The 57,671-nt window shown below is 60.5% G+C and carries 47 protein-coding genes, 3 tRNA genes and 2 pseudogenes (1 of these 52 running past the window's edge); 13 read left to right on the forward strand and 39 right to left on the reverse strand.

Translation table 11 applies throughout. The features are described from left to right. Window positions 1-330 precede the first annotated feature (330 nt). Both BLO97_RS16430 and BLO97_RS16435 read left to right on the forward strand, forming a co-directional pair. Window positions 331-1,494 (forward strand): type III PLP-dependent enzyme, encoded by a 1,164-nt coding sequence (locus tag BLO97_RS16430; protein ID WP_072341133.1) that lies wholly within the window; start codon window positions 331-333, stop codon window positions 1,492-1,494. Window positions 1,495-1,736: 242 nt separating this feature from the next. Further along, the gene (locus BLO97_RS16435; protein ID WP_175489851.1) at window positions 1,737-4,262 is read left to right on the forward strand and encodes a PepSY domain-containing protein; all 2,526 of its coding nucleotides are present in this window, start codon (window positions 1,737-1,739) and stop codon (window positions 4,260-4,262) included. Between the two features lie 69 nt (window positions 4,263-4,331). Here BLO97_RS16435 and BLO97_RS16440 read toward each other — a convergent pair whose 3' ends face one another. From BLO97_RS16440 to ptsP, 4 genes are all read right to left on the reverse strand, one after another. Continuing rightward, on the reverse strand, window positions 4,332-5,873 hold the full coding sequence (locus BLO97_RS16440) for an alkaline phosphatase D family protein (RefSeq protein ID WP_092146097.1): 1,542 nt from the start codon (window positions 5,871-5,873) through the stop codon (window positions 4,332-4,334). A 321-nt stretch (window positions 5,874-6,194) separates the two neighbouring features. Next, window positions 6,195-7,937, reverse strand: coding sequence for a PTS fructose-like transporter subunit IIB (locus BLO97_RS16445; protein WP_092224280.1), 1,743 nt, complete (start codon window positions 7,935-7,937; stop codon window positions 6,195-6,197). Window positions 7,938-7,951: 14 nt separating this feature from the next. Next, window positions 7,952-8,893, reverse strand: a complete 942-nt coding sequence (pfkB, locus tag BLO97_RS16450; RefSeq protein ID WP_063322970.1) for a 1-phosphofructokinase — start codon at window positions 8,891-8,893, stop codon at window positions 7,952-7,954. Next, the gene (gene ptsP / locus BLO97_RS16455; protein ID WP_092346793.1) at window positions 8,893-11,757 is read right to left on the reverse strand and encodes a phosphoenolpyruvate--protein phosphotransferase; all 2,865 of its coding nucleotides are present in this window, start codon (window positions 11,755-11,757) and stop codon (window positions 8,893-8,895) included. Before ptsP ends, pfkB begins: the two co-directional genes overlap by 1 nt. A gap of 288 nt (window positions 11,758-12,045) precedes the next feature. On the opposite strand from ptsP, the gene cra reads away from it, so the two are divergent. Beyond that, window positions 12,046-13,041 carry a catabolite repressor/activator gene (gene cra / locus BLO97_RS16460; protein WP_092346796.1) on the forward strand — a complete coding sequence of 332 codons (996 nt, stop codon included), beginning with the start codon at window positions 12,046-12,048 and terminating at the stop codon, window positions 13,039-13,041. A gap of 20 nt (window positions 13,042-13,061) precedes the next feature. After that, a complete protein-coding gene (locus tag BLO97_RS16465; RefSeq protein WP_063322973.1) occupies window positions 13,062-13,838 on the forward strand; it encodes a TatD family hydrolase in 777 nt (258 codons plus the stop codon). Between the two features lie 24 nt (window positions 13,839-13,862). On the opposite strand, the pseudogene BLO97_RS32335 reads toward BLO97_RS16465, so the two are convergent. The 5 genes and pseudogenes from BLO97_RS32335 to BLO97_RS16485 all read right to left on the reverse strand — a co-directional run. Next, window positions 13,863-14,435: pseudogene (locus tag BLO97_RS32335) on the reverse strand (methyl-accepting chemotaxis protein); the annotation flags it as partial. A 333-nt stretch (window positions 14,436-14,768) separates the two neighbouring features. After that, window positions 14,769-15,860, reverse strand: a pseudogene (locus tag BLO97_RS32340) (methyl-accepting chemotaxis protein); the annotation flags it as partial. A 334-nt stretch (window positions 15,861-16,194) separates the two neighbouring features. After that, entirely contained in the window at window positions 16,195-17,031 is an 837-nt protein-coding gene (ampE, locus tag BLO97_RS16475; protein WP_092346802.1) for a regulatory signaling modulator protein AmpE, read from the reverse strand. Continuing rightward, entirely contained in the window at window positions 17,028-17,588 is a 561-nt protein-coding gene (gene ampD / locus BLO97_RS16480; protein WP_063322976.1) for a 1,6-anhydro-N-acetylmuramyl-L-alanine amidase AmpD, read from the reverse strand. Before ampD ends, ampE begins: the two co-directional genes overlap by 4 nt. A gap of 64 nt (window positions 17,589-17,652) precedes the next feature. Next, window positions 17,653-19,854, reverse strand: a complete 2,202-nt coding sequence (locus BLO97_RS16485; RefSeq protein WP_092346805.1) for a DUF1631 domain-containing protein — start codon at window positions 19,852-19,854, stop codon at window positions 17,653-17,655. A gap of 226 nt (window positions 19,855-20,080) precedes the next feature. On the opposite strand from BLO97_RS16485, the gene nadC reads away from it, so the two are divergent. Further along, window positions 20,081-20,929, forward strand: a complete 849-nt coding sequence (nadC, locus tag BLO97_RS16490) for a carboxylating nicotinate-nucleotide diphosphorylase (protein WP_092346808.1) — start codon at window positions 20,081-20,083, stop codon at window positions 20,927-20,929. Window positions 20,930-20,965: 36 nt separating this feature from the next. On the opposite strand, the gene BLO97_RS16495 is transcribed toward nadC, so the two are convergent. Beyond that, window positions 20,966-21,271: a DUF6388 family protein gene (locus BLO97_RS16495; protein ID WP_072341097.1), complete on the reverse strand. Its 306-nt coding sequence runs from the start codon at window positions 21,269-21,271 to the stop codon at window positions 20,966-20,968. A 358-nt stretch (window positions 21,272-21,629) separates the two neighbouring features. Between BLO97_RS16495 and BLO97_RS16500 the strand changes: the two genes are divergently transcribed. Beyond that, window positions 21,630-21,881: a type II toxin-antitoxin system HicA family toxin gene (locus BLO97_RS16500; protein ID WP_092146112.1), complete on the forward strand. Its 252-nt coding sequence runs from the start codon at window positions 21,630-21,632 to the stop codon at window positions 21,879-21,881. Beyond that, on the forward strand, window positions 21,878-22,219 hold the full coding sequence (locus BLO97_RS16505) for a type II toxin-antitoxin system HicB family antitoxin (RefSeq protein ID WP_092346811.1): 342 nt from the start codon (window positions 21,878-21,880) through the stop codon (window positions 22,217-22,219). Before BLO97_RS16500 ends, BLO97_RS16505 begins: the two co-directional genes overlap by 4 nt. Window positions 22,220-22,240: 21 nt before the next feature. On the opposite strand, the gene BLO97_RS16510 is transcribed toward BLO97_RS16505, so the two are convergent. The 16 genes from BLO97_RS16510 to rlmE form a co-directional block, all read right to left on the reverse strand. Next, window positions 22,241-22,313: transfer RNA gene (locus BLO97_RS16510), tRNA-Thr, on the reverse strand. Window positions 22,314-22,438: 125 nt separating this feature from the next. Continuing rightward, window positions 22,439-24,544 carry a polyribonucleotide nucleotidyltransferase gene (gene pnp / locus BLO97_RS16515; RefSeq protein ID WP_003197725.1) on the reverse strand — a complete coding sequence of 702 codons (2,106 nt, stop codon included), beginning with the start codon at window positions 24,542-24,544 and terminating at the stop codon, window positions 22,439-22,441. A 194-nt stretch (window positions 24,545-24,738) separates the two neighbouring features. Then, the gene (rpsO, locus tag BLO97_RS16520) at window positions 24,739-25,008 is read right to left on the reverse strand and encodes a 30S ribosomal protein S15 (protein WP_011332409.1); all 270 of its coding nucleotides are present in this window, start codon (window positions 25,006-25,008) and stop codon (window positions 24,739-24,741) included. A 143-nt stretch (window positions 25,009-25,151) separates the two neighbouring features. Next, window positions 25,152-26,069, reverse strand: coding sequence for a tRNA pseudouridine(55) synthase TruB (truB, locus tag BLO97_RS16525; protein ID WP_063322980.1), 918 nt, complete (start codon window positions 26,067-26,069; stop codon window positions 25,152-25,154). Between the two features lie 4 nt (window positions 26,070-26,073). Further along, complete coding sequence (gene rbfA, locus BLO97_RS16530) at window positions 26,074-26,475, reverse strand: 30S ribosome-binding factor RbfA (protein WP_003177871.1); 402 nt, start codon at window positions 26,473-26,475, stop codon at window positions 26,074-26,076. Window positions 26,476-26,634: 159 nt separating this feature from the next. Continuing rightward, window positions 26,635-29,154 (reverse strand): translation initiation factor IF-2, encoded by a 2,520-nt coding sequence (gene infB / locus BLO97_RS16535; RefSeq protein ID WP_063322981.1) that lies wholly within the window; start codon window positions 29,152-29,154, stop codon window positions 26,635-26,637. 27 nt (window positions 29,155-29,181) lie between these two features. Beyond that, window positions 29,182-30,663: a transcription termination factor NusA gene (gene nusA, locus BLO97_RS16540; protein ID WP_003177868.1), complete on the reverse strand. Its 1,482-nt coding sequence runs from the start codon at window positions 30,661-30,663 to the stop codon at window positions 29,182-29,184. 59 nt (window positions 30,664-30,722) lie between these two features. Beyond that, window positions 30,723-31,181, reverse strand: coding sequence for a ribosome maturation factor RimP (rimP, locus tag BLO97_RS16545; protein WP_013692254.1), 459 nt, complete (start codon window positions 31,179-31,181; stop codon window positions 30,723-30,725). Window positions 31,182-31,321: 140 nt separating this feature from the next. After that, window positions 31,322-31,398: transfer RNA gene (locus tag BLO97_RS16550), tRNA-Met, on the reverse strand. 97 nt (window positions 31,399-31,495) lie between these two features. Continuing rightward, window positions 31,496-31,581, reverse strand: a tRNA-Leu gene (locus BLO97_RS16555). Window positions 31,582-31,602: 21 nt separating this feature from the next. After that, the gene (gene secG / locus BLO97_RS16560) at window positions 31,603-31,986 is read right to left on the reverse strand and encodes a preprotein translocase subunit SecG (RefSeq protein WP_003197714.1); all 384 of its coding nucleotides are present in this window, start codon (window positions 31,984-31,986) and stop codon (window positions 31,603-31,605) included. Between the two features lie 4 nt (window positions 31,987-31,990). Next, the gene (tpiA, locus tag BLO97_RS16565) at window positions 31,991-32,746 is read right to left on the reverse strand and encodes a triose-phosphate isomerase (protein ID WP_063322982.1); all 756 of its coding nucleotides are present in this window, start codon (window positions 32,744-32,746) and stop codon (window positions 31,991-31,993) included. A 66-nt stretch (window positions 32,747-32,812) separates the two neighbouring features. After that, window positions 32,813-34,150 carry a phosphoglucosamine mutase gene (glmM, locus tag BLO97_RS16570; RefSeq protein WP_063322983.1) on the reverse strand — a complete coding sequence of 446 codons (1,338 nt, stop codon included), beginning with the start codon at window positions 34,148-34,150 and terminating at the stop codon, window positions 32,813-32,815. A gap of 16 nt (window positions 34,151-34,166) precedes the next feature. Continuing rightward, entirely contained in the window at window positions 34,167-35,018 is an 852-nt protein-coding gene (gene folP, locus BLO97_RS16575; protein WP_063322984.1) for a dihydropteroate synthase, read from the reverse strand. A gap of 8 nt (window positions 35,019-35,026) precedes the next feature. Beyond that, the gene (ftsH, locus tag BLO97_RS16580) at window positions 35,027-36,937 is read right to left on the reverse strand and encodes an ATP-dependent zinc metalloprotease FtsH (protein WP_072341069.1); all 1,911 of its coding nucleotides are present in this window, start codon (window positions 36,935-36,937) and stop codon (window positions 35,027-35,029) included. Window positions 36,938-37,129: 192 nt separating this feature from the next. After that, window positions 37,130-37,780, reverse strand: coding sequence for a 23S rRNA (uridine(2552)-2'-O)-methyltransferase RlmE (gene rlmE / locus BLO97_RS16585; RefSeq protein WP_060739222.1), 651 nt, complete (start codon window positions 37,778-37,780; stop codon window positions 37,130-37,132). A gap of 106 nt (window positions 37,781-37,886) precedes the next feature. Here rlmE and BLO97_RS16590 point away from each other — a divergent pair, with 106 nt between their 5' ends. Then, on the forward strand, window positions 37,887-38,195 hold the full coding sequence (locus BLO97_RS16590) for a YhbY family RNA-binding protein (RefSeq protein WP_003197704.1): 309 nt from the start codon (window positions 37,887-37,889) through the stop codon (window positions 38,193-38,195). 10 nt (window positions 38,196-38,205) lie between these two features. Here BLO97_RS16590 and BLO97_RS16595 read toward each other — a convergent pair whose 3' ends face one another. The 8 genes from BLO97_RS16595 to grpE all read right to left on the reverse strand — a co-directional run bounded on the left by BLO97_RS16595 (window position 38,206) and on the right by grpE (window position 48,684). Further along, a complete protein-coding gene (locus BLO97_RS16595; protein ID WP_063322987.1) occupies window positions 38,206-38,610 on the reverse strand; it encodes a hypothetical protein in 405 nt (134 codons plus the stop codon). Window positions 38,611-38,638: 28 nt separating this feature from the next. Then, window positions 38,639-39,115 (reverse strand): transcription elongation factor GreA, encoded by a 477-nt coding sequence (gene greA, locus BLO97_RS16600; protein ID WP_027911987.1) that lies wholly within the window; start codon window positions 39,113-39,115, stop codon window positions 38,639-38,641. Window positions 39,116-39,117: 2 nt separating this feature from the next. Continuing rightward, window positions 39,118-42,339, reverse strand: coding sequence for a carbamoyl-phosphate synthase large subunit (carB, locus tag BLO97_RS16605; protein ID WP_063322988.1), 3,222 nt, complete (start codon window positions 42,337-42,339; stop codon window positions 39,118-39,120). A gap of 105 nt (window positions 42,340-42,444) precedes the next feature. Beyond that, window positions 42,445-43,581 carry a glutamine-hydrolyzing carbamoyl-phosphate synthase small subunit gene (gene carA, locus BLO97_RS16610; RefSeq protein ID WP_063322989.1) on the reverse strand — a complete coding sequence of 379 codons (1,137 nt, stop codon included), beginning with the start codon at window positions 43,579-43,581 and terminating at the stop codon, window positions 42,445-42,447. Between the two features lie 255 nt (window positions 43,582-43,836). Continuing rightward, entirely contained in the window at window positions 43,837-44,643 is an 807-nt protein-coding gene (gene dapB, locus BLO97_RS16615; protein ID WP_092146118.1) for a 4-hydroxy-tetrahydrodipicolinate reductase, read from the reverse strand. Between the two features lie 9 nt (window positions 44,644-44,652). Next, complete coding sequence (dnaJ, locus tag BLO97_RS16620) at window positions 44,653-45,777, reverse strand: molecular chaperone DnaJ (RefSeq protein WP_003197693.1); 1,125 nt, start codon at window positions 45,775-45,777, stop codon at window positions 44,653-44,655. 322 nt (window positions 45,778-46,099) lie between these two features. Next, window positions 46,100-48,016: a molecular chaperone DnaK gene (dnaK, locus tag BLO97_RS16625; RefSeq protein WP_014336568.1), complete on the reverse strand. Its 1,917-nt coding sequence runs from the start codon at window positions 48,014-48,016 to the stop codon at window positions 46,100-46,102. A gap of 101 nt (window positions 48,017-48,117) precedes the next feature. Beyond that, on the reverse strand, window positions 48,118-48,684 hold the full coding sequence (grpE, locus tag BLO97_RS16630) for a nucleotide exchange factor GrpE (protein WP_013692249.1): 567 nt from the start codon (window positions 48,682-48,684) through the stop codon (window positions 48,118-48,120). Between the two features lie 241 nt (window positions 48,685-48,925). On the opposite strand from grpE, the gene recN reads away from it, so the two are divergent. Beyond that, window positions 48,926-50,599 carry a DNA repair protein RecN gene (gene recN, locus BLO97_RS16635; protein ID WP_092346814.1) on the forward strand — a complete coding sequence of 558 codons (1,674 nt, stop codon included), beginning with the start codon at window positions 48,926-48,928 and terminating at the stop codon, window positions 50,597-50,599. A gap of 77 nt (window positions 50,600-50,676) precedes the next feature. Here the strand turns inward: recN and fur are convergent, their stop codons facing one another. Further along, the gene (gene fur / locus BLO97_RS16640) at window positions 50,677-51,081 is read right to left on the reverse strand and encodes a ferric iron uptake transcriptional regulator (protein WP_003197684.1); all 405 of its coding nucleotides are present in this window, start codon (window positions 51,079-51,081) and stop codon (window positions 50,677-50,679) included. 97 nt (window positions 51,082-51,178) lie between these two features. On the opposite strand from fur, the gene BLO97_RS16645 reads away from it, so the two are divergent. Continuing rightward, window positions 51,179-51,706, forward strand: coding sequence for an outer membrane protein assembly factor BamE (locus BLO97_RS16645; RefSeq protein WP_063322991.1), 528 nt, complete (start codon window positions 51,179-51,181; stop codon window positions 51,704-51,706). Window positions 51,707-51,765: 59 nt separating this feature from the next. Here BLO97_RS16645 and BLO97_RS16650 read toward each other — a convergent pair whose 3' ends face one another. The 3 genes from BLO97_RS16650 to BLO97_RS16660 are packed head-to-tail and all read right to left on the reverse strand — an operon-like array spanning window position 51,766 to window position 53,919. Further along, window positions 51,766-52,068 carry an RnfH family protein gene (locus BLO97_RS16650; protein WP_092346817.1) on the reverse strand — a complete coding sequence of 101 codons (303 nt, stop codon included), beginning with the start codon at window positions 52,066-52,068 and terminating at the stop codon, window positions 51,766-51,768. Then, entirely contained in the window at window positions 52,065-52,508 is a 444-nt protein-coding gene (locus BLO97_RS16655; protein ID WP_024617726.1) for a type II toxin-antitoxin system RatA family toxin, read from the reverse strand. Before BLO97_RS16655 ends, BLO97_RS16650 begins: the two co-directional genes overlap by 4 nt. A 7-nt stretch (window positions 52,509-52,515) precedes the next feature. Continuing rightward, window positions 52,516-53,919, reverse strand: coding sequence for a sodium-dependent transporter (locus BLO97_RS16660; protein WP_092224445.1), 1,404 nt, complete (start codon window positions 53,917-53,919; stop codon window positions 52,516-52,518). A 118-nt stretch (window positions 53,920-54,037) separates the two neighbouring features. Between BLO97_RS16660 and smpB the strand changes: the two genes are divergently transcribed. Continuing rightward, complete coding sequence (smpB, locus tag BLO97_RS16665) at window positions 54,038-54,520, forward strand: SsrA-binding protein SmpB (protein ID WP_042730880.1); 483 nt, start codon at window positions 54,038-54,040, stop codon at window positions 54,518-54,520. Window positions 54,521-54,667: 147 nt separating this feature from the next. Here smpB and BLO97_RS16670 read toward each other — a convergent pair whose 3' ends face one another. Continuing rightward, window positions 54,668-55,435 (reverse strand): FCD domain-containing protein, encoded by a 768-nt coding sequence (locus BLO97_RS16670; RefSeq protein ID WP_092146124.1) that lies wholly within the window; start codon window positions 55,433-55,435, stop codon window positions 54,668-54,670. 262 nt (window positions 55,436-55,697) lie between these two features. Between BLO97_RS16670 and BLO97_RS16675 the strand changes: the two genes are divergently transcribed. Then, window positions 55,698-57,392 (forward strand): lactate permease LctP family transporter, encoded by a 1,695-nt coding sequence (locus tag BLO97_RS16675; protein WP_092347010.1) that lies wholly within the window; start codon window positions 55,698-55,700, stop codon window positions 57,390-57,392. Between the two features lie 150 nt (window positions 57,393-57,542). Further along, window positions 57,543-57,671: the beginning of a (Fe-S)-binding protein gene (locus BLO97_RS16680; RefSeq protein ID WP_063322994.1), read on the forward strand. Its footprint extends 696 nt past the window's final position; only the first 129 of its 825 coding nucleotides appear in the window; its start codon is at window positions 57,543-57,545; its stop codon lies off the right edge, out of view.

A 57,671-nucleotide genomic window follows, 5' to 3' on the forward strand; every position in this document is an offset into this window, starting at 1 on the left:
GAACATCAATCTGTCACGCCGGTCGGTTACATCATGAGCTGTCGCGGGCCGCACGACGGATGTGTGCAAAAACGCGACATTTTTAGTTGATCTCAGGCCCCTCACGCCCTAAAGTTCGCGCCGAACGTCCATGCTGGAAACGATCCATCCGGCTCAAGTACTGACGACGAGACAGCAAGGCCAAGGGAATCACGCATCCCGTGGCCTTTTTGCTTTCGGCGACATGCCTTGGGAAGTAGGCGAACCAAAGTGGGGATACGGAGGACGTTCACGAGGGCTGCTTGCCCTCACACCCATTGATCCTGATGTTTGCCAGTAGGAGTCCCAAGTATGTCGATCCAGGTCGAAGATTATTTCGCGCGCGAAACTTTCCAGAAAATGAAAGCGTTCGCCGACAAGCAGGAAACCCCGTTCGTGGTGATCGACACCGCGATGATCGCCCAGGCCTATGACGACCTGCGCGCCGGTTTCGAATTCGCCAAGGTGTATTACGCCGTCAAGGCCAACCCGGCGGTGGAAATCATCGACCTGCTCAAGGATAAAGGCTCGAACTTCGACATCGCCTCGATCTACGAGCTGGATAAGGTCATGAGCCGTGGCGTTGGCCCGGACCAGATCAGCTACGGCAACACCATCAAGAAATCCCGCGACATTCGCTACTTCTACGAGAAGGGCGTGCGCCTGTATGCCACCGACTCCGAAGCCGACCTGCGCAACATCGCCAAGGCCGCGCCGGGCTCGAAAGTCTATGTACGGATCCTCACCGAAGGCTCGACCACCGCTGACTGGCCGTTGTCGCGCAAGTTCGGCTGCCAGACCGACATGGCCATGGACCTGCTGATCCTGGCCCGCGACCTGGGCCTGGTGCCGTACGGCATTTCGTTCCACGTCGGCTCGCAACAGCGCGACATCAGCGTTTGGGACGCGGCGATCGCCAAGGTCAAAGTGATCTTCGAGCGCCTGAAAGAAGAAGACGGCATCGTCCTGAAGCTGATCAACATGGGTGGCGGCTTCCCGGCCAACTACATCACCCGCACCAACAGCCTGGAAACCTACGCCGAGGAAATCATCCGTTTCCTCAAGGAAGACTTCGGCGACGACCTGCCGGAAATCATCCTGGAGCCGGGCCGTTCGTTGATCGCCAACGCCGGCATCCTGGTCAGCGAAGTGGTGCTGGTGGCGCGCAAGTCCCGTACCGCCGTCGAGCGTTGGGTGTACACGGATGTGGGCAAGTTCTCCGGCCTGATCGAAACCATGGACGAAGCCATCAAGTTTCCGATCTGGACCGAGAAGAAAGGCGAGATGGAAGAAGTGGTCATCGCCGGCCCTACCTGCGACAGCGCCGACATCATGTATGAAAACTACAAGTATGGTTTGCCGTTGAACCTGGCTATTGGGGATCGCCTGTATTGGCTGTCGACCGGGGCCTATACCACCAGCTACAGCGCGGTGGAATTCAATGGCTTTCCGCCGCTGAAATCGTTCTACGTGTGATGTGTTCGGGCGCTTGAACGTTCATCGTTCCGGCCCTGTCGCGTAATAAAAAACGGCGTTTTCCAGAAATGGAAAGCGCCGTTTTTTTGTTTTTGTTCTTGATAAGACCGAGTTCCCCCTGTGGGACTTTGCCGCTCACCTCATCACTGTTCGGCAACTTTTGGGTGTGTTTATGAATGCTTCTCGATAACACACGGCATAATGCACGCCTTGATGAACAGTAAATGAACAAGGCGAGCGACGTGTTGAAGAAAACCCTGTTCCAGTTGCACTGGTTTTTCGGCATCAGTGCCGGGCTGGTCCTGGCGTTGATGGGCGTTACCGGGGCGGTGGTGTCGTTCCAGGATGAAATCCTGCGGGCCTTGAACCCGCAAGTGCTGATGGTCGAGAAACAACCGGCCGGCGTCCTGCCGCCCGCCGAACTGGTGGAACAGATCGAGGCTGCCTCCGGCAAGACCGTCGCCATGCTCTGGGTCGAGACCGACAGCGGCAACGCCGCGCGGGTGATCTTCGCGGCGCCACCTGGGGAAAAACGTGGCGCCATGCGCTATTTCAACCCTTACAACGGGCAGTTCATGGGCGATGTGACGGGCCAGGACTTCTTCGGCTTGATGCTCAGGTTGCACCGCGTCCTGACCCTGGATGACGTGGGCCGGCAAATCACTGGTGCCTGCACGCTGATCCTGGTGTTTTTCTGCCTGTCCGGGCTGTACCTGCGTTGGCCGCGCCAATGGAAAAGCTGGCGCGCCTGGCTGACCCTCGACTGGGGGAAAAAGGGCCGGAGCTTCAATTGGGACCTGCATTCGGTGGCGGGCACCTGGTGCCTGGCGTTCTATCTACTGGCGGCACTGACCGGGCTGACCTGGTCCTACGACTGGTACAACAAAGGCGTGACCCGCCTGCTTTCCGATTCACCGAAAGAGGAACGGGTGCGCAATCGCGGCCCGGCACCCAGCGGCCCATTGCCCGTGGCCGATTACCGGGCCATGTGGAGCAGCATCTACAGCGCCGCCGGCCCGGGCCTGTCCACCTACAACGTGCGCATGCCGCCCGTGGCCGGGCAGCCGGCGACCGTGTTCTACCTGCTGAAAAACTCACCTCACGACCGGGCGCTGAACCAGCTCATCCTCGACCCGGCCACCGGCGTCATCAGCCGGCATAGCCGCTACAGCGACAAGAGCCTCAAGGCGCAGTTGCTGACCAGTGTCTATGCCCTGCATATCGGCAGCTACTTCGGCCTGGTCGGGCGGATCCTGGTGACCGTCGCCGCGCTGGCCATGCCGCTGTTCTTCATCACCGGCTGGTTGCTGTACCTGGACCGCCGCCGCAAGAAACGCCAGGCCAGAAACGCCCGCCAGGCCCTGAGCGCCAACCCGACCGATGCGCCGGCCTGGCTGATCGGCTTCGCCAGCCAAAGCGGTTTCGCCGAGCGACTGGCCTGGCAGACCGCCGGCCAACTCCAGGCCGCCGGCTTGCCGGTGAAGGTCCAGCCATTGGCCGGTGTGCGTGAGCAGGACCTGAACGACGCCACCCACGCGCTGTTTGTCGTCAGCACCTTTGGCGACGGCGAAGGGCCGGACAGTGCCCGCGGCTTCGAACGCAAGGTGCTGGGCCAGGCCTTGAGCCTGGAGCGCCTGCAGTATTCGGTGCTGGGCCTGGGTGACCGGCAATATGAACACTTCTGCGGTTTCGCCCGGCGCCTGCATGCCTGGCTGGCGGAACACGGCGGCAAGACACTGTTCGCGCCGGTGGAAGTCGACAGCGGCGACCCTTACGCCCTGCGTCACTGGCAACAACAATTGGCGGAGCTGACCGGCCAAGCCCCGTTGGACACTTGGCAGGCGCCAAGCTTCGAAAACTGGACGCTCAGCCAGCGCACCCTGCTCAACCCCGACAGCAGCGGCTCGGGGGTATACCTGCTGGGCTTCACCGCACCCGGCCCAAGCAGTTGGCTGGCCGGTGACCTGGTGGAAATCCTGCCGCGCAATGACCTGTCGGCCATCGAGCACTTCCTCGACGGGCTCGGCCTCTCCGGCCACGCGCGCGTGCAAATCGATGGCCTGTCCCAGAGCCTCGACCAGGCCCTGGCGACCCGCCAACTCCCGGAAAACCGCGCCCACCTGGTCGGCCTGCATGCCCAGGCACTGGTGGATGCCCTGGCACCGCTGGCGATACGCGAGTATTCCATCGCCTCGATACCGGCCGACGGTGTACTGGAACTGATCGTGCGTCAGGAACGTCACGCCGACGGCAACCTGGGCGTCGGTTCCGGCTGGCTGACCGAACACGCACCACTGGGCAGCGCCGTCAGCCTGCGGCTGCGCCGCAACAGCAGCTTCCACCTGCCGGCCCAGGGTGTGCCGCTGATCCTGCTGGGCAACGGCACCGGCCTGGCCGGCCTGCGCAGCCTGCTCAAGGCGCGCGTCACCGAGGGCATGCAGCGCAACTGGCTGCTGTTTGGCGAGCGCAACCGCGAACACGACTTCCACTGCCGCGATGACTTGCAGGAATGGGTGACCTCCGGCGACCTGGAACGCCTGGACCTGGCCTTCTCCCGGGATCAGAAGCAGAAAATCTACGTCCAGGACCGTCTGCTGGAATCGGCCGCGCTGCTCAAGCAATGGGTGGCCGACGGCGCGGCGATCTATGTTTGCGGCAGCTTGCAGGGCATGGCATCCGGGGTGGATCACGTGCTCAACAACGTGCTGGGGCGCGAGGAAGTGGAGCGCCTGATCGAGCAGGGGCGGTATCGGCGGGATGTCTACTGATCCTGACCGCAACATCAACCCTGTGGGAGCAAGCTCGCTCCCACATGGGTTTTGTGGCGGGCTTTAGATTCAAACCGGCTGCAACTTCTTCTCGAACACCGCCACCCCTTCCAGATCCCGCAACACCACACTCATCTCCCCGCTCGGTCCATCGATGTTCACCTCGCCAAAGAATTGATACCCGGCGAACGGCGAGGTGTTCTGGGTCGGGGGCGCTTTCTGGAACACCACCTCAGGACCGAAGGTCTTGTCCAGGGTGTTGGGCCCGAAGCTGCCGGCGTTCAATGGCCCGGCGACGAACTCCCAGAATGGTTCGAAATCCTGGAACGCGGCATGTTCGGGGTGGTAGTGATGAGCGGCGCAATAGTGGACGTCGGCGGTGAGCCAGACATAGTTGCGCACCTGATGCTTGCGCAGATAACCCAGCAATTCGGCGATCTCCACTTCCCGCCCCTGGGCAGCGCCCGGATCACCGTTGGCGACCGCTTCCCAACGCGGCACCCCGGGGCTGACCTCGCCATCCGGCACCCCCAGGCCGATGGGCATGTCGGCGGCGATGACTTTCCACTGGGCACGGGATTGCTTCAATTCGCGCTTGAGCCAATTCAACTGCTCACGCCCCAGGAACGGCTTGGCCGCGCCGAGATTGGCGTCGTTGGCTTCGCGGTAACTGCGCATGTCCAGCACGAACACATCCAGCAGCGGCCCATAACCGAGCTTGCGGTAGATCCGCCCGCCGCCGTCGGCTTTCTGCCGGCGCATCGGTGCGTATTCCAGCCAGGCCTGTCGCGCACGTCCCACGAGGCTGTGGATATCCTTGGTCTGGTAGCGCTCGTCCAGTTGCTTGCCCGGCGACCAGTTGTTGACCACCTCATGGTCGTCCCACTGCCAGATCTGCGGCACTTCGGCGTTGAAGCGGCGAACGTTTTCATCCATCAGGTTGTAGCGATAGTTGCCACGATACTCATCCAGGGTTTCGGCGACCTTGCTCTTGGCGTCTGTGGTGAGGTTGCGCCAGATGCGCCCACCCTCGACGGTGATTTGCGCCGGCACCGGGCCGTCGGCGTAGATGGTGTCGCCACTGTGGATAAAGAAATCCGGCAGGCGCAGGCGCATCGCTTCGTAGATGCGCATGCCGCCGATGTCCGGGTTGATGCCGAAGCCCTGGCCGACGGTGTCGCCGCTCCAGACAAAACGAATGTTGCGCTTGAACTGTGGCACGCTGCGCAGGTGACCCAGCCAAGGTTCGCTGGCAACCCCGCTTTGGGCGTCTTCGAAATGCACCCGGTAGAAAATCGCCTGGTCGCGGGGCAGCCCGGTGAGTTCGACCCGGGCGGTGAAATCGCTGCGAGCGTCGGCCAGGGGCGAGACGAAGCGGCGGGGATTGCTGAACTGGCTGCGAGTGTCCCACTCCACCACCATCCGCGCCGGACGGTCGCTGCGGCTCCAGATCATCGCCCGGTCGCCCTGCAAGTCGCCGGACTGCACACCGTCGGTGAGCACCGGACGATCCTTGACCGAAGCCATCACCGCCGGCGCCAGCCCCGGCAACAACAACCCCGCGCCCACGGCTTGCATCACACGACGACGGCCCAGGTCGAATTCGCTCATGGTGTTCTCCCTTGAAATGGGAAAACTTAAGCATGGCTGTGTGAAGTGGGTGTGACAGGGATCTTGTGCGCCCCCCCGCTCCCACAGGTAATGCTGTTCACTTAAGGCCATCGACAAACCCGTGGCGAGGGAGCTTGCTCCCGCTGGGCTGCGAAGCGGCCCCTAAACCCGCCAAACGCGCAGCATCAGACACACCGCACCCGCCGGTTTACGACTGCTTCGCAGCCGAGCGGTAGCAAGCTCCCTCGCCACAGGTCCACCATTTTCTCAAGTGAACAGCATTAGGCTCCCACTGGGGGATTTCATGGCTTCAAAGGAGTCTCAGGCCTTCGCCGGCTCCAACGCCATCTCCACCACCTCAGGCCGCTTGAGCAGCGCATACGCCACCCCCGTCAGCAGGCTCCCCGCCACGATCGCCAGCAAGTACAACAGCGCATGATTGATGGCATTGGGGATCAGCATCACGAACAGGCCGCCGTGGGGGGCCATGAGCTTGCAGCCGAAGTACATCGACAGCGCACCGGTCAGCGCGCCGCCGGCGATGCTCGCCGGGATCACCCGCAACGGATCCTTGGCCGCGAACGGAATCGCGCCTTCGGAGATGAAGCACAGTCCCAGCACCAGTGCCGCTTTACCGGCCTCGCGCTCGGTCTGGGCGAATTTGCGCCGGGCGATGAAGGTGGCGATGCCCAGGCCAATCGGCGGCACCATGCCGGCGGCCATGGTCGCGGCCATCGGTGCATAACTCTGGGAAGCCAGCAGCCCCACCGAAAACGCGTAGGCGGCCTTGTTGATCGGCCCACCGAGGTCGACGCACATCATCGCTCCCAGCAGCACGCCCAGCAGGATCGCGTTGGTGGTGCCCATGCTGTCGAGGAAGTGGGTCAAGGCTTCGAGCATGCCCGCCACCGGTTTGCCGACGATGTAGATCATTACCAGGCCGGTGAACAGGCTCGCCAGTAGCGGGATGATCAGGATCGGCTTGAGCGCTTCCAGGCTCTGGGGCAGACGCGCGTAGCGGTTGATCGCCTTGGCCGCGTAACCGGCCAGGAAACCGGCGATGATCCCGCCAATGAAGCCGGCGCCCAGGGTGCTCGCCAGCATCCCGCCGATCATGCCTGGCGCCAGGCCCGGACGGTCGGCGATGGAATAGGCGATGTAGCCGGCCAGCAGCGGCACCATCAATTTGAACGCGGTGTCGCCACCGATCTGCATCAGCGCGGCCGCCAGGGTTCCAGGTTCCTTGAAGGCCTCGATGCCGAACACGAACGACAAGGCGATCATCAAACCACCGGCCACCACCATCGGCAGCATGAACGACACGCCCGTCAGCAGGTGCTTGTAGACGCCGGTCTTCTCCGACTTGGCCGGAGCGCTGGCACCGCTCGACGCGCTTTCCTGGCGACCTTCGACCAGTGCTTTGTTCAGTGTCGCTTCGGCCTGTTTCAAGGCGATGCCCGTGCTGCAGCGGTAGATCTTCTTGCCGGCAAAACGCTCGGTGGCGACTTCGATGTCAGTCGCCAGCAACACCACGTCTGCCTCGGCGATGGCCTCGGCGCTCAACGGATTGCGTGCACCGACCGAGCCCTGGGTTTCCACTTGCAGGTCGTAGCCGAGCTTCGTCGCCGCCTGCTGCAAGGCTTCGGCGGCCATGAAGGTGTGGGCAACGCCCGTTGGGCATGCGGTGATGGCAACCAGGCGCGGCGCACGGTCGGTCGACACCGCGGGGGCCTGCTCCACGACATCCGAGGCGAGAAAAACCTCGGCCTCTTCGGCGCCACGCCGCAGCACCGAATCGACGTCTTGCAGGGCCAGGGCCGGGGTGCTGCGGAACAGGCGTTTGCCGACGAACCGCGACATGTCCACCGGGCCGCTGGCAACCAGCAAGACCCACTCGGCTGCTTCGAGGGTCGCCGCCGACAACTGGCGTTCCGGATGGGCCGCGTCATGGACCTCGACGCTGGTGCTCCAACCCTGGCGCTGCGCCGCCGCGTCCAGCAGGCGGGCGCACAACACACTGGTGACCATGCCGTTGGGGCAGGCCGTCACAATGGCTAGTTTCATTCTTGCTAACCCTCTTATTGTTCTGTCAGGGGGCGCACGCGCACGCCCTGTTCAAGCGACGCCAGCAACGCGGTGTCGTGGATGCCAAAACCGATCTGCGTGACCGCCATGGCAGCGATGGCCGTAGCAGTGCGCAGCGTCTGTTCCGGGGTGTCGGCGCTGAGCAGGCCGTGCAGCATGCCCGCCAGCAGCGAATCCCCGGCACCCACGGTGCTGGCGACGCTGACCTTGGGTGGCGAAGCATGCAGCGCCGCACCGACGCTGAACCAATTCACGCCATCGGCGCCGTGGGAAATCACCACATGTTCGACACCCTGGGCATGCAGGTGCTGCGCCGCTTGCGCCTGGGCCGCTTCGCTCACCACCTCGCAACCCAGCGCGTCGGCCAGCTCCTCGGTGTTCGGCTTGATCAGCCACGGCCCCGCCGCCAGGGCGACGCGCAAGGCTTCGCCACTGGTGTCGAGGGCCACGTTCAGACCGAGTGTTTTCAAGCGCGTGATCAAGGCCTGCAACCACTGCGGGCTGACTCCCCGGGGCAAGCTGCCCGCCACCACAACCACGTCGTGACCGGGGGCGATTTGCTCAAGACGCGCCAGCAAAGCCTGCTGTGCGGCTTCATCAACCACCGGGCCCGGGCCGTTGAGGTCAGTGATGCGTCCGTCCTGCTCAGCCAGTTTGATATTGCTGCGAGTTTCGCCGGGAACACGGATAAAAGCATCGACAAATCCACGCTGGGCAAACAGCGTCTCGAACACCTGGGCATTGTCTTCGCCCAGAAAACCACTGACCGTCAGCGTATGGCCGAGATCGGCCAACACCTGAGCCACGTTCACGCCCTTGCCGGCGGCGTGGGCGTGCATGCCGTCGCTGCGGTTGACCTGGCCCGGCTCCAGGCGCGTCAACTCCACCGTGAGGTCGAGCGCCGGGTTGAGGGTCAGGGTAAGAATCTTCGCCATTACAGCGCCTCCACTAATGCGCGCACGTCATCGGCGCTGCCCACGGCCAAGGCCTCTTGGGCCAGGTTTTGTACTTGCGCCAGGCTCAGTTCGCGAACCCGCGCCTTGACCTCGGCGATGCTGCGGGCCGAGACACTCAGTTCGTCCACGCCCAGACCCACCAGCACCGGCACCGCCAGTGGGTCGGCCGCCAATTCACCACACACACCAACCCATTTGCCATGGGCATGGGCAGCGCGCACGGTGATGTCGATCAGTTGCAGCACCGCCGGGTGCAAGCCATCGGCCTGGGCCGAAAGGGTCGGGTGACCACGGTCGATGGCCAGGGTGTATTGCGTCAGGTCGTTGGTGCCGACGCTGAAGAAGTCGACTTCCTTGGCCAGCACGGGCGCGAGCAACGCAGCGGACGGCACTTCGATCATGATCCCCAGTTGCAGGTCCGCCACGGGGATTTCCTGGCGCAGGCGCTCGGTCATGGCCCGGGCCTGGCGCCACTCATCGACACTGCCCACCATCGGGAACATGATCCGCAACGGACGGTTGTCCGCCGAACGCAACAGGGCACGCAGTTGCGCTTCCATGACCTGCGGGCGCTGCAAGGTCAGGCGAATGCCACGCACGCCGAGGAACGGGTTTTCTTCTTTCGCGATCGGCCAGTACGGCAGCGGCTTGTCGCCGCCGACATCGAGGGTGCGCACCACCAGCGGTCGACCGGCCAGGCCGTCGAGCACCTTGCGGTATTCGGCTTCCTGGGTCGCTTCGTCCGGCGCCTGGCTGTGGGCCATGAAAATCAGTTCGGTGCGCAACAGGCCGATGCCTTCGGCACCCTGCTCCACCGCACCGGCGACACCGGCGCTTTCGCCAATGTTGGCAAACACTTCCACGGCATGACCGTCACGGGTCAGCGCCGGTTCGTGACGCTGCTCGGCGGCGACCTTGAGACGCTGTTCGCGGGTATCGCGTTCTTCCTTGGCACGCTGCAACGTGGCGGCGTCAGGGTCCACGTGCAGGCGACCGCGCTGGCCATCCAGCAGCAAGGACGTGCCCGGCGCCAGCAGCAACACCGCCGCACCGGCGCCCACCAGCGCCGGAATGCCCAAGGCCCGGGCGACGATGGCGCTGTGGGCAGTGGCGCCGCCACGGGCGGTGAGAATCCCCGCCACCCGGGTCGGGTCCAGGCGGGCCACGTCGGACGGGCCGACTTCGTCCATCACCAGGATGTAGGGTTGATCGGGTTCGTTCGGGGTTTCGACACCGCACAGTTGCGCCAGCACGCGACGGCCGACGTCTCGCAGATCGGCGGCACGTTCGGCCAGCAGGGCGTCCTGCAAGGCTTCCTGTTCTTTCGCGGCGGCTTCAACCACCCCCATCCAGGCCGCTTGCGCACTCTCGCCCAGCTTCAAGCGAGTGTCGACTTCGTCGCTCAGCTCCGGGTCGTCGAGCATTTCCTGGTGGGTGATGAAGATCTCGCGGATAGCCTTGGCCTTGGCGCGTTCGATCAGGCCTTGGATGTCTTGGCGTACCTGGTTCAAGGCGTTCTGCAGGCGCTCACGCTCGATAGCCGCCGATTCACCGCGCAGCGGATAGTCGATGGCCTGCAATACCTGGATATGGGCCGGGCCGATGGCGATGCCCGGGGCGGCGGCGACAGCCTGGATCAGGCTGCCGGATTCGGGCGCCAACACGACAGTCGCCACTTCGGCCATCACGGTTTCCCGTGGCGCACTCGGTGGCGGTAGCGGTTCGACCTCTTCGCCCAGGCCTTCTTCAATGGCGGCCAGCAGTGCCGGCAACGCATCGGCGGCAATGCTCGGCTCGGCGATGAACTCCAGGACCTGGCCGCGACGGGCACCCAGGCTCAACAGCTTGCTCAGGCTCTTGGCCGACACGGCGCTGTCCTGGCCGTCGACGATGCGCACACGGATTTCGCCTTCGAAGCTTTTCGCCAACTGGGCGAGGATCTTCGCCGGGCGTGCATGCAGGCCATGGGCATTGGCCAGGCCGATGCGCGCGCTGGGCCAGTCGGCGGGCAGTTCACCGCCGAGCACTTCCAGCACCTTGCGGCTGCTGGTGGCGCGACCGAGCTCGTGACCGCGGCCTTCGATCAGCAAGGCGCAGAGCCTTTCCAGCAGAGCCTGGTGAGCTTCGCCGAGGCTGGCGAGGCAGAACAGCCCGCTCAACGGTTGGCCGAGGTAACGGATGGGCTTGTCCGGGGTGACGAAGGCCAGGCCCGGACGCTTGACGGTCTGTTCGCTGTGCAGCCACCACAAGCCATCGCCCAGGGGCAGCGCATCGACTTGCTGCAACACCCCGGCAAAGCCATTGCTCACGCAATCGGCTTGACGCAACAGCCGCGCGCCGCGCCATACCAGTTCTTCAAAATCGTCAGCCGACACACCGAGGCCGATCATCTGGGCATCCAGGGCCAGTTCCTGCGGTGCGCCTTGCAGCAGCTTCAGCAACGCTTCGGCGGAACCGGCCCGGCGCAGAGCCTGGCCCAGGTCAGTCTCGCCGAGGGCGCGGGTCAGCAGTTGCAGCAGGCGCAGGTGTTCGTCGGACTTGGCCGCAATGCCGATCGCCAGGTAGACGATCTGACCATCGCCCCAATCCACGCCCTCAGGGAATTGCAGCAGGCGCACGCCGGTCGAATGCACCAGGTCGCGGGTCTGCGGGGTGCCGTGGGGGATGGCAATACCTTGGCCAAGAAAGGTCGAGCCCTGGGCTTCGCGAGCCTGCAAGCCGGCGAGGTAACCCTCAGCCACCAAGCCATCGGCCACCAGTTTGTCGGCGAGCAGTTGCAGTGCAGCGTCTTTATCCACAGCCGTCTGAGCCATGGATATCTGCTCTAGAGTGAGCTCGAGCATGCTTTCTCCTTTTTGGCGTCCGGTTGGCGCCAGGTATTGTTTTGAATGAATCAGCTTAGCGTTGCAGGATGATTTTTGGCGTGATCGCGGCAGAAGGGCCAAAAATCCTGCTAGCCTTGAAAATACGCTTGCTGAAACGTTTAATCTAGAAAGATTGGCACGTTACTCGATAATCTCTCATCCTTGAAGTGCAACTTGTCGTAAGCGCGTGGACGGTGACCGTCAGCTTGAATCGGGTAGGATGGCCCTTATCGTCGGGGCTAACTCGAAAAAACAAGGAAAACCGGGTTGAAACTCAGTGATATTGCCCAACTGGCCGGTGTGTCCGTGACCACCGCCAGCTATGTCATCAACGGCAAGGCCGAACAGCAACGTATCAGCAGCGCCACCGTCGAACGGGTGCGGGCGGTGGTCCAGGAACACGGCTTCACGCCCAATCCCCAGGCCGCCGGGCTGCGCAGCCGCCACACCCGTACCCTGGGCTTCATCCTGCCTGACCTGGAAAACCCCAGTTACGCACGCATCGCCAAGCTGCTGGAGCAGGGGGCGCGGGCGCGGGGCTATCAGTTGCTGATCGCCAGTTCCGACGACGCACCTGACAGCGAACGGCAACTCCTGCAGTTGTTCCGCGCCCGGCGCTGCGATGCACTGATCGTCGCCAGTTGCCTGCCGGCCGGCGACGACAGCTACCTGCAGTTGCAGGCCAAGGGCATTCCGATCATCGCCATCGACCGGGTCATGGACCCTGCGCGGTTCTGCTCGGTGATCAGCGATGATCGCCAGGCCAGCCTGCAACTGACGCGCAGCCTGCTGGAAACCCATCCGCGACAAATCGCGCTGATCAGTGCCCGTCCCGAGCTGAGCATCAGCCAGGAACGGACCGCTGGTTTCAACGAGGCGTTGGCCGGTTTCGAAGGCCAGGTGCTGATCGAGCACGGCGAATCGTTCAGCCGTGAATGCGGCCGTCAGTTGATGGATGAAATGCTCGCGCGCCTGGGGCACTTGCCCGATGCGTTGATCACTACCTCCTATGTACTGCTGCAAGGGGTGTTCGACGCCCTGCACGATTACCCACTCAAGTCGCGGCCGCTGCGCCTGGGCACGTTCGGTGACACGCAGTTGCTGGACTTCCTGCCGCTGCCGGTCAACGCCATGTCCCAACAACATCAACTGATCGCCGACAAGGCCTTGGAACTGGCGCTGGCAGCCATCGAAAACGATGATTACCAGCCAGGCGTGCAGGCCATCGCGCGGACGTTCAAGCAGCGTATTCACCAGGGCTGAAGCTTCTTCAGGATTGATGCATGGAGTTGATCGATACCCACACCCACCTGGATTTTCCAGATTTTGACGCGGACCGCCCGGCCCTGCTGGCCGAAAGCCGCGCCTTGGGCGTGCGGCAAATGGTGGTACTGGGCGTTTACCGGGACAACTGGCAGCGGGTCTGGGACCTGGTGCAAAGCGACCCGGACCTGCATGCCGCCCTGGGCCTGCACCCGGTGTATCTTGATCAGCACCGCCCCGACGACGTGGCGCTACTGCGCGAGTGGCTGAGCCGCCTGGCCGGGCATCGGCAATTGTGTGCCGTGGGGGAAATCGGCCTCGACTACTACATCGAAACCCTCGACCGTGAGCGCCAACAAACGCTGTTCGAGGCGCAACTACAGCTGGCCGCGGAATTCGAACTGCCGGCACTGATCCACGTGCGCCGCAGCCATGCCGCCGTGATCGCGACCCTCAAGCGCTTCGGCCTGAAACGCACGGGGATCATCCACGCGTTCGCCGGCAGCCTTGAGGAGGCCCGCGAATACATCAAGCTCGGCTTCAAGCTCGGCCTGGGCGGCGCCGCGACCTGGCCCCAGGCCCTGCGCATGCACCGGGTGCTGGCGAAATTGCCGCTGGACGCGGTGGTGCTGGAAACCGATTCCCCGGACATGGCCCCGGCGATGTTCCCGGGCCAGCGCAACAGCCCGGCGCATTTACCGGCCATCTGCGAGGCACTGGCGCAGATCATGACCGTCAGACCAGAACAACTGGCTGAGGCCAGCACCACCAACGCCCGCGATTTGTTTGGTTGGTAGGATCATCTGCGGCGGACTTAGCAATCACACCCGAAACGCATTGATCAACTGCTTGAGCTGCACCACCTGGGCGGACAATTCGCGGCTGGCGTCTTCGGTCTGATGGGCACCTTCGGCGGTGCGTTCGCCGGCGCGGTTGATCTGGACGATGTTCTGGTCGATGTCATGGGCCACCGCCGTCTGCTGCTCTACCGCGGCGGCGATCTGCTGGTTCTGATCGACGATCATGCCGACGGCACCAAGGATATTTTCCAGGGCCTGCTGGACCTTTTCCGATTGGCTGACCGTGCCGTTGGCCATCTCATGGCTGGTGCCCATCGCCTTGACCGCAGCGCCGACACCACTGTGCAGGCGGGTGATCATCGCTTCGATTTCTTCGGTCGATTGCTGGGTTCGCTTGGCCAGGGTCCGCACTTCATCGGCCACCACCGCAAAACCGCGCCCCTGCTCACCGGCCCGGGCTGCTTCAATGGCGGCATTGAGGGCCAGCAGGTTGGTCTGCTCGGCGATGCTCTTGATCACATCCAGCACGCGGCTGATGGCCTGGCTGTCGGTCGCCAATTGGTTGATCACCTGCACCGACTGATCGATCTCACTGGCCAAGCGGACGATGCTACCCTGCTGGGACTCCACCAGCCCACGCCCGCTGAGGGTCTCGTCGTTCACGCTGTGGGCACTGCTCACCGCTGCAGCGGCACTGCGGGCCACTTCCTGGGCCGTGGCCGACATCTGGTTCATCGCCGTCGCCACCAGTTCGATCTGGGTGCGCTGGCCGGCGACGGCCTGGTTGCTCCGGGCCGATACCGTTTCCACCTGCCCGGCCTGGCGTTCGACTTCGGCAACGGTATGGCCGACCTGTTCGATCAGGTCATGGATCTTCGCCACCGTACCGTTGAACACTTCACCCAATTCGCCCAGCTCGTCCTTGCTGCGGGCAACAAAATTGACCGTCATGTCCCCCGCCGCCACCTTGTCCATCATCTGGCCCAGATGCTGGAGCGTGGTACGGGTCGAGGCGTAGAACCCGGCGTACAGGTAAAAAATCAACAGAAACACCAGCACCAGCGCCACGGCTTGCAGCACCATGTGGCTGCGGTTCTGCTCCAGACGCTGCTGCAACTGCACCCCCAGGAAGCCCTGGGTCGCCTCGTTCAGCCGGTAGGTCTGCGCCATCAGGCCACTGACGTGCTCATAAAATGCCGGCCATGGCGCATCGAGAGTGTCAGCCATCACCACCTGCTCTTCAATCAGTTCACTGGCCTTCTTGAGGGTGCTCTTGCTGCCATTGGCCTGATCGGCAAGGGCCTGCCCGGCGGCCTTGCTGGAACCCAAGGCATCCTGCAGTTTCAAGTCATATTCACCCTGGAGCTTTTCGATCTGCGCCAGCAACTCGTCGAAGCGGGTGCTCGACGCTGAATTGAGAAACCCCAGCCCCAACGAGGATGCGCCCAGCGCCCGGCCTTCGCCGAGGATCTGGGTGACCTTGGGGGTCGTGCCGATAATCAACTCGCTGAGCTGGCGGATATCGCTCTGGTTATCGCGACTCAACCCCGCCTGGCTGGCGATGATCTGGCTGAACATCTGGGCGCTGTTGAGCAACTTGCCGATCAGCGCACTTTTGCTCTGCAGGGAGCTTTCAGCCTGCTGGGTCTTGAAAGCACCGATCATTTCGTCGCGCTTGGCCTCGAAGGCACTGATCTGTTCAGGCTCGATGACCACGGGGGTCATGCCTTGCAGCCGCGCGAGGACCTGTTGTTCCAGGCTGCCGATCTTCGCTTCGACATCACCGGCCTTGCCGGACTGGCCCAGGCTGGCGTTGATCTGCACCAGGTTATTGAGGGTTTCCAGGTCCCGCCGCAGGACCAGGCTGCTGCCCAGCAGGTCGAGGCTTTGCAGCTCCACTTGCGTGCCCTGGAATTCCCGATAGGAATCGCGCACCAGAAAGAAGTTGGTCACCAGCATCGGCAGCAGGAACAGCACGCTGATCAGGCTGAACTTCATACCGAAGCTCAGGCGGTTCATCAGCGCGACGGCGGGCCAGAGCAAACTCTTCACAAGGAAGTCTCCCGGTAGGTTTTTATTTTTATAGGCAGGCGCACAGAGACAGCAGAAAGCCACTATTCGGGCGCTGCTCTTGTATAGCCTAAATCGGCGGGGAGATTTGTAACTTAAGGTTAACGAGCCTGGTCGTGACTCAGTCCCTTGTGGCGAGGGAGCTTGCTCCCGCTGGCCTGCGAAGCAGGCCTCCGAGTGCCTTCAGGAAAATCGCTTGCCCAGGTTTTCGGTTGCTGCGCAACCGAGCGGGAGCAAGCTCCCTCGCCACAAAAGCGCCTGGCCACAACCCTGCTTACGTTGATCAGGCCAACACCGTCCACAACGCAAACCCGGCATACCAGAGCACCGCCGCACGCAGCAGCAATTCCCAGAGACGGTCCAGGCTGTTGATGCCGTCCGGTCCGGCGACGGGCCGGGGGATCTCGCCTGCCACCAGGCCGACCTTGTCGATAAGGTCGGCGGCGCTGATGTTCCAGTTCAGCAGTTCATGCAACATGACCCGGCTGACCGCGACGAAATTCCCCACCAGGGCGAAGCTTGCCGCCAGCAACCGCACCGGCACCCAATCGAAGGCATGGCGCATTTGTGCGGCCCGCTCGGCCACACCGGGGTTCTGGCTGTTCTCGGCGGCCAGCGCCAGCAGCCGATAGCTCAAGGCCGCGACCGGGCCCAACACGAAGTACCAGAAAATCACCGCAATGAAGCTCTGGTAGGCCTGCCACAACAAATGCCCCTGGACACGCTCCAGCAACTGCTCACCGTCATTGGCTTCAATGTCCAGGTCGCGCTTGGCGACATGGGCCGCCGCTTGCAGGTCTTCCCTACGCCACGCATCGCGAAACGGCCCGAGGCCGGCCAGCAGATCACCGCGCCCCAGGCTGTAAATCACCACCAGCAAATGCACTGGCAGCGCCAACAGACCGTAGGCCACCGGCTCCAGCACCCAGAGCAGCAACGCCAGCAGCGCCACGGGTAGCAAAACCATCACCGTCAGCACCAGCCAGGGTCGGTTGACCCAACGTGGGCTCGCCTCGAGCTTGTTCAGCTCGTGCAGCCAACCGCCGTCACGCTGGACCCGCTGGCGCAAGGCCGAGAACTTCTCGATCCAGACGGCCAGCAGCAACACCAGAAAACTCATTGTCCTTCCCCTTCTGTCAGGGCCGCGCGATAGCGCACCCAGTCGAATGCCGGTCCCGGATCGGTCTTGCGCCCCGGGGCGATGTCGCTGTGCCCGCAGATACGCTGCACAGTGATCGCCCTGAACGCCGCTTGCAACTGCCGGGTCAGGTCCACCAATGCGACATATTGCGCGTCGGTGAACGGCAGATCATCCGTGCCTTCGAGCTCGATGCCCAGGGAAAAATCATTACAGGCCTCACGCCCCTCGAAGCACGAGACCCCCGCATGCCACGCGCGATCCAGACAAGAGACAAATTGGGTCACGGCGCCGTCACGCTCGATCAGGAAATGCGCAGAAACCCGCAGGTCGGCGATACCGACAAAGTAGGGATGTTCCGTGACATCCAGACGATTCTGGAAGAATTCCTGCACCTTGCCCGTGGCGAATTGTGCCGGTGGCAGGCTGATGTTGTGGATCACCAGCAGGGAGATTTCGCCCTCGGGGCGCGCATTGAAGTTGGGCGATGGGCAATGACGCACCCCCTCGCACCAACCGCTCGCGGAGTCCAACTGCATACAGGTTCCTTCGATGACGACGGTGAATGCCGCCAGTATGCCGTGATCGGACCGGGCCGCGCGATCACTTGCCGCGATTGAGCTGACGCAGATTGCCCAGCACCGACTCCAGCGCGCGGTCGAACAACAGGGTGTCGTCCAGCAGCCGCGCCGCGCCACGGCGAAACTCCAGGGCCAGGCTGGTGCGGCTGTGCTCCAGCACCTTGAGGCCAGTGCGATTGACGAAGACGTATTTGCCGGTGGCCTCGATGATCGCCGCCAGCTTGCAACGCAGGGTGTTGTCATCGTCCTCCTGGAACTCGACCCAGCTTCCCAGGTGCAACTGGTCGACCTGCAGCAGACCCACGTCATCGGCCGGCAAATGCACCGCCACGCTCTCCCCCGCCGACTTTTGAGGGGGCCGCAAGACGATTTTCTCCAGCACCTCGACCATGACCGGTGAAGTGAACGACTCGGCCTGTTCCGTCGCTTGGCCGGTGCGCTCGAGCGCCTGCACATGCAGGGCTTCCAGCTCACTGAAAAATTCGCTGGTGGCGAACGGATCGAACGCCGAGCGACTCAAGCCTTCACGCAGGGCCTTGAGCAGTTCGGGCACTATCGCCAGCAAACGCAGGCCGGCATCGGGTTCATCATGAGGCTGGACGCTCCAGATCAATTGCTCCAGGGTCAAGACGTCGGCCTGCCACTCGGCGGAATACTTGCCATGCTTGAAGCACGTCAGCAGCAACACCTGGCTCCAGGCGTGTTGCACGAACTCCACCACCGCTTGTGGCAGGACTTTGCCCAACATCACCTGGTTCAGCGCCCCTTCGACGCGCTGGCGCGCCAGTTCGGCCTTGGCCCGGCCTTCTTCGGCATCGCGGATGCGCTGTTCGAGCAGCTCACTGCGGCGCCGCTCGTCACTGGTGAAGGCCAGGAAGTCGGCCAGCAACTCGGAGAAAATCGCCGGGTCATCGACAAAATCACTCAATAAGCGCTGCACCACCTGCTCGATGCGCAGGTAGAGGCTGTCGCGCTGATGATCGTCGCAATCACCCCAGCCCATGGCCGCAGCCGCGATTTCGTTAAGCAGTCGCCGGGCCGGATGATTGCCGCGGCTGAAGAAACTCTTGTCCTGCACCGCGACCTTGAGCATCGGGATTTGCAGGCGGCCGATCAGGGCCTTGAAAGAGTCTGGCAGGTTGTGATCGTCGAGGATGAATTCGAACATCATCGAGATCAGGTTGATCACGTCTTCATCGGCGCCTTCGACCACGCGAGACTTGCCACTCCTGACGCTGACCCGGGTCAACAGTTGTTCGAGCTGGCTACGCAAATCGAACTCGTCGTGAACGGCAGGCGCTGGCACGTATTGCTGTAAATGAGAGAGCAGCCGCAGCAGGTCACGGGTAGAAATCGGCTGGGGCGGCGCGCTGAGCTCCAAGGTCGGCGCCACAGTGCCACGCACCTGCATCAACAGTTTCTGCAAGGCGGCAAACACTTCCTGCACGCTGTCATCCACCTCGGCATCGCTGGGCTTGGCAGCTATCTCGGCGTTGGGCCTGGGGTTATCCTCGGTGCGATCCGACGCCCGGCGCGCCAGCGTGACCTTGAGCTCTGGCAGGATGCCAGTGGCGGCCAGCAACTGGTTGGCCTCGGTATAGAGTTGGTCGCAATCGCTGAGCACATAACGCTCGAACAGCTTGAGCAGGATCAGCTTGACCTTGATTCCCACGCCCAGGTTGCGCCCGGCCTGCAGGAACTTCTCGCACAGCAATGCCGGGCTCAGGGGATTGTGCTGATTGGCCAGCGGTCGGGCCAGCAGCACACTGAGCCGGGCCGTCAGTTGTTCCAGCGACACACCATCGCGCCTGAGCACCCGAGTGACCATCGCCTCGACCGCCAGATGCCGCTCCAGGTCGTCCTGGGAGCGCTGGATTTGGCTGTCTGGCGCCAGGCTGGCGTGGGTCAGGTCGTATTGGGCGAGGCTGACGAAGGTCTCGAAAAACTGCTCGATGAATTCACGCTCGATGCTTTTACGCTTCAGGCGCAAGTCCCGCATGGCCTCGAAGTACAGGTTTTGCTCGACGTCGTCGCGCGCCCGGTCGGCCATTTCAAACAAGGTGTCGTCGGCATTATCGAACAACCCCTGCAAGCCCAGGCGCAACTGCTGGGCGGCCTTGTCGCGAACCTGAAGCAGAATCACAGGCAGGCGGGCGAGCGGCGATGGGCTCGCCTGATCGGTAGCGACCTTGTGCAAAGGCACTACATTCCCGTCGTTGTGCATCCTGGCCTCCTGAAACGGCTTTCTGCGGCTCGCAACGTCAAAGCTATGACGTCAATCGAAAGGCGGATTATCGGGTAAAACAGCCCTGTCGTACCAGCACACTCTGTGATCCATCTCGAAATACGGCGCAATAAGTGACCTGGGAAATAAGGAAATGTTGCGAGGACGCGACCAAATGCAGGTTTCGACCCCCTATAATCAGGCCACTTTGTTTGTGGAGCCCGTTATGCCGAATCTACGCCTCGCCGATCTGACCGCCGAAATCGAAGCCAACGTGCGCCGTGCGTTGCTTGAAGACATCGGCAGCGGCGACATCACCGCGCAACTGATCCCCGCCGAACGCCTGGCCAAGGCCACCATCATCACCCGCGACGCGGCAATCATCAGTGGCACGGCCTGGGTCGATGCCGTGTTCCGGCAACTGGACCCGCGTGTCGCGGTACATTGGCAAGTGCACGACGGCGACCGGGTCAACCCCGATCAAGTGCTGTTCCACCTGGAAGGCCCGGCCCGCTCGCTGCTGACCGGCGAACGCAGCGCGCTGAACTTCCTGCAAATGCTCTCGGGCGTCGCCACGCGGGCCCGTTGCCTGGCCGACTTTGTCGCAGGCACGCAGGTCAAGCTGCTGGACACCCGCAAGACCCTGCCCGGCCTGCGCCTGGCCCAGAAGTACGCGGTCACCTGCGGTGGCTGCCATAACCACCGCATCGGCCTGTACGATGCGTTCCTGATCAAGGAAAACCACATCGCTGCCTGCGGCGGGATCGCCCAGGCCATCGCTGCCGCCCACAAGATCGCACCGGGCAAACCGGTGGAAGTCGAAGTGGAAAGCCTGGCGGAATTGAAAGAAGCACTTGCGGCCGACGCCGACATCATAATGCTCGACGAACTGAGCCTGGACGACATGCGTGAAGCCGTACGCCTCAATGGCGGCAAGGCGAAGCTGGAAGCCAGCGGCGGGATCAACGAAAGCACGTTGCGGCCGATTGCCGAGACTGGGGTGGACTACATCTCGATCGGCGCGATGACCAAGGATGTGAAGGCGGTGGACCTGTCGATGCGCTTGAGCCTCTGATAACAAAAACGCCAGCCTTGAAGGCTGGCGTTTTTTTCAGACCACCAGATTGTTCATCTCGCAGTACTCATCCCACTCCACACCCAACACCTCGGCCGCTTCCTTGTGCAACGCAAGGCGCTGCGCCTCGAACTCCTCAGGCGTGCTGGTGTACTTGAGCGTCAACTCCCAAGGCTGCAGCCCCTGGGCTTCGGCCTCGTCCTCGAAAGCCCATTGGATCTGGTCTTTCTGATCATCGGCGGACAGGTCCTTGATCTCTTCCAGCAACTGGGGCGCGTCCAGTACGTATTTTTTCAGCGCTTCTTCGTGCCTGGCTTCTTGGGTCAATGCTTTAACGGTCATGGCGTTCTCGCTGATCTGGGGAATGGAAGATGGATCTGGATCATCAAGGATCTCTCTGACGCAAAAAACCGTGTGAAGCCCGGTTTATCTGGCCTTCAGAACCATTCGGGGATCATCTGAAAACAAAGGTGTTTGACTTTTTGGGACAAGGAATCCTAACAGAGACGCAAGCCAGTGCAACAACCGGAATCGAATGGAGGAACGAGATATGCGTCCGGTTACAGTTTCTCGTTTCCATGGGCGGGGATTCAGCCCTTATAAATATTCCATTACTTCAGCACTGAGGCTCAATGACCAAAGCCTTCTCATTGACCGCCCTGACGCCTGCAACTATATTCAGTCGCAACGAAAAGCGCTTATGTCAAAAAATGAAAAAAACCTCGCAAAGCTGCTCAATGAACAAGGCTCATTTACTTGGCCGCAACTCATCACCCTATTACGTCGCCTGGGTTACTCCCAACTGGAAGGCTCTGGCAGTCGAGTTAAATTCGATAATGGCGACCCAGGTGCAATGATCAGCTTACACAAGCCGCATCCAGGTAATGAGCTCAAAATGTACGTAAGACGCCAGATTATTGAGCAATTGAAAACAGGAGGCCTGATCCCATGAGCGCCCAGCTGCACTACAAGGGCTACGTCGGCTCGATTGAAGCGAGCACCGAAGATAAATGCCTGTTCGGAAAGCTCTTATTCATACGGGCGCTGGTGAGCTATGAGGGACAAACGGTGGCCGAATTGGAAACGGCTTTTCGCGAATCCGTAGATGATTATCTACAGACCTGCCAGCAGCTAGGCCAGAAGCCAGAAATACCCTGCAAAGGATCGTTCAATGTTCGCATCGGTCACGATCTACATTTGGCAGCGGCTTTGGCTGCGACTCGTCAAAATGTATCGCTGAACGACCTGACACGCCAAGCACTGAACGAATATCTACAACATCACGCATAAAAGCGTGAGCGAAAAAATTTTTGCCCGAGACAGGAATCGAACCTGCGACCTTCGCGTTACGAGTGCGCTGCTCTACCGACTGAGCTACACGGGCGGTGGCTAAACCTAGCATCGTCCCCTGCGGCCAGGCAACCCGCGACACAGGGATTTTCGTCACACAGCAAAACGCCCCGAACCAGTCGGGGCGCTTGCTTGTTCAGCGGTTAGGCGATGGGGTGATTAAACGCCCGATGCCTTGGCTGCTGCGACGTCCTTGATGGACAGCTTGATACGGCCGCGGTTGTCCACGTCCAGTACCAGCACTTCCACTTCCTGGCCTTCCTTGAGGATGTCGGTCACCTTCTCGACGCGAGCATCGCTCAGCATGGAGATGTGAACCAGACCGTCCTTGCCCGGCAGGATGTTGACGAACGCGCCGAAGTCGACGATGCGCTCAACCTTGCCGACGTAGATCTTGCCGATCTCGGCTTCGGCAGTGATGCCCAGGACGCGCTGGCGTGCCGCTTCTGCCGCTTCCTTGGTTTCACCGAAGATCTTGATCGAACCGTCGTCTTCGATGTCGATCGAAGCCTTGGTTTCTTCACAGATCGCACGGATAGTCGCGCCGCCTTTACCGATGACATCACGGATTTTGTCGGTGTCGATTTTCATCGCGATCATGGTCGGAGCGTTTTCCGACAGCTCGGTACGGGACTGACCGATGATCTGGTTCATCTGACCGAGGATGTTCAGGCGCGCTTCCAGGGCCTGGCCCAGGGCGATTTCCATGATCTCTTCGGTGATGCCCTTGATCTTGATGTCCATCTGCAGTGCGGTGACGCCCTTGGCGGTACCGGCCACTTTGAAGTCCATGTCGCCCAGGTGGTCTTCGTCACCCAGGATGTCGGTCAGGACGGCGAATTTCTCGCCCTCTTTGACCAGACCCATGGCGATACCGGCAACCGGTGCCTTCATCGGCACACCGGCGTCCATCAGGGCCAGGGAAGCGCCGCAGACCGAAGCCATCGAACTAGAACCGTTGGACTCGGTGATTTCCGATACCACGCGAATGGTGTACGGGAACACGTCAGCGGCAGGCAGCATGGCCTGGACCGAACGACGGGCCAGACGGCCGTGACCGATTTCGCGACGACCGGCGCCACCCATGCGACCACACTCACCCACCGAGAACGGAGGGAAGTTGTAGTGCAGCATGAACGGGTCTTTCTTTTCGCCTTCCAGGGTGTCCAGCAGTTGCGCGTCACGGGCGGTGCCCAGTGTTGCAACGACCAGGGCCTGGGTTTCGCCACGGGTGAACAGTGCCGAACCGTGGGTCTTTGGCAGAACGCCGACTTCGATGTTCAGCGGACGTACGGTGCGGGTGTCGCGACCGTCGATACGCGGCTTGCCGTTGACGATGTTTTCGCGAACGGTGCGGTATTCGATTTCACCGAAAGCGGCTTTGACGTCACTGGCCGATGGCTGGCCTTCTTCGCCGGACAGCTTGGCAACGACCTGGTCTTTCAGCTCGCCCAGGCGTGCATAACGGTCGGCCTTGACGGTGATGGTGTAGGCCTGGGAGATCGCTTCGCCGAACTCGGCACGGATCGCGCCCAGCAACTCGGTGGCTTCGGCTTGCGGAGCCCAGGTCCAGGTTGGCTTGGCGGCTTCGGCGGCCAGTTCCTTGACGGCGTTGATCACCACCTGGAACTCGTCGTGGGCGAACAGTACGGCGCCCAGCATCTGGTCTTCGGTCAGTTCCTTGGCTTCGGATTCAACCATCAGCACGGCTTCGGAAGTACCGGCCACGACCATGTCCAGGCTCGAGGCTTTCAGTTGCTCGTAGGTCGGGTTCAGCAGGTAGCCGGTGCTTTCGTGGAACGCAACGCGGGCAGCGCCGATCGGGCCATCGAAAGGAATGCCGGAGATGGCCAGGGCAGCCGAGGTACCGATCATCGCAGCGATGTCCGGATCGGTTTTCTTGCTGGTGGACACGACGGTGCAGACGACCTGCACTTCGTTCATGAAGCCTTCTGGGAACAGCGGACGGATCGGACGGTCGATCAGTCGGGAAGTCAGGGTTTCTTTCTCGGAAGGACGGCCTTCGCGCTTGAAGAAACCGCCAGGGATCTTACCGGCAGCGTAAGTCTTTTCCTGGTAGTGAACAGACAGAGGGAAGAAGCCCTTGCCTGGATCGGCTTGCTTGGCACCGACAACGGTCACCAATACGCTGACGTCGTCGTCAACGGTGACCAGCACTGCGCCGGAGGCCTGACGGGCGATACGGCCAGTCTCGAGGGTAACGGTCGACTGACCGAACTGGAATTTTTTGATTACCGGGTTCACGGTGTCCTACCTTCTTTGTGGCTCTTGGGGAACTTGTCTTCTTGCGAAATTCTTGGGCAATGACGGGAATCGGCCCGACGTTTGTCCAGGGTAAAGCGTGTATCCAGATAAAACTTGAGGCTGGGAGCCTGCCATGCGCCAGCGGGAAACCCACTGACGTACGACAGACCACCAACCTCTAGCGCAATCGCTGATTAGCGACGCAGACCCAGGCGAGCGATCAGAGCGCTGTAACGGCTCACGTCCTTGCCTTTCAGGTAGTCCAGCAGCTTACGACGCTGGTTTACCATGCGGATCAGACCACGACGGGAGTGGTGATCCTTACCGTTGGCCTTGAAGTGACCTTGCAGTTTGTTGATGTTGGCGGTCAGCAGTGCAACTTGCACTTCTGGCGAACCAGTGTCACCAACAGCTTGCTGGTAGTCAGCTACGATTTGAGCTTTTTCTTGAACGTCGAGAGCCATGAGGCAATCCTTTTAGTCAGGAAACTGTTCCGAGGAAACAGCTTCAACAGGCCAGGGACAAATCCCTGTATCTATAAATGAGTAGTGACCGTGCCTGTTAACAGCCACACTCGCCAACCTGCTGTTACGCAGGCTGGTTCCGGTCATTCCGACCGAATCAGTCGACGCGGCGCAATGCGCCCGTCTTCGCTCACTTCACCTATACCGATGAAGCGACCATTATGATCCTGTACCCGGACCATGCCGAACTTCGGCGCATCCGGGGCGCGTACCGGCTGGCCATTGAGCCAGTAGAACGCGCTGTGTTCCGAGAACTGCAACAGCGGCCAATCCAGCAACCCGCTGTCCGATGGCATCAGGAAACGGTCGACCGCTTCGTTGCCGCCTTCGGCATGGACCGCTTCAAGCTCTTCCAGCGTGACCGTCTGGGCCAACGTGAAAGGCCCGGCCTGGGTCCGTCGCAATTCTGCCACGTACGCACCACAGCCGAGCTGTTCACCAATATCCTCCACCAGGGTCCGGATATAGGTGCCCTTGCTGCAATCCACGGCCAGCCGCACAGTATTACCGTCAAAGGCCAGCAATTCCAAGCGCGCAATAGTAACAGAACGCGGTTCACGCTCCACTACTTCGCCTGCACGAGCCAGTTTATACAGCGGTTGGCCATCACGCTTCAGAGCCGAGTACATCGGCGGTATCTGACTGATTTGCCCGCGAAATTTCGGCAACACCGCTTCGATATCGGCCTGACCAACGGTCACCGGGCGCTCAAGCAAAACCTCACCTTCGGCATCCGCCGTGGTGGTTGTCTTGCCCAGTTGCGCCAGGGTTTCATAACCCTTGTCGGAATCGAGCAGGTACTGGGAAAACTTGGTCGCCTCGCCAAAGCACAGCGGCAGCACGCCGGTGGCCAGCGGATCGAGGCTACCGGTGTGCCCGGCCTTTTCAGCATTGAGCAGCCAGCGAACCTTCTGCAACGCCGCGTTGGACGTGAACCCCAACGGTTTGTCGAGCAGGATGATGCCGCTGACGTTACGACGGATACGTTTGACCTGAGCCACCGAATTACTCCTTGGTGTCTTCAGGTTCAGCCGCAACCGGGTGCTGACTGTCTTCAGCCACGGCGCGTTCGATCAACGCCGACAGATGCGCTCCCCGCACGACGCTTTCGTCGTAGTGGAAGTGCAACTGTGGGACGCTGCGCAGTTTCATCTCCCGGGCCAGCTGCATACGCAGGAAGCCGGCGGCCGAGTTGAGCACCTTGATGCTCTGGGCGATTTCTTCGGCGCTGTCCTGGCCCATCACGGTGATGAAAATCTTCGCATGACCAACGTCACGGCTGACTTCCACTGCGGTAATGGTGACCAGGCCGACGCGCGGGTCTTTGACTTCGCGACGGATCAGCTGGGCCAGCTCGCGCTGCATCTGATCGCCGATTCGTTGGGTACGGCTGTATTCTTTTGCCATGTCTTGTTACCTGTTACTGCCCCACGGTGAAACCCGCGAGGTCTGAAAGCGGCAAACGCCCGGCCTGGCAAAAGCCAGACCGGGCGTTGCATTTAGAGTCCGCCAACCAGGCAGTGCATGTTCATGCGGCTGCCCGGTGCGGCTCTTGAAGTGCGCGAGTCAGAGGCTGCGAGCAACCTGGACCTTCTCGAAGACTTCGATCTTGTCGCCGACCTTGACGTCGTTGTAGCTCTTGACGCCAATACCGCATTCCATGCCGGCACGTACTTCGGAAGCGTCATCCTTGAAGCGGCGCAGGGATTCCAGCTCGCCTTCGAAGATCACGATGTCTTCACGCAGTACACGGATCGGACGGTTACGGTGAACGACACCCTCGATCACCATGCAACCAGCGATCGCGCCAAACTTCGGCGAACGGAACACGTCGCGAACTTCGGCCACGCCCAGGATGTTCTCGCGAACATCACTGCCCAACATGCCGGTCAGGGCTTTCTTGACGTCTTCGATGATGTCGTAGATCACGTTGTAGTAACGCATATCCAGGCCTTCCTGCTCGACGATCTTGCGAGCACCAGCATCGGCACGCACGTTGAAGCCGAACAGTACAGCGTTGGAGGCCAGTGCCAGGTTGGCGTCGGATTCGGTGATACCACCAACACCACCACCGACCACGCGCACTTGCACTTCGTCGTTACCCAGGCCGTTCAAGGCGCCGTTCAACGCTTCCAGCGAACCACGGACGTCGGATTTGAGGACGATGTTGAGCGTCTTCTTCTCTTCCTGGCCCATGTTCTCGAAGATGTTTTCCAGCTTGCCGGCGTGAGCGCGAGCCAGTTTGACTTCGCGGAACTTGCCTTGACGGAACAGAGCCACTTCACGGGCTTTCTTCTCGTCAGCCACAACGCTCATCTCGTCGCCAGCATCCGGGGTGCCGTCCAGGCCGAGGATCTCGACCGGGATAGCCGGGCCGGCTTCCTTGATGGACTTGCCGTTCTCGTCGAGCATGGCACGTACACGGCCGTAGTTCGAACCGACCAGCACCATGTCGCCTTGGCGCAGGGTACCGTCTTGAACCAAGACGGTCGCAACCGGACCACGGCCCTTGTCGAGGCGCGATTCAACAACCACACCACGGCCAGGAGCCGAAGGCGTAGCGGTCAGTTCCAGAACCTCGGCTTGCAACAGAACGGCTTCGAGCAGTTCGTCAACGCCGGTACCCATCTTCGCCGAGACCGGAACGAATGGAGTGTCGCCACCCCACTCTTCGGAGGTCACGCCGTGGACCGACAGTTCGCTGCGGATGCGATCGAGATCGGCGCCCGGCTTGTCGATCTTGTTCACTGCAACCACCAGCGGCACGCCAGCTGCCTGGGCATGCTGAACGGCTTCGATGGTTTGCGGCATCACGCCGTCGTCCGCTGCAACCACCAGGATCACGATGTCGGTCGCCTTGGCACCACGGGCACGCATCGCGGTAAACGCGGCGTGACCCGGGGTGTCGAGGAACGTCACCATGCCGCGGTCGGTTTCAACGTGGTAGGCGCCGATGTGCTGGGTAATACCGCCAGCCTCACCTGCCGCAACCTTCGCACGACGAATATAGTCGAGCAGGGACGTTTTACCGTGGTCAACGTGGCCCATGACGGTCACGACCGGTGCACGGGAAACCGCCTCACCTTCAAACTTCAGGGACTCGGCCAGGGAATCTTCCAGGGCGGTGTCGCTGACCAGGGTCACTTTGTGGCCCAGCTCTTCAGCAACCAGTTGGGCAGTTTCCTGGTCCAGTACCTGGTTGATGGTGGCTGGCGTACCCAGCTTGAACATGAACTTGATGATTTCAGCAGCCTTGACCGACATCTGCTGGGCCAGATCGCCCACAGTGATGGTCTCGCCGATCTTCACTTCACGCACGACAGGGCCGGTAGGGCTCTGGAAACCGTGGGCGTTGCGTTTCTTCAGCTTGGCCTTGCCGCGACCGCCACGACGGAAGCCGTCGCTTTCTTCGTCGGTGGTACGTGGCGCAACGCGTGGCGCTGGTGCCTTTTCCTTGACCGAAGCACGATGAGGCGCGTTCTTGCGCTCGCCATCGCCGCTGCCACGACGGTTGTCGTCGGCACGTGGCTTGTCGGGGCGACGCTGTTCGTCGCGCTTGCGAGTGTCGGCTGGAGCCGGAGCCGCAGCCACGACTGGAGCGGCTTCGCGCACAGGCTCGGCTACCGGGGCAACAGCCTCGACGGCTTCTACCGGAGCAGCTTGCGCAGCAGCAGGCTGGCGACGCGCTTCTTCTTCGGCGCGACGCTTGGCTTCTTCTTCAGCCTTCTGACGAGCAGCATTTTCTACTGCGCGACGTTCTTCCTGTTCGCGTTTGCGCTCGGCTTCGATTTCTTCCGGGCTGCGCTGTACGAAGACTTTCTTCTTGCGTACTTCAACGCTGATGCTTTTGCTACCGGCAACACGCAGGGTGCTGGTGGTTTTACGCTGCAGAGTGATCTTGCGCGGTTCTTCCACTTTCGCCTTGTGACTGCTCTTCAGGTGAGTCAGCAGGGACTGCTTCTCACTGTCGGTCACATGTTCCTCGGCGGCGGTGTGCGGCAGACCTGCCTCACGCATCTGCTGCAACAGGCGCTCTACCGGTGTTTTGACCTCATCGGCCAGTTGTTTCACCGTGACTTGCGTCATGCACTTCTCTCCTCAGGCCGCGCCTAATTACTCGAACCAGTGGGCTCGGGCGGCCATGATCAACTTGCCGGCACGATCATCGTCAATGCCGTCGATGTCGAGCAGATCGTCAATAGACTGCTCGGCCAGGTCTTCGCGGGTAATTACGCCGCGCACCGCCAGTTCCATCGCCAAATCCTTGTCCATGCCCTCAAGCGAGAGCAGGTCTTCGGCCGGATGGGCGTCTGCCAGCTTTTCCTCAGTAGCGATGGCTTTGGTCAACAAACGATCCTTGGCCCGAGCGCGAAGCTCGTTGACGATCTCCTCGTCAAAGCCGTCGATGTTGAGCATTTCCTCCACCGGTACGTAGGCAATCTCTTCCAGGCTGGTAAAGCCCTCATCCACCAGCACCTGCGCCAGCTCTTCATCGACTTCAAGCTCTTCGATGAAGTTGCGCAGGATGTCGCCGGTTTCAGCTTGCTGTTTAGCCTGGATGTCCGATTCGGTCATCACGTTCAGGGTCCAGCCAGTCAACTGGCTGGCCAGACGTACGTTCTGACCACCGCGACCGATGGCCTGAGCCAGATTGTCTGCGCCAACGGCGATGTCCATGGCGTGGGCATCTTCGTCGACGATAATTGCCGCCACTTCAGCAGGCGACATGGCATTGATCACGAACTGAGCCGGGTTGTCGTCCCACAGGACGATGTCCACACGCTCGCCGCCCAACTCGCCGGATACGGCCTGGACACGCGAACCACGCATGCCGATGCAGGCACCTTGCGGGTCGATGCGCTTGTCCTTGGAGCGGACCGCGATCTTGGCACGCGAACCCGGATCACGGGAGGCGGCCATGACTTCGATCAGGCCTTCGGCAATTTCCGGCACTTCGATGCGGAACAACTCGATCAGCATTTCCGGCGCGGTACGCGACAGGATCAACTGTGGGCCGCGGTTCTCGGTGCGGATTTCCTTGAGCAGCGCACGCAAACGCACGCCAACCCGGAAAGTTTCGCGAGAGATGATGTCTTCGCGAGCCAGCAACGCTTCGGCGTTGTTGCCCAGGTCGACGATCACGTTGTCGCGGGTCACTTTTTTCACGGTGCCGGAGATGATTTCCCCCAGGCGCTCGCGATAAGCGTCGACGACTTGCGCGCGCTCGGCTTCGCGAACTTTCTGCACAATAACCTGCTTGGCAGTCTGTGCAGCGATGCGACCGAACTCGATGGACTCGATTTTTTCTTCTACTACATCACCGACCTTGGCGCCCGGATGCGTTTCTGCAACCTTGCTCGGCCAGGTTTCGATAGCCGGATCATCCAGGTCGGCTTCCTCGACCACCGTCCAGCGACGGAAAGTCTCGTAGGCACCGGTGTGGCGATTGATTTCCACACGCAAATCAACTTCGTCTTCAAACCGCTTCTTGGTAGCAGTGGCCAGAGCCAGCTCCAGCGCTTCAAAAATAACGTTAGCCGGTACGCCCTTTTCATTGGATACCGACTCAACAACCAGCAGTACTTCTTTGCTCATCGTACGCCTCGCCTTTCGCAAGCCATTGGATCCGCGGGATCCGCAGTATCTGGCACGTATCAGTCAAAACTGGGAATAATGTTGGCCTTGTCGATCATATCGATCGGCAACAGGAACTCATGGTCATCTACCTGCACCACGACGTCCTGCTCTTCTACACCGCGCAGAAGGCCTTGGAAGTTGCGTCGACCTTCGAAAGGCGAGCGCAGCTTGATCTTCACTTGTTCACCGGCAAACGAAGCGAACTGTTCAAGTGTGAACAGGGGGCGCTCCATGCCAGGCGAGGAAACTTCAAGGGTGTATTCGGAGGTGATTGGATCTTCAACATCCAGTACACCGCTGATCTGACGGCTGACGATGGCGCAATCATCCACCAACACGCCGCCTTCCTTATCGATATAAACGCGCAACAGTGAGTGGCGACCTTGAGCCGAGAACTCAATACCCCAGCATTCATAGCCAAGGGCCACGACCACCGGGGCCAACAAGGCCTGCAACTGTTCTAGCTTGCTCGACACCTGAACCCCCTCGTGCATGTTTGTGCATGCTGTGCAAATAAAAAAAAATGGGCGAATCGCCCATCCCTGAAACGCCGTCGAACAGCGGCGTTATAAAGTGTCCAGCTAACAAAAAGCCCCTTGGAAGGGGCCCCTGAAACTGGTTGCGGGAGCCGGATTTGAACCGACGACCTTCGGGTTATGAGCCCGACGAGCTACCAGACTGCTCCATCCCGCGACAAAGCTGGGGCGGAAGTATACGACCGATCCTTTACAGGGTCAATGTAACCCTTCCACCTACAAGAAAGCCCGCAATCGCGGGCTCTCCTGATAATTGGTACCGAGAAGGGGACTCGAACCCCTACACCCTATGGGCACAACCACCTCAAGGTTGCGTGTCTACCAATTCCACCACCTCGGCAATACAGCGTTTGAAACCTTCTTACTTCTGCTCTTGAGCTGGAGGTACGTCAGTCGCCGGGTTGGCCGACTTTTGCTCTTGAAGCACCGGGACATCATCAGAAGCCGGTTGTTGCTTAGGCGCTTCCAGTACCGCTGGGTTTGGCAAACCTACTTGAGTCAGCTCATGAGCTTTCTCTTTAGCAAAGTAACCTAACCCTAAGCTGGTCATGAAGAAACCGGCGGCAAGTATAGCAGTAAACTTACTAAGAAAGGTAGAGGAACCTTGGCTTCCGAACACAGTATTTGAAGCACCTGCACCGAAAGACGCACCAGCATCCGCACCTTTACCCTGCTGCAGCAATACGAGGGCAACTACACCCAGTGCACCCAGCAGATGAAAAACGACTACGACTGTTTCCAGCATTTTTTCAGTTTCCCGCGGCGCGACAGATCGCACCGAACTCATCTGCATTCAGGGACGCTCCACCAATGAGCCCCCCATCGATATCCGGCATGCCGAACAGTTCGGCCGCATTGGCCGCCTTCACGCTGCCGCCGTATAGAAGCCGCACACCTCGTGCCACTTCAGAATTCTCTGCCGCCAACTGCGCGCGGATGGCGGCGTGCACATCCTGCGCCTGTTGCGGCGAAGCCGTCAGCCCGGTACCAATGGCCCATACCGGCTCGTAGGCAATGACTGCCTTTGCAAAAGCATCGACACCCAGCTCTTCGATGATGCCACCCAGCTGACGCCCGACAACTTCAAGAGTCTTTCCGGCCTCGCGCTGCTCCCGGGTTTCCCCTACACACAGCACCGGGATCAGACCACAGGCCTGGGCCGCAGAAAATTTGCGAATCAGGGCCTTATCCTGCTCGCCCATGATCTGGCGACGCTCGGAATGTCCAATCAGGACCAGGGAACAACCCGCATCCACCAACTGACTCGGCGCAATCTCACCGGTCAACGCACCCTGCATGGATTCCACCGCAGAGTTCTGCGCGCCGACCGAAATCGACTTACCTTTCAAGCCATCAACCACTTGATTGATATACAAGCAAGGCGGGAACACCGCGACATCAACACCGCTAGGCAAGGCCAGATGACGAAGGCCCTTGATCAGCTCAGCGACGCTGGCGCGGGTACCGTGCATCTTCCAGTTACCAGCTACCATAGGGCGACGCATGCTGTACCTCGTCGGTCAAAGTGGGCGCAGATGTTACCCAACCGATTCATGACTGGCAAGCCGAATTCAGGCAGAAACTTCAGTAACCAGTTTTGCCAGCTCTTCGGCATAACCGCGAACTTGCGCTTCATCCTCTCCTTCGACCATGACGCGCACCAAAGGCTCTGTGCCGGACTTGCGCAACAACACGCGCCCACGCCCCGCCATCGCCTGCGTCACATGCTCACTGGCCTGCTTGACCTTCGCATGCTCGAGAGGATTCACACCGCCACCGAAACGCACGTTGATCAACACTTGCGGGCATTTGCGCAATGCCTGGCGCGACTGTGCGAGCCCTTCGTTACGCGCCTTGAGCGCCATCAGCACCTGCAAGGCTGCAATGATCGCATCGCCCGTGGTGGTATGGTCGAAGCATACGATGTGGCCGGAGTTCTCACCCCCGATCACCCAGTTACGCTCCAGCAGCTCCGAGATCACGTAGCGGTCACCCACGTTAGCCCGCACGAACGGGATATCCAGGTCCGCCAGGGCCAGTTCAAGCCCGAGGTTGCTCATCAACGTACCGACAACGCCGCCCTGCAGCTTGCCGCGTCCATGCAGGTCACGGGCGATGATGAACAGCAGCTCGTCACCATCGACAACCGTGCCGGTGTGATCGACCATCAGGACCCTATCACCGTCGCCATCGAAGGCGATCCCGAGATCGGCCTGCTCAGCCAGTACCGCAGCCTGCAACGCCTCGGTATGGGTGGAGCCACAGTTATGATTGATGTTCAGGCCATTAGGCTGGGCGGAAAGCACCACCACCTCGGCGCCCAACTCGCGAAAGACGCTCGGCGCAACTTTATAGGTTGCCCCATGGGCGCAATCGACGACGATTTTCAGGCCGGAAAAACTGGTACCGGTCGGCACACTGCCTTTGCAGAACTCGATGTAGCGACCCGACGCATCGTTGATCCGCGACACTTTGCCGATTTTGCTCGACTCAACCACAGTCATCGGCGTGTCCAGCAGCTCTTCGATCATCAGCTCGATATCATCCGGCAGCTTGGTACCCTGGCCGGAGAAGAACTTGATGCCGTTGTCATCATGAGGGTTGTGCGAGGCGCTGATCACGATGCCTGCCTGGGCCTGGAACGTACGCGTCAGGTAGGCAATGGCTGGCGTCGGCATCGGGCCAAGCAGCATCACATCGGCGCCCGCCGATGTCAGGCCGGCCTCGAGTGCCGATTCGAACATGTAGCCGGAAATTCGCGTGTCCTTGCCGACCAGCACCTTGCACGCGCCCATTTTGCGAAATGCCATGCCGGCCGCCCAGCCGAGCTTGAGCATGAAATCAGGGGTAATAGGGTATTCGCCGACCCGACCACGAATACCGTCGGTGCCAAAGTATTTCTTGCTCATAAGTGCTCCGTCATTCTTATTCGGCTGAATCCACAGCTGCGATCATCCGCACGACATCCATCGTTTCGGCTACATCATGCACGCGCAATATGCGTGCACCTTTGGCAAGGGCCAAGGCCGCAAGGGCGAGACCGCCATATAGGCGCTCACCCACCGGGCGGCCCAAGGCATTGCCTATCATGCTCTTTCGCGAGACCCCAACCAACAGGGGCCGCCCCAGGGAATGCAAGGCTTCCATATGCTTGAACAAGCTCAGGTTGTGAGCCAGGGTCTTGGCAAAGCCGAACCCGGGGTCAAGAATGATCCGCTCGGCGGGAATGCCCGCGGCGGCGCACCGATCCAGACGCTCCACCAGGAACTCACCTACCTCCCTGGTCACATCATCATAGTGCGGGTCATTCTGCATGGTCCCCGGCTCGCCAAGCATATGCATCAGGCACACCGGCAATCCGGTGGCCGCCGCCGCGTCCAGGGCACCATCGCGCCGCAAGGACCGAACATCATTGATCAGGCCCGCCCCCAGCCGCGCAGTCTCACGCATGACCGCAGGCGTGGACGTATCGACCGAGATAATGACATCAAGTTCGCGATGGATGCGCTCGACAATCGGCGCCACTCGCTCCAGCTCTTCAGTAGGCGAGACCGCACGTGCGCCCGGCCGGGTCGATTCACCACCCACATCGATCAGCGTTGCGCCCTCAGCCACCATGGCCTCGGCATGTCGCAGCGCAGCATCGAGCTGGCTGAATCGACCACCATCGGAAAAGGAATCAGGCGTGACATTGAGAATACCCATGACATGCGCATGGGCCAAATCAAGAACCCGGTTGCCGCAAGGCAACCGGGTCGAGGACTGAACAGAAGTCATTTCAAGCCTTAGACATCAGCGGCCGGACCGCCAATCGGTGTTTCCGGACGCTCACCCTGTACTGCCGGAGGTGTACCGGAGGTGCCAGTACCACCCGACCAGTCACGAGGCTCGCGAGGTACGCGACCCGCCATGATGTCGTCGATCTGCTCGGCATCGATGGTTTCGTACTTCATCAGCGCATCGGCCATGGCATCGAGCTTGTCACGGTTGTCCGTGAGAATCTGCCGGGCTGTGCCGTAGCACTGGTCGATGATGCTGCGCACTTCGGAATCGATCAGCTTGGCCGTTTCGCCAGAGAAGCTAGCATGCTGGCCACTGCCACCACGACCGAGGAACACTTCCCCTTCTTCTTCGGCATACATCAGCGGCCCCAGTTTCTCGGACAGGCCCCACTTGGTAACCATGTTCCGAGCGATCTGACTCGCGCGCATGATGTCGTTGGATGCCCCGGTGGTCACGCCATCGAAGCCCAACGTCATCTCTTCGGCGATACGACCGCCGTACAACGAACAGATCTGACTGATCAATGCACGCTTGGACAGGCTGTAGCGATCCTCTTCCGGCAGGAACATGGTCACGCCCAGGGCGCGACCGCGCGGGATGATCGAGACCTTGTAGACCGGATCGTGCTCGGGCACGACACGACCGACGATCGCGTGACCCGCCTCGTGATACGCGGTGTTCTGCTTTTCTTTCTCCGACATGACCATGGATTTGCGCTCAGCGCCCATCATGATCTTGTCCTTGGCCAGTTCGAATTCCTTCATTTCCACGACGCGCTTGCCGGTACGAGCGGCGAACAGCGACGCTTCGTTGACCAGGTTCGCCAGGTCGGCACCGGAAAAGCCCGGCGTACCACGCGCGATGACTGCAGGAGCGACGTCGTCACCCATTGGCACCTTGCGCATATGGACCTTGAGGATCTGCTCGCGACCACGAATGTCCGGCAGCCCCACCACGACCTGGCGGTCGAAGCGACCTGGACGCAACAGCGCAGGGTCGAGCACGTCAGGACGGTTGGTGGCGGCAATCACGATGATGCCGTCGTTCATTTCGAAACCGTCCATCTCGACCAGCAACTGGTTGAGGGTCTGTTCACGCTCATCGTGACCGCCACCCATGCCGGCGCCACGATGGCGACCCACGGCGTCGATCTCGTCGATGAAGATGATGCACGGCGCGTGTTTTTTGGCCTGTTCGAACATGTCGCGAACACGACTGGCGCCCACGCCGACGAACATTTCGACGAAGTCGGAACCGGAAATCGTGAAGAACGGCACCTTGGCTTCACCGGCGATCGCCTTGGCCAGCAAGGTTTTACCCGTACCCGGTGGGCCCACCATCAGTACGCCGCGCGGGATACGACCGCCCAGGCGTTGGAACTTGCCCGGATCACGCAGGAACTCGACCAGCTCGCCGACTTCTTCCTTGGCTTCATCGCAACCCGCGACGTCGGCCAGGGTGGTTTTCACCTGGTCTTCGGAAAGCAGCCGGGCCTTGCTCTTGCCAAAGCTCATCGGCCCGCCCTTGCCTCCTCCGCCGCCCTGCATCTGGCGCATGAAGAACATGAACACGGCGATGATCACCAGGATCGGGAAGCTGGCGACCAGGAGCTGGGTCCAGATGCTTTGCTGCTCAGGCTGCTTGCCTTCGACCACGACATGGTTGTCCACCAGGTCGCCGATCAAGCCATTGTCCTGGATTGCCGGACGAATGGTCTTGAAGCTGTCGCCATCGGTGCGCTTACCGGTAATCACATAGCCATCAACGGCTACGCGCTCGACCTTGCCATCCTTGACCTGCTGGATGAAGTCGGAATAGTTGAGGGTCTGCGGCTCGTTAGGGCTGGAGAAGTTGTTCATCACGGTCACCAGGACAGCGGCGATGATCAACCACAGGATCAGATTCTTTGCCATATCGTTCAATTAACTACCCTCTGAAGCAAGCTCCGCTACTGGCGCGCGCTTCGCATGATATTCACCGGCCTAACTTACTACATTACCTACGACTCTGGCAGGCGCCGTCTGTAACCCTTTGTGAAACTTTGGCCGGGTAATTTTCGTTACACGGCTTTTTCAACGCGAGACAAAAAAAACTATCGCCTTCTATCAAAGACGCTCATCACTGGCCGCACCTTCAACACCACGAAAGCCCCGCGCCAGCAGATACTGTTCGCGAGAACGGTCACGGGATGACAATGGCTTGCGCATCTGCACCTTGTCGAACAATTTGCGGATGCCCTTGTGGTATTCGTCGAAGCCTTCACCCTGGAAGACCTTGATCAAAAAATCACCACCTGGACGCAAAACCCGCCCGGCAAGATCCAGGGCCAGCTCGCTGAGGAACATTGCACGAGGCATGTCGACAGCCGCCAATCCACTCATATTGGGGGCCATATCGGAAATCACAAGGTCAACCTGCGTATTTCCGACGGCTTCCAGGATTTTCGCCAACACGGCGTCTTCCGTGAAATCGCCCTGGATAAAGGTCACATCAGGGATGCTGTCCATTTCCAGGATATCGGAAGCGATCAAGCGGCCCTGACCGCCAATCAGACGACTGGTCACCTGGGACCAACCGCCCGGTGCCGCGCCGAGATCGATCACGGTCATGCCTGGACGGATCAGGCGATCCTTTTCCTGGATCTCCAGCAATTTATAGCTGGCGCGAGAGCGATAGCCGTCTTTTTGCGCCATTTTGACGTACGGATCGTTGAAATGCTCTCTGAGCCAGTTCTGGCTAGTCTTGGAACGGGCCACGGGCCACCTCTAAAAATAAAACGGGTCGTGATTAAGTGGGCGGTCCCGGACTTGCTCGGGTAAACTGGCCGCCGCTTTTTACAAGATCAGACGCAGGGGTCAGATTATGCCGCTCACTCAAGAGCAGAAGAAACAATACAAATCCATTGGCCACCATCTGAAACCGGTTTTGACTGTGGCTGACAACGGTTTGACTGAAGGTGTACTCGCCGAACTGGAGCGCGCCTTGAGCGATCACGAGCTGATCAAGATCAAGCTCAACATCCTCGACCGCGAAGCCCGCCTGGCTGCCGTTGCCGAACTGTGCAAGACCGGCAAGGCCGACCTGGTGCAGGTCATCGGCAAGATGGCGCTGATTTATCGCAAGAATTTCAGCGTCAACAAGCAACTGTCGAACGTTCACCGCTTCAAGTGATGCCAAAGGGTCAAGGGTGTGCCTCGCACACCCTGCCACTCCACCCGGGAACCGGCTGCAACACCAGCACCAACCCGGAAAAACCCAGCACCAGGTAACTGAATGCCTGCCACTGGCTCGCATCCGGCCAGCCGAGACGCACCGCGAAGAACATCCCGCACGCGTACAACGACATGAGCAACAATTGCCCACGAATGTCGCGCCATAGACTGGCAAGGCCCTCGGCCTGAACCAGCACCAAAGCCTGAAATATTACGCACGCCGCGGAGAAACCCACCAGCAGCGCCGTCAGCATGCCTGCGATTTCATCGATGAGCAGCGGTGCCAGGCCGACTCGACCCAGCACCGGCAGCAAACCGACATGCAACAACCAGACGCCGCCCACCCACAGCATCTGGGTGAGCTGCCAGATCATGGCGCCCGCTCGCAGCGGGCGCCTTCGTTCAGATGTGACGGACTTCGACAATCTCATACTCGATGACACCACCCGGCGTCTTCACCACCACCACATCGCCCTCTTCCTTGGCAATCAAGGCGCGAGCGATGGGCGAACCAACGGAAATCTTGCCGAGCTTGATGTCTGCCTCGTCCTCACCAACGATCTGGTAAGTGACGCTTTCATCGGTCTCGACGTTGGCGATTTCCACGGTAGTGCCAAAGATCACCTTGCCAGTGTGCGGAATCGTCGTGACATCGATGATCACCGCATTCTGCATGCGACCTTCGATATCACGGACACGCGCCTCGACCATCCCCTGCTCCTCTCGGGCAGCGTGGTATTCGGCGTTTTCCTTGAGATCGCCCAGCTCACGCGCTTCACCAATAGCCTGGCTCAAGCGCGGGCGCTCGACCTTGGTCAGGAAAGCGTGTTCTTCTTCCAGGGCCTTCGCGCCCTGAACTGTCATCGGGTACTTGGTTATGCTCATGCCTTCAATCCTGCATGTAGATCCTGCAAGCGACGCACGGTCTTCTCGGGACCGAACTTGAGCGCTTCGCAGATCGCTTCGCCCGCAGCAATGGTCGTGGTGCAGTAGATCTTGTGCTGCAGCGCATTGCGACGAATGGAGTAGGAATCGGCGATCGACTGGCGACCTTCGGTGGTGTTGATGATCAGCGTGACTTCGTCATTCTTGATCATGTCGACCACGTGCGGACGCCCCTCGGTCACCTTGTTCACGCGGCGCACTTTCAGGCCTGCCGCTTCGATCAGCCTGGCAGTACCGGCAGTGGCGACCACTTCGAAGCCCAAGTTGATCAGATCACGGGCTACGCCTGCAACCAGTGGCTTGTCGTCATCACGCACGCTGATGAACGCCGTGCCGCCAGTCGGCAACACTTCGCTCGCGCCCATCTGGGCCTTGGCAAAGGCTTCACCGAAGGTATCGCCCACGCCCATCACTTCACCGGTGGACTTCATCTCAGGGCCGAGGATCGGGTCGACGCCAGGGAACTTGGCGAACGGGAACACCGCCTCTTTCACGCTGTAGAAGTTCGGAATGATTTCCTTGGTGAAATTCAGTTCCTTCAGGGTTTTGCCGGCCATGACCCGTGCAGCGATCATCGCCAGGGAAACACCGATGCACTTGGAGACGAATGGCACGGTCCGGGAAGCGCGCGGGTTGACTTCGATGACGTAGATGTCTTCGCCCTGCAGGGCCAGTTGCACGTTCATCAGACCGACAACGCCCAGCTCCAGGGCCATTTTCTTGACCTGCTCGCGCATCTCGTCCTGGATGTGCGCCGGCAGCGAGTAAGGCGGCAGCGAGCAAGCGGAGTCACCGGAGTGAACACCGGCCTGCTCGATGTGCTGCATGATCGCGCCAATTACCACATCCTTGCCGTCGCTGACCGCGTCCACGTCCATTTCGATGGCGCAGTTGAGGAAGTGGTCCAGCAGCACCGGGCTGTCGTTGGACACCTGGACCGCTTCACGCAGGTAGCGCTTGAGCTCGTCTTCCTGATAGACGATTTCCATCGCACGGCCGCCCAGCACATAGGACGGACGCACCACCAGCGGGTAACCGATCTTGGCCGCGGCACGAATCGCTTCGTCTTCGCTGCGCACGGTGGCGTTTGGCGGCTGGCGCAGGTTCAGGCGCTCGACCATCTGCTGGAAGCGCTCACGGTCTTCGGCGCGGTCGATCGCATCCGGGCTGGTACCGATGATCGGCACGCCGGCGGCTTCCAGGGCACGGGCCAGTTTCAACGGGGTCTGGCCGCCGTACTGGACGATCACGCCTTTTGGCTTCTCGACGCGGACGATTTCCAGCACGTCTTCCAGGGTCACTGGCTCGAAGTACAGGCGATCGGAGGTGTCGTAGTCGGTGGACACGGTTTCCGGGTTGCAGTTGACCATGATGGTCTCGTAACCGTCGTCGCGCAGGGCCAATGCCGCGTGTACGCAGCAGTAGTCGAACTCGATGCCCTGGCCGATCCGGTTAGGACCGCCACCCAGGATCATGATCTTGTCGCGGGTCGATGGCGCGGCTTCGCACTCTTCTTCGTACGTGGAGTACAGGTAGGCGGTGTCAGTGGCGAACTCGGCCGCGCAGGTGTCGACGCGCTTGTAGACCGGGAACACTTCCAGCTTGTGGCGATGTGCGCGCAAGCTCTTCTCGGTCACACCCAGCAGCTTGGCCAGGCGCATGTCGGAGAAGCCTTTGCGCTTGAGGCGGAACATGGTGTCGCGGTCGATGCTGGACATGCCCAGGGTCTTGACCTTCTCTTCTTCCTTGATCAGATCTTCGATCTGTACCAGGAACCAAGGGTCGATCATGTTCATGCCGAAGATCTGCTCGACGGTCATGCCGGCACGGAAGGCATCGGCCACGTACCAGATACGCTCGGCGCCCGGCACGGTCAGCTCGCGCTTGAGCACGCTCATGCTTTCCGGATCAGCCAGGTCCAGCTTCGGATCAAGACCGCAGACGCCCACTTCCAGGCCGCGAAGGGCTTTCTGCAAGGATTCCTGGAAGGTCCGGCCGATGGCCATGACTTCACCGACCGACTTCATTTGAGTCGTCAGGCGGGCATCGGCCTTGGCGAACTTCTCGAAGGCGAAGCGTGGCAGCTTGGTGACGACGTAGTCGATGGACGGTTCGAAGGATGCCGGGGTCTTGCCGCCGGTGATGTCGTTCGACAGCTCGTCCAGGGTGTAGCCCACGGCCAGCTTGGCAGCTACCTTGGCAATCGGGAAACCGGTGGCCTTGGAAGCGAGGGCCGACGAACGGGATACCCGCGGGTTCATCTCGATGACCACCATGCGACCGGTGTTCGGGCAGATGCCGAACTGGACATTGGAGCCGCCGGTTTCCACGCCGATCTCGCGCAGTACCGCCAGGGAGGCGTTACGCAGGATCTGGTATTCCTTGTCGGTCAGGGTCTGGGCTGGTGCGACGGTGATCGAGTCACCAGTGTGCACGCCCATCGGGTCGAAGTTTTCGATGGAGCAGACGATGATGCAGTTGTCCTTTTTGTCGCGGACAACTTCCATTTCATATTCTTTCCAACCGATCAGGGATTCGTCGATCAGCAGTTCCTTGGTCGGCGACAAGTCGAGACCACGAGCGCAGATTTCTTCGAACTCTTCACGGTTGTAGGCGATGCCGCCACCAGTGCCGCCCATGGTGAAGGACGGACGGATGATGCACGGGAAGCCAAGGCGTTCCAGGACGGCGTTGGCCTCTTCCATGCTGTGGGCGATGCCCGAGCGTGGGCAGTCCAGGCCGATGGATTTCATCGCCTTGTCGAAGCGCGAACGGTCTTCGGCCTTGTCGATGGTGTCGGCGTTGGCGCCGATCATTTCCACACCGAACTTCTCCAGGACGCCTTCGCGCTCCAGGTCCAGGGCGCAGTTCAACGCGGTCTGGCCACCCATGGTCGGCAGCAGCGCGTCCGGGCGTTCCTTCTCGATGATCTTGGCAACGGTCTGCCACTTGATCGGTTCGATGTAGGTGGCGTCGGCCATGGCCGGGTCGGTCATGATGGTGGCCGGGTTGGAGTTCACCAGGATGACGCGGTAACCCTCTTCGCGCAGGGCTTTACAGGCCTGGGCGCCGGAGTAGTCGAATTCGCAGGCCTGGCCGATCACGATCGGGCCAGCGCCGAGAATCAGGATGCTTTTTATGTCTGTACGTTTTGGCATGGGTTTGTCACTCAAATCCGCAGGTCAGTCGGCTAGGCCGTCGAACAATCTTTGAAGCGCCCGAAGGGGCCGCCGCGCTCGGGGCCGCCCTCGGGCTTCTCGCGGTCAGCGTCGCTTGGCCATCTCGCTGATGAAGCGATCGAACAGCGGGGCCACATCGTTCGGGCCCGGGCTCGCTTCAGGGTGGCCCTGGAAGCTGAACGCGCTCTTGTCGGTACGCTCGATACCTTGCAGCGTGCCGTCGAACAGCGACTTGTGAATCGCGCGCACATTGGCCGGCAGAGTGGCTTCGTCCACCGCGAAACCGTGGTTCTGGCTGGTGATCATCACCACGCCGGTATCCAGGTCCTGCACGGGGTGGTTGGCACCGTGGTGGCCGTGGCCCATCTTCAAGGTCTTGGCGCCTGAAGCCAGAGCCAGCAGCTGGTGACCGAGGCAGATACCGAATACCGGGATCTCGGTTTCCAGCACGTCCTTGATCGCCTGGATCGCATAGTCGCAAGGCTCCGGGTCACCCGGGCCGTTGGACAGGAACACACCGTCGGGCTTGAGGGCCAGGACGTCGGCGGCCGGGGTCTGGGCCGGCACCACGGTGACGCGGCAACCACGCTCGACCAGCATGCGCAGGATGTTCAGCTTGACGCCGTAGTCGTAGGCCACGACGTGGTAAGGCAGCTCGGAAGCCTCGATCGTCGCGTGACTGTCGGTCTTCAGGTCCCAGACCGTGGAGCGCCATTCGTACTGTTTCTTGGTGCTGACGACTTTCGCCAGGTCCATGCCCTTGAGGCCAGGGAAGCCCTGGGCAGCAGCGATGGCGGCTTCTTCGGAAATGTTGTCGCCGGCCATGATGCAGCCGTTTTGCGCGCCTTTTTCCCGAAGGATGCGGGTCAGGCGACGGGTGTCGATACCGGCGATCGCCACGACGTTGTTGGCTTTCAGGTAATCGGACAGGGACATCGTGTTACGCCAGTTGCTCGCTACCAGCGGCAGATCACGGATGACCAGGCCGGCGGACCAGACACGGTCAGACTCGGCGTCTTCCGGCGTGGTGCCGGTGTTGCCGATGTGCGGGTAAGTCAGGGTAACGATTTGTTGGGCGTAGGAAGGATCGGTAAGAATTTCCTGATAGCCGGTCATTGCGGTGTTAAACACCACCTCACCAACGGTCTGACCGTCGGCTCCAATGGCTTCGCCGCGAAAAATGCTGCCATCAGCAAGGGCGAGTATGGCTGGCTTAGTCAAGAAGACCTCCCGTAAATAAAGCCTGAAAGGGCGATCGCAGGTTGTAAAAAAGCGGAGTGACGTATGGACACGTCACCCCGCTTGTTCACTGAATTATTCTGCGCGCTTTTAGTGGACACACTAAAGCTGTAGCTTACAGAAAAAGGCTTTTTTGGTCCACCGCTAATGAGCCTTGAAGGCAGGGGAATGCGACAGGCCGTCGCGAAGCGGTGTAAAACGGGGCTCAGTATAACCTGAACCCCGCACCTAGGGGCATCAACGCAGGTCGAGAACGTCCTGCATGTCGTACAAACCAGGCTCGCGGCCATCCAGCCACAGCGCCGCGCGAACGGCACCCTTGGCGAAAGTCATCCGGCTCGATGCCTTGTGGGTGATCTCCAGGCGCTCGCCTTCAGTGGCGAACAGCACAGTGTGGTCGCCCACCACATCACCGCCGCGCACAGTGGCGAAACCGATGGTGCTGCGCTCACGAGCACCGGTGTGCCCCTGACGCCCATACACTGCCACTTCCTGCAGATCGCGACCCAACGCATCGGCAATCACCTCCCCCATGCGCAAGGCCGTTCCCGAAGGCGCGTCGATCTTGTGCCGGTGATGCGCCTCGATGATTTCGATATCCGCGTCGTCACCCAAGACCCGGGCCGCCATGTCCAGCAGCTTCAGCGACAGGTTCACGCCCACGCTGAAGTTCGCGGCAAACACGATCGGAATGTCCTTGCCCGCTTCGGCCAGCAATTGCTTTTGCGCAGCATCCAGCCCCGTCGTACCGATCACCATGGCCTTGCCGTGCTTGCGGCAGATCGCGAGGTTTTTCAGCATCACTTCCGGCAAGGTGAAATCAATCAGTACATCGAACTCGTCGAGCACTTTCTCCAAGCCGCCGGACATCGGCACACCGATACGCCCCAGTGAGGCCAACTCGCCCGCATCGGCACCTACCAGCGTGCTGTCGGGCCGAACGATGGCCGCCGTCAGGCCGGAAAGCGGCGAGCGCTGCTGCACCGCCTCGACCAGCGCCTTGCCCATGCGCCCCGCAGCGCCCATCACAGCTATACGTCGCATGCGAACTCCTTACAGGTCGCCGAAGAAGCGTTTTACACCTTCGAACCAACCGGTGGTTTTCGGGGAGTGACTGTTGTCATCCGCCAGCGAGTTGCGGAACTCTTCCAACAGCTCACGCTGACGCCGCCCCAGGTTGACCGGAGTCTCCACCGCCACGCGACACATCAGGTCGCCCGCACCACCGCCACGCACTGGCGCGACGCCTTTGCCGCGGATCCGGAACTGCTTGCCGGTCTGCGTGCCCTCGGGGATTTTCAGCTTGACGCGACCGTCGAGGGTCGGGATCTCAAGCTCACCACCCAAGGCCGCATCGACGAAGCTGATCGGCACTTCGCAGAACAGGTGCTTGCCGTCGCGCTGGAAAATCGCATGCTCGCGCACATTGATGACCACATACAGATCACCAGTCGGGCCGCCCTGGGCACCTGCCTCGCCTTCGCCGGACAGGCGAATGCGGTCACCGGTGTCGACACCGGCCGGCACTTTGACCGACAGCGTCTTGTACTCTTCGACACGCCCTTCACCGTGGCAGGAGTCGCACGGATCGGAAATGATCTTGCCTTGGCCATGGCAACGCGGGCAGGTCTGCTGCACCGAGAAAAAGCCCTGCTGCATGCGAACCTGGCCGATACCACCACAGGTCGGGCACGTAACGGGCGAGGAGCCCTTCTTGGCGCCCGAGCCATCGCATGGCTTGCAATTGACCAGCGTTGGAACACGGATATTGACGGTAGTACCGCGCACCGCTTCTTCCAGGTTCAACTCCAACGTGTAGCGCAAATCGCTGCCACGCTGAGCGCCGCCACGGGCACCGCCGCGACCGCCACCGAAGAAATCGCTGAACACATCACCGAAAATATCGGAAAAGTTCTGACCGCCGAAACCGGCACCGCCGCCACCCATGCTTGGGTCGACGCCGGCATGACCGTACTGGTCGTAAGCCGCGCGCTTGCTCGAATCGGACAGTACTTCGTAGGCCTCGTTGGCCTCCTTGAACATCTCTTCCGACGCTTTGTCGCCGGGATTACGGTCCGGGTGGTGCTTCATCGCCAGGCGACGATAGGCCTTTTTCAGGTCCGCCTCGCTGGCCCCCCGCTCGACACCCAATACTTCGTAAAAGTCACGCTTTGCCATTAGTCTTTGCACTCTTATAGGACGTCCGGCAAACCTCTCCTGAACCTTGCCAAACTCGTTGAGCCCCAATACAGGCCCGGACCCAACTCACGTCGATTCAACGATCCTGGTCTTAAGTTTTTCAGCCAGGGACCCGGCCAAAACGCGGTGTCCGCCGCTCGGAAAGCAGGAGCATTCCCGATCACACCGCCAGCATCCGAGCGTTGTCGCATGCTGTAAAAATTCATTGACTCCAGACACGCCAACGCGGGAGCAAGCTCCCGCGCGGCGACATCCTACCAGCCACCGCACAAATGCAGTCAACCGGCCGACCAACAAGCGATTACTTGTGGTCTTTCACTTCTTCGAACTCGGCGTCAACGACGTCGTCGGCTTTCTCGGCCGATTCGCCCTGCGCAGCCGCGCCTTCTGCAGGCTGAGCCTGTTCGGCGTACATTTTCTGAGCCACTGGCGCAGAGACCTTGGACAGCTCTTCGATCTTCGCTTCGATGGCGGCCTTGTCGTCGCCTTTGACGGCAGCTTCCAGGGCAACCACGGCCGCTTCGATGGCGGTTTTCTCTTCCGCGGTCACTTTTTCGCCAGCATCAGCGATCATTTTGCGAGTCGAGTGCACCAAGGCATCGCCCTGGTTACGAGCGCTGGCAAGTTCTTCGAACTTGCGGTCTTCCTCGGCGTTGACTTCAGCATCGCGAACCATCTGCTGAATTTCTTCCTCGGACAGACCGGAGTTGGCCTTGATCACGATCGACTGAGTCTTGCCGGTAGCCTTGTCTTTCGCGCCGACGTGCAGGATGCCGTTGGCGTCGATGTCGAAGGTCACTTCGATTTGTGGCACGCCACGCGGTGCTGGTGGAATCTCGGCCAGGTCGAACTTGCCCAGGGACTTGTTCTGTGCGGCTTGCTTACGCTCACCTTGCAGCACGTGAATGGTCACTGCGCCCTGGTTGTCGTCGGCAGTCGAGAACACCTGGGATTTCTTGGTAGGAATCGTGGTGTTTTTCTCGATCAGCGCGGTCATTACGCCGCCCATGGTTTCGATACCCAGAGTCAGCGGGCTGACGTCGAGCAGCAGAACGTCTTTCACGTCACCAGCCAATACCGCGCCCTGGATAGCAGCACCCATGGCAACAGCTTCGTCAGGGTTGACGTCTTTACGTGCTTCTTTACCGAAGAAATCGGTCACCAACTTCTGAACCAGTGGCATACGGGTCTGACCGCCAACCAGGATCACGTCGTTGATCGAACCAACGTCGATACCGGCGTCTTTCATAGCGATGCGGCAAGGTTCGATGGTGCGCTGAACCAGGTCTTCCACCAGCGCTTCGAGCTTGGCGCGGGAGATTTTTACGTTCAGGTGCTTAGGACCGGTGGCGTCTGCGGTGATGTACGGCAGGTTCACGTCGGTCGACTGGCTCGAGGACAGTTCGATCTTGGCTTTTTCAGCGGCTTCTTTCAGGCGCTGCATGGCCAGCGGGTCACCCTTGAGGTTCATGCCGCTTTCTTTCTTGAACTCGTCGACGAGGTAGTCGATCAGGCGGATGTCGAAGTCTTCACCACCGAGGAATGTGTCACCGTTGGTTGCCAATACTTCGAACTGGTGCTCGCCGTCGACTTCAGCGATCTCGATCACGGAAACGTCGAAGGTACCGCCACCCAGGTCATAAACGATCACGGTGTGATCGCCCTTGGCCTTGTCCATACCGTAGGCCAGAGCGGCCGCAGTCGGTTCGTTGATGATACGTTTTACGTCCAGGCCCGCGATGCGGCCGGCGTCTTTAGTCGCCTGGCGCTGGCTGTCGTTGAAATAGGCAGGCACAGTAATGACCGCCTCAGTCACCGCTTCGCCGAGGTAATCTTCGGCGGTTTTCTTCATTTTCTTGAGGATTTCAGCCGAGATCTGTGGCGGCGCCATTTTCTGGCCGTTCACTTCAACCCAGGCATCGCCGTTGTCAGCCTTGGCGATTTTGTAAGGCACCATCTTGATGTCTTTCTGGACGACTTCTTCGTCGAACTTGCGACCGATCAGACGCTTCACCGCGTACAGGGTGTTATGCGGATTGGTCACTGCCTGACGCTTGGCCGATTGGCCAACCAGAATCTCGCCATCATTGGCGTAAGCGATGATCGACGGCGTAGTACGCGCGCCTTCAGCGTTTTCGATGACTTTGGCCTTGCCGTTTTCCAGCACGGAGACGCACGAGTTGGTGGTCCCCAGGTCGATACCGATAATCTTGCCCATGTTAACTCTCCCGGAACTTGGATTTTGTTGCCGCAGCAGTGGTGGCTAACTGCGGTAGCACTTAAACGCTTGACATATAGATGGGGCCGCTACGACCGATTTCAAGCCTGCTCATCAATAGAAGGCGAAACCGGCGCTGGCGTCTTGCTGACCACGACCATGGCCGGACGCAGCAGGCGCCCATTGAGCAGATAGCCCTTCTGGAAAACCTTCAGCACACTGTTTGGCTCGACGTCGGCACTTTCCTGCATCGCCATGGCCTGGTGGTGCTCGGCGTTGAAGGGTTCGCCATGGGGATCAAGGGTTTCGAGCTGATAACGCTTGAGGGTGTCCTGGAACATCTTCAGGGTCAGCTCGATGCCTTCACGCATCGGACGAATGTTTTCGTCATCCGGGTTGGACAGTTCCAGGCCACGCTCCAGGCTGTCGATGATCGGCAACAGGTCGCCGGCGAAACGCTCCAGGGCGAATTTATGAGCCTTCTCTACATCTTGCTCGGCGCGACGGCGGACATTCTGCAGGTCGGCTGCTACACGCAACGCCTGATCCTGCGCACCGGCCAGTTGCTCCTCGAGCACTTGTACACGTGCCGCCAGGTCTTCACCGGAATCCTGGGAAGCCTGATTGGCGTCTAGATTTTGCGTGTCCTGCGTCTGTTCGTCAGCCATAGATTTCTCCTCTCAACTTCGTCCGCGAGCTCAACTCGCGCTTCTGCCCCGGTATATGGGGTCGGGTTTTGCAGCTTCAAGGGCCATCTGACGAATTAACCTTACAAAAAACAGCTGCATAACCATTCCCCGCCGCGCTAAGAAAATCATTTATCCAAGCAAATCGAGCTAAGCAAAGGCATTGTCAGGCCAAAACAAAACACTGTATAAATAACCAGACCTAAAGCCTGGGAGCGGCCTTATGCTGGTGCACCTGTCCGTACACAACTATGCCATCGTCGAACACCTCGACCTCGAACTTGATCGAGGCATGAGTGTGATCACCGGTGAAACCGGCGCAGGCAAGTCGATCATGCTCGATGCCCTGGGCCTGACGCTGGGCGACCGCGCCGACAGTGGCGTAGTGCGCCCCGGAGCGGACAAGGCCGACATCCTGGCGACGTTCGACCTGGTCGACATCCCCGAGGCCAGCGCCTGGCTGGCCGAACGCGACCTGGACACCGACGGCCTGTGCATCCTGCGCCGGGTCATCACCGCCGAAGGACGCTCCCGCGGCTACATCAATGGCACGCCCTGCCCCTTGGGCGACCTCAAGGCCCTCGGCGAGCTGCTGATCGACATTCACAGCCAGCATGAACACCAATCCCTGCTCAAGACCGACACCCATCGCCGCTTGCTGGATGAATACGCCGGCGCCACCGACCTGGCCCGACAGGTCCAACTGGCGGCCCAACGCTGGCGCCAAACCCGGCAGGAACTGGATCGACTCTCCAACTCCGGCGACGAACAGCGCGCCCGTCACCAGTTGTTGAGCTATCAGCTCGAAGAGCTGGAGAACCTGGCCCTGGGTGAAAATGAACTGGCAGAGCTGGAGCAGGAACACAAGAACCTGACCAACGCCGAAACCCTGCTGGGCATTTGCCGGCAAGTGGTCGAACAATGCAGCGAGAGCGATTCGGGCAATGTGCTCAATGCGCTGACAGCGAGCTTGAACCGACTCTCCAGTGTGAACAATTCGGTGGGCGCCCTGAACGAAGCGACGAACCTGCTGACGAGCGCGCAGATCCAGGTCGAAGAAGCCGTCGGGGAGCTGAATCGGTTCCTCGATCATTTCGATGCCGACCCGGCCCGCCTGCAGTACCTGGAAGAGCGCCTGGACACCATCTATACACTGGCGCGCAAGCACCGCATCCAGCCGGCCGACGTTGCCGAACTCCAGCAGCGGCTGCTGGAAGAACTGGAAACCCTGAACGCCAACGATGAATCCATCGAGCGCCTGGGGGACGAACTGGCTTCTTATGCCCGTCATTACCAGGAAAAGGCCAAGGAGCTCAGTGAACTGCGGCAGCACGCCGCAACAGGGCTGGCCAGCGCCGTGGAGCAGGAAATCCAGCGCCTGGGCATGCCCGGCGGGCGCTTCACCATCGAATTGCACCCCAACGCTGGCGACGAGCTCCAGCCCAACGGGCTGGAGCAAGTGGAACTGCTGGTCAGCGCCAACCCAGGGCAACCGCTCAAGGCCCTGGCCAAAGTCGCGTCCGGCGGCGAACTGTCACGAATCAGCCTGGCCATCCAGGTCATCACCGCGCAGACTTCTCGCGTGCCGACGCTGGTATTCGACGAAGTGGACGTGGGCATCGGAGGCCCAACCGCGGAAATTGTCGGCCAGTTGCTGCGCCGACTGGGGGAACGCGGCCAGGTGCTGACGGTGACTCACCTGCCCCAGGTCGCCGCCCAGGGACACCAACATCTATTTGTGCATAAGGTACGCGGCGAGGATGCCACTCGCACCGCCGTGTCCAAGCTCAACAAAAACGAGCGCGTAGAAGAAGTGGCGCGAATGCTCGGGGGCATCGACCTCACCAAGGAATCCCTGGCCCACGCGAAAAAAATGGTCGTTACCGCGAAAATCTGAGAACGGCAGAAAGCACGAAGGCGACCCTGGGGTCGCCTTCGTTCGTTTCGCGAACCGTAATAGTCCGCGCGACATGCTTACTTTTTCTTGCGTACGTACAGCACAAGATTGTGATCAACCATCTCGAAGCCATACTTGTCGACGATTGCTTTCTGCAGCCGCTCGATTTCTTCGTCGAAGAACTCGATCACTTCACTGGTCTCGACGTTGACCATATGGTCGTGATGCTTGCCGTCGTCCAGCTCGAAGACCGCATGGCCTCCGTCGAAGTTGTGCCGCACCACCAAGCCAGCTGCCTCGAACTGGGTCAGAACACGGTAAACCGTGGCCAGACCGACGTCCTCACCAGCCTCCATAAGCGCCTTATAGACATCTTCAGCACTCATGTGGCGTTGCTCGGCGGAATCGAGCATTTGTAGAATCTTGACCCGTGGCAGGGTCACTTTGAGGCCGGCTTTGCGTAGTTCGCTATTTTCAACCATGGTCAGCTTTCTCGCGATGCTGCTTCGCAGCTTCTCTTAATGCGGGTATGATCGGCGTTTACGTTGTCCCAGCCAAGATAGTGGAAGTCGCCCACCGATGCAAAACACCAAGCTCTTGCTAACCAGTTTCACCTTTGTGGGACTGCTCGCACTCGCCGGTTGTTCATTCCCCGGGGTTTACAAAATCGACATCCAGCAGGGCAATGTCGTCACGCAGGACATGATAGACCAGTTACGCCCGGGAATGACCCGCCGGCAAGTACGGTTTATCATGGGCAACCCCCTGTTGACCGACACGTTCCATGCCGATCGCTGGGATTACCTATACAGCTTGCAGCCAGGCGGCGGTGAGCGCCAGCAGGAACGCATCAGCGTTATCTTCAGCCCCAACGACCAACTCGTCAGCCTGTCAGGTGATTTCATGCCTGGCGTGAGCCGTGACGAAGCCATCTTGGGCAAGGACAGCGACAACACCGTTACCGACCCGACCCAGAAGACCGAACAGCCAAAACCGGAAAAACCGGCCAAGCCAGGTTCGTTGCTGGACCAGATCCAGAAGGATGTGGACAAAGTCGAGACCGTACCAGTCCCGACGCCAGAGCCCCTGGACACATCGCCGCAATAAATGGCGGCATAAAAAAACCCGGCATGCCGGGTTTTTTATTGCCTGTCATTCAAGCCAGGTTATTGCTCCGATTGGCGTGCCTGGGCAGCCTTGGCCGCGCGCAGGCGCCGAATTTCCTTCGGATCGGCCAACAACGGGCGATAAATCTCCAGTCGATCGGCCGCCTGCACCACCTGATGCTCTGGATCGGCAACCAGCTTGCCAAAAATCCCCACCGGGCAAGTCGTCAGATCCAGCTCCGGAAACACATCGGCAATACCGGATGCCGCCAGTGCGGCGCGAACACTCGCGCCCTCCTGCACCATGCAGGTGCGCAAGACCTGACGCTCCGCTGAGGCATACACCACTTCTATCTCAATCAACGCTTGAGCTCTGCATTCTGCTTGGCCCGCTGGCAGAACGCATCGACCAGGGTATTGGCGGCCTGATTGAACAGCGGCCCCAGCGTCGCCCGCACCAGAGGACCGGCGTAGTCGAACGACAGGTCCAGGCTGATCTTGCAGGCCTTTTCACCCAGCGGCTTGAACACCCAGACACCGTGGAGCTGATTGAAAGGCCCTTCCTCCAGATTCATCTCGATGGACTGTCCCGGCACCAGCGTATTGCGCGTGACGAAGCGCTGGCTCAAGCCGCTCTTGGCAATGTTGAGGCTGGCGCGCATATGGGTTTCAGAGCTTTCCAGCACCTCGGCCGACGAGCACCACGGCAAGAACTCCGGGTAGCTCGCCACATCGTTGACCAGGTCATACAGCGCCTGCGCCGGGTAGGGCAGCAAGGCCGAGCGTTGAATATGTGTCGTCATGTAAGCGTCACTTCCACAGCTGGGCGGCAAACACTACAAGAATGCCGATGGGCGCCACATAGCGCATCAAGAACAGGCTCAAGCCGAACAATACCGGGCTACGCAGCGACAGCTCATCACGCACTGCTTCACGCCCCATGATCCATCCTGCAAACACTACGAAACACAAACCACCCAATGGCAGCATGATCCGTGAGGTGAAGAAATCAATCACGCCGAAGAAATCCAGCCCTCCGGTTGCGCCCCACTGGTAGAGATGGAACAGCCCGTCTTCGTTCACGAAAAACTTCGCCTGCTTCCATATATTGAAGGAAAACACCGTGCCCAGGCCGACAAACCAACAGGTGAAGGCCAGCCAGAAGGTTACCCAGGCACGACTGAGCCGGGTCCGTTCAACCAGGTAAGCCACCATGGGTTCCAGCAGGGAGATGGCCGAACTCCAGGCCGCGATGGCCACCAGGAGAAAAAACACCACGCCCATCACCTGGCCGAACGCCATGCTGCCAAAGGCAAAGGGCAGGCTGACGAACATCAACCCTGGCCCCTCGCTCGGATTCAGGCCGGCAGCGAACACAATCGGAAACAATGCCACGCCCGCCAGCAGCGACACGAAGGTGTCCAGCAGTGCGACGCCGACCACAGTTCGGGTCAGGGAGGCATTCTTGGGCATGTAGGCGCCATAGATCATGATCGAACCGACCCCGACGCTCAGGGAGAAAAACGCATGCCCCATGGCCGGCAGCAGGCCGTCCAGGACTTTCTCCGGCTGGAAGTCGAACATGAAATGCACGCCTTCCATGAAATGCCCGGTGGTCATGCTGTAGCCCAGCAGCACCAGGATCATCACGAACAGCAACGGCATCATGATCCGCAGGCTGCGCTCAAGCCCGGCCACCACGCCCCGGGCAATTACCACCGCCGAGAGCACCATGAAAATCGTGTGCCAGAGGGTCAGCCTCCAGGGATCGGCAATTACATCGCCGAAGTAGGCACCTACCTGATCAGGCGTCACACCCTGAAAATCCCCACGCCCCATGTCGATGATGTAGTCCAGCGACCAACCGCCGACCACGCTATAGAAAGACAGGATCAACAGCGCCGTGATCATCCCGGCGAAGGCGCCCCACGACCACTTGGGCGAGTGCCCCGCCGTCACTGCCAGCACCTTCAAGGCATTGGCCGGGCTTTGCCGGGCCCGACGACCGATCAGGGTTTCGGCCAGCATTACCGGCGCGCCGATCAGCGCAATGCACGCCAGGAACATCAGTACGAAGGCACCGCCACCGTAGACGCCGACCATGTAGGGGAATTTCCAGATACTGCCCAACCCCACCGCGGAACCGGTTGCAGCGAATATAAAAACCCAGCGGCTAGCCCAACTGCCGTGGACAGAAACCTTGTCTGTCGACATCGTGATCACGCCCAAGCATTCAAAAAAGAGGCCGCATTGTCCGGGATTCACTCAACGTGCTCAAGCACGCTGCTTCACCGTAGCCGACACGCGCGCAACTGCCTATAATGCCGCCCCTATGGCTAAACAGAAGAAACACCCCACAGGGACCATCGCGCAAAATAAAAAGGCGCGACACGATTACTTCATCGAACAACGTTTCGAGGCTGGCATGGTCCTGGCCGGCTGGGAAGTAAAGAGCTTGCGTGCCGGCAAGGCGCAACTGGTCGACAGCTATGTGCTGCTCAAGGACGGCGAAGCCTGGCTGCTGGGCAGTCATATCACGCCGCTGACCACCGCCAGCACCCACGTGATTGCCGACCCGGTGCGCTCGCGCAAATTGCTGCTCAACAAACGCGAGCTGGAAAAACTTTTCGCCTCGGTGCAACAGAAGGGTTACACCTGCGTCTGCACGTCGTTGTACTGGAGCAAGCACTTGATCAAGTGCGAAATTGCCCTGGGCAAGGGCAAGAAGGAATACGACAAGCGCGATACCGAGCGTGAACGTGATGCCGGCCGCGAGCTGCAGCGTGCGGTGCGCAACAAGGGCAAGGAAGACTGAGTCTTTCGTCCTTGAGACCGCTATCGCGAGCAAGCTCGCTCCCACATAGGATCTTTTGCGAACACAGAATATGTGTACAACAGTGAGCCCGTGTGGGAGCGGGCTTGCTCGCGAATACAGAAGCCCAATCGCCACCGAACTCGCGACCTACATCCCCTTGCGCCGCTCCGCCCGCGCCACCCGCTGCACCTCCTGACGCACCTCTTCCAAAACTTCCTGCACATACAAGATATGCCGGCTGGACACTTCCCGCGCCTGTTCGGCGTGCCCGTCCATGATGGCCTGGTACAACTCCCGGTGCTGGCTGATCAGCATGTCGCGGGTTTCACTGCGCTGCTTGTACATGCCGCCGATGTTGGTCACCACGTTGCGCTTGAGCAAATCGAACAAGCCGCGAATCGTGTGCAGCAACACGGCGTTATGACTGGCCTCGGCGATCGCCAAGTGAAACCGGGCATCCGCCGCGCCCTCCTCCGCCCGGCTGACCTCGTCGTGGCGCGAGTAACAATCCAGCAGCTCGTCGAATGCCGCCGTCAGCCGCTCGCGGTCCACATCCGTGGCCCGCTGCGCCGCGTAATAAGCACAGGACGCTTCCAGGGTGTGACGGAACTCCAGCAAGTCACGCTGCGCTTCGGGATTGCTTTCCAAAAGCTGCAGCAGCGGATCACTGAACGTCGAGCCCAGCGACTCCACCACATAGTTGCCGCCGCCCTGGCGACTGACCAACAAGCCTTTGGCCGCCAGCTTCTGGATCGCCTCGCGCAACGAAGGGCGTGACACACCGAACTGCTCAGCCAGGGTCCGTTCGGCCGGCAGCCGCTCACCGGACTTGAGCGTGCCCTCAAGGATCATGCCTTCAAGCCGCTCGACAATATCGTCAGACAAACGGCGCTGACGAATCTGATCAAACCCCATAACTCAATTCTCCACGATCCCGACCGCTCGCCGGGCCCTCTATTCTGGCCCATCCGGGCTTTATCCACACCCCGTAAAAGCCGCTTCTACCAACGGATCAGATGCCATCTGCACCGCTTATTCGACGAAAGTTTCAGGGCGGCAAATTGACACACGACAACCAAGGCTTTTACCCTAGCCAACAGCGATTGTAAATTGGTATTACCAATTAACCAAATCCGCTGGCAGTGCCTGACCAACAACAATTAGGGGCCCACCCATGATGCAAACCTGGCAACAGCTCTACAGCCCGCTCGGCAGCCTCGGCTTGTCCGCACTCGCGGCCGTCATTCCCATCGTATTTTTCTTCCTGGCCCTGGCGGTGTTTCGCCTCAAGGGACATGTGGCCGGCAGCATTACCTTGGCCCTGGCGATCGCTGTGGCGATTTTCGCGTTCAATATGCCCGCCGACATGGCCTTCGCAGCCGCCGGCTATGGCTTTGCCTACGGTCTGTGGCCCATCGCCTGGATCATCGTCGCCGCCGTATTCCTCTACAAACTGACGGTCAAGAGCGGCCAGTTCGAGGTGATTCGCAGCTCAGTGCTGTCGATTACCGATGACCAACGCCTGCAAGTGCTGCTGATCGGCTTTTGCTTCGGCGCGTTCCTCGAAGGGGCCGCCGGTTTCGGTGCCCCGGTGGCGATCACTGCCGCCCTGCTGGTCGGCCTGGGCTTCAACCCCCTGTATGCCGCGGGCCTGTGCCTGATCGCCAACACCGCCCCGGTCGCGTTCGGCGCGTTGGGCATTCCGATCATCGTGGCCGGTCAGGTTACCGGGATCGACGCCTTCAAGATCGGCGCCATGACCGGTCGCCAGTTGCCCTTGCTGTCGTTGTTCGTGCCGTTCTGGCTGGTGTTCATGATGGACGGTCTGCGCGGCGTGCGGGAAACCTGGCCAGCAGCGCTGGTGGCCGGCTTGAGCTTCGCCATCACCCAGTACTTCACCTCCAACTTCATCGGCCCGGAACTGCCGGACATCACCTCCGCCCTGGCCAGCCTGATTTCCCTGACGCTGTTCCTGAAAGTCTGGCAGCCCAAGCGCACCGCCGGCGCCCAGATTGCCGGCGCCACCTCCAGCGCAACGGTCACTGCCAGCGTCGGCGGTTTCGGCCAACCGCGCAGCACCGTGGTTTCGCCCTACAGCCTGGGAGAAATCATCAAAGCCTGGTCGCCGTTCCTGATCCTGACCGTATTGGTGACGATCTGGACCCTCAAGCCGTTCAAGGCAATGTTCGCTGCGGGCGGTTCGATGTACGGCTGGGTGTTCAACTTCGCCATCCCGCACCTGGACCAGATGGTGATCAAGGTCGCGCCCATCGTGATCAACCCCACTGCCATTCCGGCCGTGTTCAAGCTTGATCCGATTTCCGCCACCGGCACGGCGATTTTCTTCTCCGCATTGATCTCGATGCTGGTACTGAAGATCAATATCAAAACTGGTCTTACCACTTTTAAAGAGACACTTTTCGAGCTGCGCTGGCCGATCCTGTCCATCGGCATGGTGCTGGCATTCGCCTTCGTCACCAACTACTCGGGCATGTCCTCGACCATGGCCCTGGTACTGGCCGGCACGGGCGCCGCGTTCCCGTTCTTCTCGCCGTTCCTGGGTTGGCTGGGCGTGTTCCTGACCGGTTCCGATACGTCGTCCAACGCGTTGTTCAGCTCGCTGCAAGCCACCACCGCGCACCAGCTCGGCGTCAACGACACCTTGCTCGTGGCGGCCAATACCAGCGGCGGCGTGACCGGCAAGATGATTTCGCCACAATCGATCGCGGTGGCCTGCGCGGCGACCGGGCTGGTGGGCAAGGAATCGGATCTGTTCCGTTTCACCCTCAAACACAGCCTATTCTTTGCAACGATTGTCGGCCTGATCACGTTGGCCCAGGCCTACTGGTTTACCGGCATGCTGGTTCATTAAGTCCTACACGCAACACTGAAAAAACCGACGCCGAACCGTGATTCGGCGTCTGCTATTCACCACCGGGTCTGCAAGGCTGCTGAAAGATTTCCTGTCTATATTCAGCAGCCTCAGCGGACGGATAACCGGGACCACCCGGAGACACGCCTGATGAGCGAGCTTTTTTATAACGCCGTGCCGAACGCGACCCGTGTCGCCCCGCCACTGCCCGAGCCTCGGCAGTACCCCAGCGAAAAACCGCAAAGGGTCTACCTGTTCGGCACTTGCGTGGTGGACCTG

Origin of the sequence: Pseudomonas sp. NFACC05-1 (assembly GCF_900100135.1) — a bacterium.
Classification (GTDB): Bacteria; Pseudomonadota; Gammaproteobacteria; order Pseudomonadales; family Pseudomonadaceae; genus Aquipseudomonas; species Aquipseudomonas fluorescens_Q.

Coding starts and splice junctions, on each gene's coding strand:
- recN (WP_092346814.1), top strand. CDS start 48,926: ATGCTGGTGCACCTGTCCGTACACAACTATGCCATCGTCGAACACCTC.
- tpiA (WP_063322982.1), bottom strand. CDS start 32,746: ATGCGTCGCCCTATGGTAGCTGGTAACTGGAAGATGCACGGTACCCGC.
- ptsP (WP_092346793.1), bottom strand. CDS start 11,757: ATGCTCGAGCTCACTCTAGAGCAGATATCCATGGCTCAGACGGCTGTG.
- dnaK (WP_014336568.1), bottom strand. CDS start 48,016: ATGGGCAAGATTATCGGTATCGACCTGGGGACCACCAACTCGTGCGTC.
- BLO97_RS16495 (WP_072341097.1), bottom strand. CDS start 21,271: ATGACCGTTAAAGCATTGACCCAAGAAGCCAGGCACGAAGAAGCGCTG.
- smpB (WP_042730880.1), top strand. CDS start 54,038: ATGGCTAAACAGAAGAAACACCCCACAGGGACCATCGCGCAAAATAAA.
- BLO97_RS16505 (WP_092346811.1), top strand. CDS start 21,878: ATGAGCGCCCAGCTGCACTACAAGGGCTACGTCGGCTCGATTGAAGCG.
- BLO97_RS16670 (WP_092146124.1), bottom strand. CDS start 55,435: ATGGGGTTTGATCAGATTCGTCAGCGCCGTTTGTCTGACGATATTGTC.
- nadC (WP_092346808.1), top strand. CDS start 20,081: ATGCCGAATCTACGCCTCGCCGATCTGACCGCCGAAATCGAAGCCAAC.
- grpE (WP_013692249.1), bottom strand. CDS start 48,684: ATGGCTGACGAACAGACGCAGGACACGCAAAATCTAGACGCCAATCAG.
- dnaJ (WP_003197693.1), bottom strand. CDS start 45,777: ATGGCAAAGCGTGACTTTTACGAAGTATTGGGTGTCGAGCGGGGGGCC.
- rpsO (WP_011332409.1), bottom strand. CDS start 25,008: ATGGCTCTCGACGTTCAAGAAAAAGCTCAAATCGTAGCTGACTACCAG.
- nusA (WP_003177868.1), bottom strand. CDS start 30,663: ATGAGCAAAGAAGTACTGCTGGTTGTTGAGTCGGTATCCAATGAAAAG.
- pfkB (WP_063322970.1), bottom strand. CDS start 8,893: ATGGCGAAGATTCTTACCCTGACCCTCAACCCGGCGCTCGACCTCACG.
- BLO97_RS16660 (WP_092224445.1), bottom strand. CDS start 53,919: ATGTCGACAGACAAGGTTTCTGTCCACGGCAGTTGGGCTAGCCGCTGG.
- BLO97_RS16645 (WP_063322991.1), top strand. CDS start 51,179: ATGCAAAACACCAAGCTCTTGCTAACCAGTTTCACCTTTGTGGGACTG.
- folP (WP_063322984.1), bottom strand. CDS start 35,018: ATGACTTCTGTTCAGTCCTCGACCCGGTTGCCTTGCGGCAACCGGGTT.
- BLO97_RS16590 (WP_003197704.1), top strand. CDS start 37,887: ATGCCGCTCACTCAAGAGCAGAAGAAACAATACAAATCCATTGGCCAC.
- BLO97_RS16655 (WP_024617726.1), bottom strand. CDS start 52,508: ATGACGACACATATTCAACGCTCGGCCTTGCTGCCCTACCCGGCGCAG.
- BLO97_RS16485 (WP_092346805.1), bottom strand. CDS start 19,854: ATGCACAACGACGGGAATGTAGTGCCTTTGCACAAGGTCGCTACCGAT.
- carB (WP_063322988.1), bottom strand. CDS start 42,339: ATGCCAAAACGTACAGACATAAAAAGCATCCTGATTCTCGGCGCTGGC.
- ftsH (WP_072341069.1), bottom strand. CDS start 36,937: ATGGCAAAGAATCTGATCCTGTGGTTGATCATCGCCGCTGTCCTGGTG.
- BLO97_RS16500 (WP_092146112.1), top strand. CDS start 21,630: ATGTCAAAAAATGAAAAAAACCTCGCAAAGCTGCTCAATGAACAAGGC.
- BLO97_RS16430 (WP_072341133.1), top strand. CDS start 331: ATGTCGATCCAGGTCGAAGATTATTTCGCGCGCGAAACTTTCCAGAAA.
- BLO97_RS16445 (WP_092224280.1), bottom strand. CDS start 7,937: ATGAAACTAGCCATTGTGACGGCCTGCCCCAACGGCATGGTCACCAGT.
- infB (WP_063322981.1), bottom strand. CDS start 29,154: ATGACGCAAGTCACGGTGAAACAACTGGCCGATGAGGTCAAAACACCG.
- dapB (WP_092146118.1), bottom strand. CDS start 44,643: ATGCGACGTATAGCTGTGATGGGCGCTGCGGGGCGCATGGGCAAGGCG.
- ampD (WP_063322976.1), bottom strand. CDS start 17,588: ATGCAGTTGGACTCCGCGAGCGGTTGGTGCGAGGGGGTGCGTCATTGC.
- rbfA (WP_003177871.1), bottom strand. CDS start 26,475: ATGGCAAAAGAATACAGCCGTACCCAACGAATCGGCGATCAGATGCAG.
- BLO97_RS16465 (WP_063322973.1), top strand. CDS start 13,062: ATGGAGTTGATCGATACCCACACCCACCTGGATTTTCCAGATTTTGAC.
- fur (WP_003197684.1), bottom strand. CDS start 51,081: ATGGTTGAAAATAGCGAACTACGCAAAGCCGGCCTCAAAGTGACCCTG.
- ampE (WP_092346802.1), bottom strand. CDS start 17,031: ATGAGTTTTCTGGTGTTGCTGCTGGCCGTCTGGATCGAGAAGTTCTCG.
- BLO97_RS16595 (WP_063322987.1), bottom strand. CDS start 38,610: ATGATCTGGCAGCTCACCCAGATGCTGTGGGTGGGCGGCGTCTGGTTG.
- glmM (WP_063322983.1), bottom strand. CDS start 34,150: ATGAGCAAGAAATACTTTGGCACCGACGGTATTCGTGGTCGGGTCGGC.
- BLO97_RS16440 (WP_092146097.1), bottom strand. CDS start 5,873: ATGAGCGAATTCGACCTGGGCCGTCGTCGTGTGATGCAAGCCGTGGGC.
- BLO97_RS16675 (WP_092347010.1), top strand. CDS start 55,698: ATGCAAACCTGGCAACAGCTCTACAGCCCGCTCGGCAGCCTCGGCTTG.
- secG (WP_003197714.1), bottom strand. CDS start 31,986: ATGCTGGAAACAGTCGTAGTCGTTTTTCATCTGCTGGGTGCACTGGGT.